This is a genomic window from Polynucleobacter sp. AM-7D1 (genome assembly GCF_018688455.1).
In the GTDB taxonomy this organism is placed as follows: Bacteria; Pseudomonadota; Gammaproteobacteria; order Burkholderiales; family Burkholderiaceae; genus Polynucleobacter.
Map to the genome: position 1 here is coordinate 513836 of NZ_CP061319.1, position 57671 is coordinate 571506.

A 57671-nucleotide genomic window follows, 5' to 3' on the forward strand; every position below is an offset into this window, starting at 1 on the left:
CACGTGTTTACTTTGGATGAGGATCGTAAAGGCACTCTGCTTGATCGTGCTGCTAGCCAAAGCGATAAGTTCAAAACCGTTGCTGTCAAAGATGATGATTTAGCTGCCATCTTGTATACCTCCGGTACAACCGGTCGCAGTAAAGGTGCGATGCTGACCCACAAGAACTTGGGTAGTAATGCACAGGTGCTGCAGAAGTTTTGGGGCTGGAAAAAAGGCGATGTTCTATTGCATGCTTTGCCAATCTTTCATGTCCACGGTTTGTTTGTAGCTGCTCATGGTGCATTAATTAACGGTAGCAAAATGATTTGGTTGCCGCGTTTAGATACTGCGCAACTAATTCATCACATGCCCAATTCCACTGTAATGATGGGTGTTCCAACGTTCTATGTACGCTTGCTTGCAGATGAAAACTTTAATAAGAGCGTCACGCGCAATATGCGCTTATTTGTTTCTGGTTCAGCTCCTTTGCTCACGGAAACGTTTAATACTTTTAAAGAGGTGATTGGTCAACCGATTCTTGAGCGCTACGGTATGAGCGAAACCGTGATGTTGGTTTCCAATCCATATATTGGTAATCGCGTAGGTGGTTCGGTTGGATTGCCTTTGCCAGGCGTGAAGGTGCGCGTGGTTAATGAAAACAATCAAGCTTGCGGTATTGATGAAATCGGTAGTATCCAGGTTAAAGGCCCAAATATATTCAAGGGCTACTGGCGCATGCCAGAAAAAACTGCAGAAGAATTTACCAAAGACGGCTGGTTTAAAACCGGTGACGTTGGACGTTGGGGTGGCGATGCCAATGGTGGTAAAGCACCCAAGGATTACCTCTGTATTGTTGGACGTAGCAAGGACTTAATTATTTCTGGTGGCTATAACGTTTATCCAAAAGAAATCGAAAGTTTTATCGATGACATGGATGGCGTAGATGAGAGTGCTGTGATTGGTATTCCGCATCCAGATTTTGGTGAAGCGGTAATGGCAGTGGTCGTACCCAAAGCAGGTGCCAAGCTAGATGCACAAGCCATGATCGCCGCACTCAAAACGCAGATTGCAAATTTCAAGATTCCAAAGCGTTTAGAGATTGTTTCAGACTTGCCTCGCAATGCAATGGGCAAAGTCCAGAAGAATATTCTGCGTCAGCAATATACCAGCTAATAGCGGTAAATCAGTTTCTTAGAAACCAAATGCCTTGCGGCTTTCATTAAACATGAAAGCTGCGAGCATAAAGAGCATTACACCAAAGATGCGTTTGAGTTGAGCTACATTGAGCTTTCTAGCCATCTTGGCTCCCAGCGGGGCGGTGAATATACTAACCGCCACAATGCAAAGCACTGCGGGAATATAAACAAATCCAAGTGAGCCTGCAGGGAGGTTGGGGTTGCCCCAACTACCGTACATGTAGCCAATCGTTGCTGCAGCCGCAATCGGAAATCCTAAGCCTGAAGAACTTGCCATCGCAGTATGTGGTTTTACATTGCACCAAAGCATAAATGGCACGGTGATAAAAGCTCCACCTGCGCCAACAAGGCTGGCAATCACACCTGTAAATGCCCCAAATGAAAAAAGACCGAGGGGGCCTGGCAATTCTCGCCCAGCCGTAGGTTTTTTATTAATAATCATTTGGATCGAGGTATACACAATAAAAATGGCGAAAAATAGAGATAGCCAAGAGGTGTCAATTGCCTCAAAGATTTCACTACCGCCAACAAGGCTGCCAATAACCAGTCCAGGGCTCAGTCCTGCCACTAGTTTCCAGTCAATAGAGTTGTGTTTGTGGTGAGCCCAAATGGCTGAGGTGGTTGTAAAAAGAATGGTTGCCATTCCAGTAGCAATTGCCATATGCACAATGACATTTTGACCAAACCCTAAATGATTGAAGACTACGATCATGAAGGGAACCAAAATCATTCCGCCACCAATGCCAAGAAGCCCAGCAAGAAAGCCGGATATGCTGCCGCACAACATCAGCATGAGGATATCGGCTATCGACATGAATTCCCCGCCTTGGCCGCTAGGCCGTCATCCTGAACCCTAAGGTTCAAGGTGGAACGGCTACTCTGTTTCGGGTGCATTAAGAACTCCAGGGAGTGAACAGCTCGAGGCTGCCACTGTGAAGATTCGAAACGCTCACGCCCACAGTGTAAAGATCGTTCCGGATGCTTGCGCATCGGTTCAAGGAGCTATTGGCCTTGGCGAACCAGGCAGGGAAAGGGTTTGCATTAGAGCATCTACTTGATCTTCCAGAGAGTGGATTTCTTTCTGGAGGCGAGCAATTTCATCTGAGTCGGAGTTTGATGAAGTGCTCTGCACAGGCGCATTTTGGGATGCAGTTTGCAATTTAATGAGATCACCTGCGATCTTCAGCGCGGCCATCATGCTGGCACGTTCGATGCTGCGATTGCCGCCATTGATTGCCAGCTGAATTTGCTCATCCACTAATGTGCAGGCTGCACGCAGCAAAGGCTCATGTTCAGCGCTCGTGGCTAAGGTGATTTTTTGACCTGCGAGGGTTACTTCAATGCGTTGTTGGCTCATTGTCATCCTCTGGGTTAGGTGGTGTGACGGGTTCGCCAAGCAAGTTCAACTGACGCCCATCACTCTGTTCCGGTAAGCGGCTCAAAATGTGCTGAATTCGCTTTTGTGCATCTTCAATTTTGGCCTCAAGCTGATTGCGATCTTGATGTAAGGCTTTGACGGCGTCCGAGACCAACTGAATTTTGTGCGATAGCCTTTGCAATGATTCGGCTATTGAATCAGATTCGGTGGAGTCGCTTGGGACATGAGGGGTGTACTCGGTCATATGGGCATTGTAGCCTTAGCAAAACGCTTTGTGAAACTCCTGGTTTTGGGCTTACTTAGGTAAAGCCACCCAATCATCCCCCAGCTTTTCCAGGCGAATGCGACCATCAAATAGCTCGATAAGGGCTTGATGGGTTCTAGGGTCTTGGTTTGACCCCTGAAAATGTAGTTTGCCTTTACTTAGCATCACCAAATGGTCGGCACGGAGAGCAAAATGAATCTCATGTAAAACCGTCACTAAGGTCTTGCCTTGAGTCAGCAAGTCGTCTTGCCATTTCAGAAAATCGGATTGATGAGGTGGGTCTAAATTGGCTAGGGGCTCATCCATGAGAAGGATGTCGGAGTCCACTGCAAGCAGACGCGCCAATAGAACTCGCTGACGCTCTCCCCCAGATAGTTGCTGTAAGGGGCGATGGCGTAAATGTAATGCATCGGTCTGTTGCAAAGCCCTTTCGACCGAAATATGATCGGCATCAGAAGGGAGGTGCAGCCATCCCTGATGCGGAATACGCCCTAGCATAACGGTGTCATAAACACTTAAGGAATCATCAAATTCTTCTGAATTACTCGAGCCTTGATCGAGCCAAGCAATTTTCTTTGCAAGATCTTTTGGGGTAAATGTAGATAAAGGAACTTCGTCGATAGTGATGGAGCCATCCCACTTCAGTAGCCCAGCCATTGCCTGTAAGAGGGAAGATTTTCCTGCGCCATTGGGTCCAATAACGCTAGTCCATTTTCCCTGTGGAATATCAATATTGAGGTCGGAGAGAATGGCGCTAGGACCTCTGTACACATTGAGTTGGCGGGCTTTCATGAGCGCGCTCCAAGAGAGGTTCGTCTTAGCAGAATCAACAAATAGAGACCACCTAAGACTGCTGTCACTATGCCAACTGGAATTTCAGTTGGTGCAAAGAGAGTGCGCGCAATCAGATCGGAACTCAGCAATAAGATTCCACCGCCAAGACTGGAGAATAGAAGTTGTACACGTTGTCGTCCGCCAGAAAACTTCCTGACTAGATGAGGTGCTGCTAGCCCAACAAAAGCAACCAAGCCAGTCTGCGCAACAGCGCATCCAGTTGCAAGAGCAAGAATGCCAATCAATATCAGACGTAGTTGATCTAATGGCAACCCTAAAGTGCGAGCGGTATTTTCACCAAGTGATAAAGCATCCAGAACGGGGCTAATGATCAGAGTGATGAGTAAGCAAATCAGCAAAGCGATTGCCATGATCTCAACGCCAGACCAATTGAGAAGAGTTGTGTTGCCCAGCATAAACGATTGAATACTTTGAAATAGATCAGGGCGGATAAATGTAAATAATGAGTTCGCTGCACCCAGGATCACGCTGATCACTACCCCAGACAATAAGAGCCGTAAAGAGCTGCGATAACCACCCGCCAATAGAAGAGAGGCCGTCACTCCAAACAGCGCCCCCAGAAAGGCACCGCCATTAAGGCCAATAATTTCTAACCAAGAATTGCCAAGATAGGCAAAGCAGAGAATGCTGCCAACCCCAAGCAGGGCGCCCGATGCGCTTCCGAGTAGGTAGGGGTCAGCTAAGGGGTTGCGAAATAGGCTCTGTGCAATCCCACCAGCCAGCCCTAATAATGCACCAGCAAAGTAGGCCCCTAATGATCGTGGTAGCCGAATATCAAACAAGACGGTTTGATCAGTTTCTGACATATTCCAACTGGCACCCATGCTTCCGAGCAGGGTGCCCATTAGCACTAAGGCTGCACTAAGAATGAGTAGGGCGAATAGCTTGCCTAGAAAATGGTTAGTCTGCATTACCGAGATGATGACATCTTCTCTTGGATGCATTGAGAAATAATCAGCGCCGCTTCTCCCATGCGGGGTCCGGGACGAACCAAAACATCATTTTGTTCGCCAGTAAATACACAAATTCGATTATTGGAAACTGCAGGAATGGAGCTCCACCCTGGACGTTTCTGAATATCAGCAGCAGTTGATTCAGTAAGAAGGATGACGGCTGGTTTAGCCTGGACCACAAACTCAGGATTGATCTTCGGAAAAGGTCCAAGTGATTTTGGAATGATATTTACTAAATTCAACTGAGTCAGAATTTCACCGATAAAAGAAGTACTACCAGCGGCAAAGGGCGCGGGATTCACTTCAAAGTACACGCGAATATTGCCCATTCCGTCTGAAAGTTGCTTGCGAGCGCGCAAGATTTCTTGTTGCATCTGATTCCAAACACGAGGGCTTTCGGAGGTGCCTAGTACAAGATCTAGCTTTTGAAGAGCGCGCTCTTCATCTTCCATTGACTTGATATCCAACGCAAATGTTTTGATGCCTAAGCCATTTAACCGAGCAATAACGGGAGATGCCTTCTCAAGCAAAACAACATCCGGTTTGAGTTGCACAATGCGCTCAATATTAATATCTCCAATCCCACCAAGCTTAGGCAAGCCTTGAATCGATTTAGGCCAATTGGAAAAGCGATCAATACCAACCAATGTTGAACACTTTCCTAATGCACAAACAGACTCAGTGAGTGATGGTAGAAGACTGATAACACGTTGTGGAGGCTTATCAAATACCACTGAAACTCCTCGGTCATCCGTTACTGAAACGGGCGCAGCAAAAATAGCTAACGAGAAGCCCAGTAAAAAAAATGCAACGCCGATTGTCAGGTAGCGAGAGCGCGTTGATGACCATATAAGCTTATCCATATTTATTTACTGGATTAGAAGTTGTATTTAGCGCTAAGAAAAATTGATCTAGGATCATTTGCGTAATAGTAGTAACTATTTCCGCTACTATTATTTGGGAACTGAACGTAACCGTAACCCCCATAAGTTGAGTACTGTGCATTACCAACATTCTTCACGGTTAAACGAGTTTCCCAATTCCCCATTCTATAGTTCGCATAAATGTCACCTACCGCGTATGACGGCATGACATTAAGACTGCTGTAGTAGGATGGGGCGGCATCATAACGCTGATTACTAACGTAATTCACTACACCACCAAGAGACCAATTATTGTTCAGTACGTAAATAGCTCTAGCATTTAGTAATAAGTTTGGTACCTGTGCAATAGCTTGATTTTGATAGGGCCCGTTAGCATAAAAAGCATTTTGTACTGTACCGCCACCACCGATAGAAAGTTGAGAAGTCACGGGAGAGAGGAAATTTAGATTCGCACCAGTTCTATTGATGTTGTAGGGCGAATTAGAATTATTGTAGGTTGCAGGGTTGTACAAAATTTCATTTTGAGAAACTGAGCTAAAAACTGCTGCAGTCAAATTTGTTTTGAGTATCTGCCAATTGCCACCAAGTTCATAGGTTTGAGCAGTTTGCGGTTTTAGAATGCCACCAAATGATGGGCTTCCTCCAGCGCTAGACCAAGTCCAAAATTCATCTACATTTGGAAAGCGATAGGATTGATTCCACTTGATGTAAATCCGTTGACCCTCAAGATATTTGAAATTAAATGCGATATCTCCAGCGTTTGCTGAGTAAGTTTGATTGGGGTTGGGATTGGCTGAGCCACTCCAGATACTTAAGCCATTAGCACTCGCGCTCTGTGTTTGATATCTATAGCCTCCAGCAAAATCTATGACTCTAGTTAGCGGATTTCTTTGAATTAAATACACGGATTGGTTGTAAAGGCTTGCGTTAGCGGAGCTGGATATTGGGTTGATTACTGCGCCTTGTGCTTGGGCGGCTTGATTCATGATGCTGCTATAGCTAGCAGCAGATGATTGACTTGCTTTGTTGAACTCATAGCCAACAATGCTCGTTCCAAATTTACCAAAGTCACCTTTTATTCGAGGGCTGAAGTTGGCTTGCCACCCCTCATATTTTGTAAAGGATGGACTTATAGTTGGAAAGGCTCCAACACCCGAAGCGGTAGTGGAGTAATAGGGCTGAGTAAAAAAGGTAGTTTTGGCGCTGTAGAAACTATCAATTTCTAAATTAAAAGTATCGCTTAATGCTTTAGCCAGACCCATTCTGATCCCAGAATTGTCGACAGTAGTGCCCGATCCAATATTATTAAATTTTGCAAGTTGTGGATTGCCTTGCCCTACTTGTCCAAGCGTACCTCCTGGCATTTGCTGATTGGAGTAGCTATAAAACAGATCAGCATATACATTATCCTTACCCCCCAATGATTGCGTTACTTTGCCATCAAATGAATAAGCATTAGCAGCAGAGTTTTGACGCCAGCCATTTGTATTGGAGGTATTGGCACTTAATTGGACAGTTGTTTGATCTATGGTGTTTCTAAAGATGGCGTTATTTACTAGGGTGTTGAAGCTGCCATAGCTGGTTGATGCTTGATTAAGGGTTTTGCTTCCACCATTTGTGATGATGTTAATGACACCTCCTAAAGCACCATTACCATATTGAACGCTGGCCCCTCCCCGCAATATTTCAATACGGTTAATTGAGTCGAGTGGAATTGATTCCCAAGATATGCCCGATGAATCAATGGGATTGATGCGTTGCCCATCAACTAGGATAAGAGTTGTATCCTTAGCTGTGGGACCATATCCACCCATATCCACGGTTGCGCCAAGGTTTAGCTGCCCGCCTGCAGTACTTCTTATATTCAAGCCGCCAATCTGCGACAAAATATCTGGAATGTTAGTCGACGTAGATTCCGCAATTTCTTCGCGGGTCATCACTTGAACATTCGCAGGTACTTCGTTTAAGTTTTCTTCAAAGCGTGAGCCTGAAACAATGACTGTTGATTGAGAATTTTGAGCTGCTGCGTTAAATGTTGCTGCTGCGCCGCAAAGTAGGGCGATCAGCGTTTTGCTACCGAACTGCTGTTTCATGATGAACCTTCTGCCTTCGAATCACCTAGCTAACTTCCCCGTAAGCTGGGTCGAACAGAATTTCACTTTGTGAGAGTGTTCAGGCGTCAATTGGACATCCCGCCTCTATGGCTTAGGATGCTTCATCGGCGCGCGAAGGATCCCCGTCCGCAAAATTCCACCTGTCTTGGCCGGTATCCGGGCTAGTAAATCTCAGAATCTGGCCTTCCCATGCAATTGACGCGCACAGTGGCTTACTCAGACTCCTGACACCTTTTCCTTGAAGTTGGAGGTGTATTTACTTACCGTTGCGGGGGCAGCACACGTTTAGTGTTTCCCGTTTAACTTTATTGCACTGCAATAAAGCACCACGACCCCGTAATTTTAGCCCAAGCTCGATCCAGATCGGCTTAAAAAGCCAAAAAAGCCTACAATATAGGCTCTAGGATTAAGGATTCATGACAGCATTAGATAAGCACCCCGAAAAAAATCTGATTCGATTGCAGTTGAGCCAAAACTCAGTCTTAAAAAGCTTGGATCCTTCAGCAATGGCCGATTTAGAGCGCCATTTAGTGATTTCAGACCTCAAAAAATCAGAAATCTTGCTTCATCAAGGTGATCACCAGATGGAGCAGTACTTCGTGCTGGATGGAATCTTGAAGCGCATTGTTTCTAGCGCGGATGCAAAAGAAATGATTCTGCGTTTTGCCATTGAAAAAGATATTGAGACTAGCTATGCGGCTTGGCGCCTCAAAACGGCAGCCCCTTACAGCATTGCTTCAGTTACGAAAGCACGCGTAGCCCGTATGCCTCTGAAGAAATGGGCTGAATTTTTGGATGCACACAAGCCTCTGAAGGAAAGCTTTGAGTTCGAAGTCATGCGCCTGATGAGTGAGATCATGGCTCATACGATTACCCTCCATATGCTCGATGCCCCGGGCCGTGTAGAGCGGTTTTTACGTAAATACGAAGACCTATTTGAGCTTCTCCCTAAAAAAGAGCTGGCTGCTTACCTTAACCTCTCTCCAGAGACTTTAAGTCGCCTCAAAACAAAGCATAAAGAGCTCTTTGTTTAGTCAGAAATCCTAATTGTTTCTAGATTTCAGGGGAAATTGACCGAAGTCAATGATGATCCCTATCCCCAAGCCTAAGATTCATCTCAGCCTCAACGGGAATGCATTTGATTACCCGTGGCACTACTAATAACTAATTTGGAGACAGTTGGCGAAAGCTAAATTGCACTGAACAGGCGATATGTTCGGGCGGTGTAATTAACTATAAATTTCTATGACAACAGATAATCAAAATACCCAAGTCACTGATGGCTTTCATCTCGTCATTGATGCTTTAAAAGCAAATGACCTAGATACTATTTTTGGTCTCGTTGGTATTCCAATTACCGACTTGTGCCGTTTAGCTCAAGCTGAAGGAATGCGTTTCATTGGCTTCCGTCATGAGCAGCACGCAGGTAACGCTGCGGCGATTGCAGGTTACATGACACAAAAGCCTGGCATCTGTATGACTGTGTCAGCACCAGGTTTCTTGAACGGTTTAACAGCCTTGGCCAATGCCACGGTGAACTGTTTCCCAATGATTTTGATTTCTGGTTCAAGCGAGCGTGAGATCGTTGACTTGCAGCAGGGCGATTACGAAGAGATGGATCAGCTCAATGCTGCTAAGCCATATTGCAAAGCTGCATATCGTATTAACCACATCGAAGATATCGGCATTGGTTTTGCTCGTGCAATTCGTGCAGCTGTTTCTGGTCGTCCAGGCGGTGTTTATTTGGACTTGCCTGCACAACTATTGGCTCAAACAATGCCAGTGGAAGAAGCTAAGAAATCAATCTTCAAAGTAATCGATCCAATTCCACGTCAAATCCCTGCAGCCGATGCGGTAGAGCGTGCATTGAATGTATTGAAAGGCGCTAAGCGTCCATTGATTCTCTTGGGTAAAGGCGCTGCTTATGCTCAAGCTGATGCTGATATTCGTGCATTGATTGAGAAGTCTGGTATCCCTTACTTGCCAATGTCGATGGCTAAAGGCTTATTGCCAGACAATCACCCACAATCTGCTTCTGCAGCACGTTCATTTGTATTGGCTGAGGCTGATGCAGTGATGTTGGTTGGCGCTCGCTTGAACTGGTTGCTTGCCCACGGTAAAGGCAAGACATGGGGCAAAGATCCTAAGAAATTTATTCAAATCGATATTCAAGCAAATGAAGTGGATAGCAACGTGCAAATCGATGCTCCGTTGATTGGTGACATTGGTTCTGTTGTTGGTGAACTTCTCAAAGGAATTGCCTCAGTTCCAAAACCGCCTGCCGAGTGGATCAGCGCGATCAACGAGAAAAAAGATAAGAACATGGCGAAGATGGCTGAAACATTAGCCAAAGAAGTTTCACCAATGAACTTCCATGGTGCTTTGCGTGCAATTCGTGATGTGATCAAGCAAAACCCAGATGTGAACTTGGTTAACGAAGGTGCAAACACACTCGACTACTGTCGTGCGATTGTGGATATGTACAAGCCACGTAAGCGTTTTGACTCTGGTACTTGGGGAATCATGGGTATTGGTATGGGTTATGCCATTGGTGCTGCTGTAACAAGTGGTTTACCTACAGTTGCAGTTGAGGGTGATAGCGCATTTGGTTTTAGTGGCATGGAGTTAGAAACCATTTGCCGTTACAACCTGCCAATCACTACAGTGGTTTTCAACAACAATGGCGTTTACCGTGGTACTGACGTAAATCCAACTGGTGGCGCTGATGTTGCTCCAACAGTATTCGTGAAAGATGCGCGTTACGACAAGATGATTGAGGCGTTTGGTGGTGTTGGTTATTACGTAACTACCCCTGCCGAATTAGAAGCAGCTTTAACTAAGGCTATTGCCGAAGGTAAACCGGCCTTAATTAATGCAGTGATTGACGAGACGGCTGGTACAGAGAGTGGACGTTTAACAAACTTGAATCCATCCACTGCTGCTGGTAAGAAGTAATACGTAATAAACACGCAATTTTTTTTAAGAACGAACTTAGCAACAAATAAGAAACACTTTAAGGAGAATCAAACATGACTAAACCATTAGACGGTATTCGTATTATTGACTTCACACACGTACAGGCAGGTCCTGCATGTACTCAGCTATTGGCTTGGTACGGTGCGGATGTGATCAAAGTAGAGCGCCCAGGTTCTGGTGACGTAACTCGTAGCCAGTTGCGTGATATCCCAGGTGCGGATGCCTTGTATTTCACGATGTTGAACGGCAACAAGCGTTCATTGACATTGGACACTAAGACACAAGAAGGTAAAGAAGTTTTAGAGAAGATGATCAAAACATCTGACGTGATGGTTGAGAACTTCGGTCCAGGCGCTTTGGATCGTATGGGTTTCAGCTGGGCACGTATTCAAGAATTGAATCCAAAAATGATCATGGCTTCTGTTAAAGGCTTTAGCGATGGCCATTCATACGAAGACTTAAAGGTATATGAGAACGTTGCTCAGTGTGCTGGTGGTGCAGCATCGACAACTGGTTTCTGGGATGGTCCTCCAACAGTTTCTGCTGCTGCTTTGGGCGATAGCAATACTGGTATGCATTTGGCAATTGGTATTTTGACTGCATTGATGCAGCGTCAAAAAACTGGCAAAGGTCAAAAAGTATCTTGCTCAATGCAAGACGCTGTATTGAACTTGTGCCGTGTGAAGTTGCGCGATCAACAACGTTTGGACAAGGTTGGCTACCTCGAAGAGTACCCACAGTACCCACACGGAACATTCTCCGACGTAGTTCCACGCGGCGGTAATGCTGGTGGTGGTGGTCAGCCAGGCTGGGTATTAAAGTGTAAGGGTTGGGAAACAGATCCAAACGCATACATCTATTTCACTATTCAAGGTCACGCTTGGGAGCCAATTACTAAAGCTTTGGGCAAACCAGAGTGGGCAACTGATCCAGCGTATATGACTGCAGAAGCGCGTCAAGATAAGATTTTTGATATCTTCGCAACGATTGAAGAGTGGCTCAAGGACAAGACTAAGTACGAAGCTGTGGACATCCTCCGCAAGTTCGATATTCCTTGCGCACCAGTTCTCTCAATGAAAGAATTGGCAGCATCACCTGACTTGCGTAAGAGCGGCTCTATTGTTGAAGTTGACCACAAGGTTCGTGGTAAGTACTTAACAATCGGTAGCCCAATCAAGTTCTCTGATTTGAAGATCGACGTTGGTCCATCACCAGTATTGGGTGAGCACACCGATGAAGTATTGAAAGACCTTGGCTATAACGCTGATGATATTGCTAAGTTGCATGCAGCTAAAGCGGTTTAATAACAATAAGTAATTTTGTTTTGATCTTAAAGGCGCTCTTGTGAGCGCCTTTTTTTATTCACCCGAATAGAGTAAAAGTCTTTAGATAGGCATTATGAAAACAAATGTAGATTTAAACCAATTGATCGACTGCATTGGCGATGCAGTGATTGTTGCTGATGCTCATGAAAAAATTGTTCTTTGGAACGCAGCTGCAAGCAGAATTTTTGGTTACTCTGAAGAAGAAGCGCTTGGAAACACTTTAGATTTGATTGTTCCTGAGCGTCAGCGCCAGCGACACAACGAGGGCTACAGCAAATCCATGGAGACGGGTGCTACCCGTTATGGCACTTCATTGCTAAAGGTGCCGGCAAAGCACAAAGATGGCCATACTTTATCAATCGCTTTTACCGTGGGCATGTTGTTTGATGCAAATAATCAAGCTTATGGCGTAGCCGCAGTAATTCGGGATGAGACCCAAGGTTTTGCAGAAGAAAGGGCGCTCAAAAAGCGACTTTCGGATCTTGAAAGCTGAAGATTTCACAGTGAAATCCCCTAATAAGGCCCATCTGGGCTGGGATGTGCCTAATAAATAGGCATGCCATGTTGCACCGCAATCCGTCGCTGGTAAAATTGGCTTAATTCAAAATTTCAATCTTATTAGGACTTTAATCATGGCAAAAGCATTAGAAGGGGTCAAAATTCTTGACTTCACACACGTTCAATCTGGCCCAACATGTACTCAGTTGCTCGCTTGGTTTGGTGCAGACGTAATTAAAGTAGAAAAATCAGGTGAAGGCGATGCCACTCGTGGTCAATTGCGCGATATCCCTGATGCAGATAGTTTGTATTTCACCATGTTGAACCACAACAAGCGTTCAATCACTGTTAATACGAAGACTCCAAAGGGCAAAGAAATCCTGGAGCGTTTGATTAAGGAGTGCGACGTTCTTGTTGAGAACTTTGCTCCTGGTGCATTAGATCGTATGGGTTTTTCTTGGGAGCGTATTCAAGAGCTCAATCCTATGATGATCATGGCTTCAGTAAAAGGTTTTGGTCCTGGCCCTTACGAGGATTGCAAAGTTTATGAAAACGTTGCTCAATGTGCTGGCGGTTCAGCATCTACAACTGGTTTTGATGATGGACCTCCGATGGTGACTGGTGCGCAAATTGGTGACAGTGGTACTGGTCTGCATTTAGCATTGGGAATTGTGACTGCGCTCTATCAACGCACACATTCTGGTCGTGGTCAAAAAGTATTGGCAGCAATGCAAGATGCGGTATTGAATTTGTGCCGCGTGAAGTTGCGCGATCAACAGCGCTTAGAGCGCGTTGGTTTGATGCAAGAGTACCCACAGTTCCCTAATGGAGAGTTCGGTGACTCTGTACCCCGCGCTGGTAATGCCTCTGGTGGCGGTCAGCCTGGTTGGATTGTGAAATGCAAAGGCTGGGAAACAGATCCAAATTCTTATATGTATGTGATTGTGCAGGCTCCAGTTTGGGAGGCAATCTGCAAGGTAATCGCTCGCGAAGATTGGATTACAGATGTGCGTTTTGCATCACCAATGGCACGCTTGCCACACCTTATGGAAATTTTCGGTGAAATTGAGAAGTGGACGATGACTAAGACAAAGTTTGAAGTCATGGATATCTTGAACAAATACGATATTCCTTGTGGTCCAATTTTGTCGATGAAAGAGATCGCAGAAGAGCCAGCATTGCGTGCTACAGGAACTGTTGTTGAAGTGGATCATCCAATTCGTGGCAAATATCTCACTGTTGGTAACCCAATTAAGATGTCTGATAGTCCAACGGAGGTAACTCGTTCACCCTTACTGGGCGAGCATACCGATGAGATCCTTCACGAACTGGGCTATTCAACTGATGAGTTGATTAGTCTTCGTCACGATAAGGTGATCTAAGATGCGTGTTGCGCTGATTGGAAGTGCGGATTTTGGTAAGGCGGCATTAGAGGCTTTTTTAGATCGTGGTGACGAAGTTGTTGCCGTTTTTTGTCCGCCAGATAATCCAAAATCTAGCAAACCTGAGGTGCTGAAAGAAGCGGCTATTGCAAGAGGCTTAAGCCCCTTGCAATTTGCCTCTCTCAAGGGCCCTGAAGCAGCGCAAGCAATGATTGATAGTCAGGCGGATATCTGTGTGATGGCCTATGTGCTTCAGTTTGTGCCGCAAGAGCTTTGCAAAATTCCTAAACATGGAACTATTCAATATCACCCTTCCTTATTGCCGAAGTACCGTGGCCCTAGCGCCATTAATTGGGCAATTGCATTGGGTGAAGAAAAAACAGGTCTGACAATCTTTCGCCCATCCGATGGTTTGGATGAGGGTGAAATCATTTTGCAAAAAGAAGTTGCTATTGGACCTGACGATACCTTGGGTAAAGTCTACTTTGATCACTTATTTCCGGTTGGAGTGAAAGCGCTTCTTGAGGCTGCTGATTTAGTGGTTGCCAATCAACATCAAGAAGTTGTTCAAGACGAATCGCAGGCGAATTACGAAGGCTGGTTTGATGCAAATGCTGCTCAAATTCACTGGGCTACTCACATTACTCAAATTTATAACTTAATACGTGCATGCAATCCTGCACCGGGTGCTTGGACTAAGCTTGGTGAGCAAAAAGTACAGATCTACGATTGCCACAAGCATGTAGCAGCTACCTTTGGATCCGTTAAAGGCAAGCCTGGTGAAATCACTCAAATTACGTTGGATTCATTCTTTGTCGCCTGCCATGGTGGGCAGATCGAAGTCCTTAAGGCAAAAGGCGCTGCTGGAAAAGTAACAGGCGCTGAATTAGCTAAAGAGTTGAGTTTAGAGATCGGCCACTTCTTCGCACTATAAGCGACAACAAGCTAGAAATTAAATTTCTAGGTTATCAATCAAACGTGTTTTACCAAGCTTGGCAGCTGTCAGAATCACTAGCGGCTCGCCAGCTTGCAAGCTTTCATCCGAGGCTGGTGCTAAATCGCTTTGCTGGCGAATCGCAATGTAATCGGGTTGCCAGCCGCGGCTAGTCAGAAGATTTACCGCATTCTTCTCAATCTCAATTAGTGAATGAGCATTGCGCTCGCTTAAGTCCATTACGCGTGCCCGGACTTCCTTTAAAGCCTTCTGCAGCTCAGGCGCTTCTACGCGCTCTTCAACTGAGAGATAGCCATTGCGAGAGGAGAGGGCAAGGCCATCTTCAGCCCGAATCGTTTCACCAGGAATGATTTCGACTGGGAGGGCAAACTGTTTTGCCATCTGGCGAATAATCATCAACTGTTGGTAATCTTTTTTCCCGAATACGGCAACTTTGGGTTGGACGCAAGACAAAAGCTTGAGTACAACAGTGCACACACCTTTAAAGAAGCCGGGGCGGAACTCACCTTCTAGGATGTCGCCTAGCTGCTGTGGCGGATCTACACGGTACTCTTGGGGCTGTGGGTAGAGGTCTCTTTCAGTGGGTGCAAATAAGATATACACACCTTCTTTTTCCAGTTTATCGATATCTGCCTGCATCGTGCGCGGATAGCTATCAAAATCTTCATTTGGTCCAAACTGGAGACGGTTAACAAAGATGCTAGCAACAACTGGATCGCCATGTTGTCTGGCAAGGCGCATGAGAGATAAGTGGCCCTCATGGAGGTTGCCCATGGTCGGCACAAAGGAAGCGCGATTTTGTCCACGTAAGTGGTCACGCAACTCTTGTATATCGCTAATTATTTTCATGCAACAGGGGTATAGGCGAGACGCACATAAATTGGCGCATATGGCTCAGCCTGAGTAATTTCAACTAAGGCTTCGCGAGAGAGCTCTAGCATCGCAATAAAGTTGACGATTACTATCGGAATGCCTTTGCCAGACTTAATGGCTTCTTCGAATAGCTCGCCGAACTCGACGAATTTAGTACTTTGTAAGCGACGCAGAATGCGTGTCATGAAATCGCGTACGGATAGTTCTTCACGAGTAATCGTGTGGTGCTGATTGAGTTTTGCACGATGCAACACATCACGCCAAGCCATTTGTAGATCATCTTGATTGACCTCAGGCCAGGTGACGGCAACAGTAGTGTCAACATACCCATGAGCGATTTGGAAGTCACGCCCATGCTGCGGAATTTGATCCAGCTCTTGCGCAGCGAGCTTCATACGCTCATATTCCAAGAGGCGGCGAACCAGTTCAGCACGTGGATCTTCAACCTCTTCATCGCTATCAGCCTTCTTCATTGGCAATAGCATGCGCGATTTAATCTCGATCAACATAGCGGCCATCAATAAGTACTCGGCAGCGAGTTCTAGGTTGTGATGACGGATTTGATCGATGTAACTCAGGTATTGTTGGGTCACCTGTGCCATCGGAATATCAAGTACGTTGAAATTCTGTTTACGAATCAGGTAAAGAAGGAGATCGAGCGGACCTTCAAATGCCTCCAGAAAAACCTCTAAGGCATCAGGTGGAATGTAGAGATCTGTTGGGAGCTTGAATAAGGGCTCACCATATAACTTGGCGAATGCCGCAGACATTCCATCGGTAACCGAGGGAGTGCTATCGAGCAACTCAGATTGAACGCTTGGCTCAGATCCCAAGGAACTACCTGAGTTAGTCATTCGAGTAGACGTAAGCGCGCTGCTTTAATTTGGCTGCTTTAGCGCGACGTTGATCTTCAGTGGTTAAAGGTTCCTTATCCCAGAGGAGGGCGCGACCAGCTTGTTGACCTGCCTCGAGGTGCGGTTTCTCGGATTTAAGTTCATTTAAGAACTGGGTGAATTCGGATGTATATCTAGCCATCATATTTCCTAAAATTCTTAATTAATTCAATAACTTGCAAAAATTACCCTGCAGCAACTAACTGCTTAGCCCATCATTATTAACGATTTTCCCTACAAACCTGCCGACTTTTTGGCTAATTCCTAGAAATTCGCCATTTTGAGGCTGTTTTTATAGGTTTGCGGCCAATAAAGCTTCGATTTGAGGCGCCTCAACACGGCTCATGAGGTGTTTGTAGGCTTTGATTGGGTTTTGGCTGGAGAGCGGCGTTTTAAGGTCATTCCAGGTCATGGCGGGGACTGAGAGGAACTCCTCAACTCCCGCTGTGACTTGAGGCAAGATCGGCTTGAGATAGAGACTTAATAGGCGGAATGCCTCCAAGGTCACACTGCAGACTCCTTGCAAGTCAGATTCTCGGCCTGGATCTTTGGCGATTTCCCAAGGCTTGTTCTCATCAACGAAGGCGTTGACCTTATCTGCCAGCTCCATGATGGTACGCAGTGCCTTGGCATATTCACGAGCTTCATACAGCTCAGCAATTTTTTCACTGGCGGATCTAATATCAGCAAGCAATGCATTCTCCATTGCTGCATCAGAAACTACTCCACCAAAACGCTTTACCAAGAAGCCAGCACTACGACTGGCGATGTTGATGTACTTGCCCAATAGATCGCTGTTGACTCGCGCAACAAAGTCTTGGAGGTTTAAATCCAAATCTTCCATACTGTCATTCAGTTTGGTCGCAAAGTAATAGCGGAACCACTCAGGATTAAAACCAGATTCAATTACGCTATGCGCAGAAATTAATGTGCCACGCGACTTACTCATTTTCTCGCCATCGACAGTGAGGAAGCCATGAGCAAATACATTGGTTGGTGTGCGGTAGCCTGCGAAGTGCAGAGTTGCTGGCCAAAAGAGTGTGTGGAAATACAGAATGTCTTTGCCAATAAAGTGGTACTGCTCGGTTGTTGTATCGGGCTTAACCCATTCCTCAAAGTTCAAGCCTTTGCTCTGGCAGTAGTTGAGGAAGCTAGCGTAGTAGCCGATCGGCGCATCAAGCCAAACATAGAAATACTTGCCAGGTGCGTCGGGGATTTCAAAGCCAAAGTAGGGGGCATCACGGGAGATATCCCAGTCACCAAGCTTGCTATCTCCTGGCTGTCCAACCCATTCCTTCATTTTGTTACGAGCTTCAGGTTGTAAGGGAGTTTTTACTTGGGTCCACTCACGCAAGAAAGTTTCACAGCGAGGATCGGATAGTTTGAAGAAGTAATGATCGGAAACCTTTTTAATCGGTGTTGCACCACTCACTACAGAGAACGGGTTTTTTAAATCTGTTGGGGAGTAGGTTGCTCCGCACTTTTCACAAGAATCTCCATACTGATCTTTAGCGCCACACTTGGGACATTCACCTTTAATAAAGCGATCCGGCAAGAACATTTCTTTAACAGGGTCATACGCTTGCTCAATCGAGCGCATTTCGATTAGGCCAGCATCACGTAACTTGAGGTAAATGCTTTGAGATAGCTTTTCATTCTCGGGGCTATCTGTCGTGTAATAGTTATCGAAAGAGATTAAGAAATCATCAAAGTCACGCTTGTGCTCTTTCCAAACATTGGCGATAAGTTCTTTAGGGGTAAGACCCTCTTTTTCGGCACGCAACATGATTGGAGTGCCGTGCGTATCATCAGCGCCAACATAGTGGACTTCGTGACCACGCATTCTCTGAAAGCGCACCCAAATATCTGTCTGGATATATTCCACCAAATGCCCAATGTGAATCTGGCCATTAGCGTAAGGCAAGGCGGAGGTAACTAGCAGGCGACGTTTGGGGCTACTCATGCGGACTTAAAAGAAATAAATTCAACAATTGGGAATACAAGATTATGGGGCTTGAGCCCTCACTTCAGCACTAATTTTAGTCTGCGGTTAAAGTTAATACCGATTTGAACCTATTTAAGAGGCGTTTTATGGCTTTGCCCCACAACATTCAGATGTCTAACGCTTCCGTGCCCTTGGTGCACGAGGTGCAGATCATGGATGAAGCAGGCCGCATTAAGACCACCCATATTCCTGGAGAGCGCCCTTTAACCATTTACTTGGATAAGCGAGAGGTCGTCACCTTGATGACCTTAGGGAGCGCCCCTGAAGCCCTCGTATTGGGATATTTGCGTAATCAGCGCCTAGTAGAGTCCCCAGACGATATTGCTAGCATTCAGGTCGACTGGGAGACGGATTCAGCTGCCGTCAAAACTCACCGCAGCACAGTGGACATCGATGCCCTTACCAGTAAGCGCGTGGTGACTACGGGTTGCGGGCAGGGTACGATGTTTGGCGGCTTGATTGAGGAGATGGCAGAAATTAGATTGCCAGACGGCCCTCAATTAACCCAAGAGGCAATCGTAGCCCTCATCGATAGCATTCGAGTTCATGACACCATCTATAAGAAATCTGGCTCGGTTCATGCCTGCGCTGTGTTTGAGCGCGATGGCAATAATAATGTCCGCCTTCTGCATTTCATCGAAGACGTTGGGCGGCATAACGCCGTAGACTCAATCTCGGGCCTGATGTGGCTGGCAGATAAGCAGGGCAAAGACCTAATCTTTTTCACTACCGGGCGCCTCACCTCGGAGATGGTCATTAAAGGGGCTCAGATGGGTATTCCTTTCTTGTTGACCCGCTCCGGCGTGACTCTAATGGGTTTGGAGCTCGCCCGCAAAACCAATCTCACACTTCTATCCCGCTGCTCGGGCAAGCATTTTGAGATCTTCAACGCCCCTGAGAGGGTGATTTTTACCTCCCTGCCTATTACCTCGTAAATTCGTGGTCATAGGCCCTGCGATGGTTTTACAATTCGGCCATGACTATTAAATCTGACCACTGGATCCGCCGCATGGGCGAGCAAGGCATGATCAGCCCATTTGAACCTGGGCAAGTCCGCCAAGATGCCGCCGGGCAAAAAATTGTGAGCTATGGCACTTCAAGCTATGGCTATGACATTCGTTGCGCTGATGAGTTCAAGATTTTCACGAACATCAATAGCACTATCGTTGACCCAAAGAATTTCGACGAGCAATCCTTTGTAGATTTCAAGGGCCCAGTTTGTATCATCCCTCCCAACTCTTTTGCTTTGGCGAGAACAGTTGAGTACTTCAAGATACCGCGCAGTGTATTAACAGTGTGCGTTGGTAAGAGTACTTATGCGCGTTGCGGAATTATTGTGAACGTCACTCCATTTGAGCCGGAGTGGGAAGGTTACGTCACACTCGAGTTTTCTAATACGACTCCATTACCTGCAAAAATTTATGCCGGTGAGGGATGTGCACAAGTTTTGTTCTTTGAAAGCGATGAAGTGTGCGGCACATCGTACAAAGATCGTGGCGGTAAGTATCAAGGCCAAGTCGGCGTAACTTTGCCGAAGACTTAATCTATTTAATCGCCGTATTGGCGAGTTTAAAGGCTACTCATGAAATTTCGTTTTCCAATCATCATTATTGATGAGGACTTTCGCTCTGAAAATATTTCAGGTTCGGGTATTCGCGACTTAGCGGAAGCCATTGAAAACGAGGGCATGGAAGTCATTGGCTTGACTAGCTATGGAGACCTCACATCCTTTGCACAGCAGGCCTCCCGCGCCTCTAGCTTTATTGTGTCTATTGATGATGAAGAGTTTGTTTCTGACTCTGAAGACCATGACTTGCCAGCATTAAATAACTTGCGCGCCTTTATTACTGAAGTGCGTAAGCGAAATGAAGATATTCCAATCTTCTTATATGGTGAGACTCGTACTTCACGTCATATGCCAAATGACATCTTGCGTGAGTTACATGGTTTCATTCATATGAATGAAGATACGCCAGAGTTTGTGGCGCGTCACATTATTCGTGAGGCGAAGGTGTACTTAGATTCATTAGCGCCGCCATTCTTCCGCGCGCTGACTAATTACGCGTCTGAAGGTTCTTACTCTTGGCATTGCCCGGGCCACTCTGGTGGTGTTGCTTTCTTGAAGAGCCCAGTGGGTCGTATGTTCCATCAATTCTTTGGCGAGAACATGCTCCGTGCTGACGTTTGTAATGCGGTGGAAGAACTGGGTCAGTTGTTGGATCACACTGGTCCTGTATTGCAAAGTGAGCGCAACGCTGCGCGTATCTTTAATACTGATCATTTGTTCTTTGTAACCAATGGCACATCCACATCAAACAAAATTGTTTGGCACTCTACTGTTGCCCCTGGCGATGTGGTGCTGGTGGACCGCAATTGTCACAAGTCGGTGATTCATTCGATTACGATGATGGGCGCGATCCCCATCTTCTTGATGCCAACCCGTAATCATCTGGGCATTATTGGTCCGATTCCAAAAGAAGAGTTTGAATGGAAGAACATCAAGAAGAAAATTGATGCCAACCCATTCATTAAAGATAAGAACGTAGTGCCACGCGTCATGACGCTCACTCAAAGTACTTATGACGGTATTGTCTATAACGTCGAGATGATTAAAGAGATGCTTGATGGAAAAGTAGACTCATTGCATTTTGATGAAGCTTGGTTGCCGCACGCTGCATTCCACCCTTTTTACAAGGACATGCACGCGATCGGCGCAGATCGCAAGCGCACCAAAAAGAGTTTGATGTTTGCTACCCAATCAACTCATAAGTTATTGGCCGGCCTCTCTCAAGCTTCACAAGTATTGGTGCAGGATGCAGAAGAGCACAAGCTCGATCGCGACTGCTTCAATGAAGCCTACTTAATGCACACATCGACCAGCCCACAGTACGCCATCATTGCTTCCTGCGATGTGTCTGCTGCCATGATGGAATCTCCGGGTGGCACAACCTTGGTTGAAGAATCTATCGCAGAGGCAATGGATTTTCGTCGTGCAATGCGTGAAGTGGATGATAAGTTTGGTGCAGACTGGTGGTTTAAGGTCTGGGGCCCAGATCATTTAACTGAAGAAGGCATTGGCGAGCGTTCAGATTGGATTCTGGAGCCCAATGCAAGCTGGCATGATTTTGGTAATGTTGCCAAAGATTTCAATATGCTTGACCCCATCAAGGCGACTGTAGTGACGCCTGGTTTGGATGTTGAGGGCAACTTCGGTTCTATGGGTATCCCAGCAAGTATTGTTACTAAGTACTTGGCTGAGCACGGCGTGATCGTAGAGAAGTGTGGTTTGTACTCCTTCTTCATCATGTTCACCATTGGTATTACTAAAGGCCGTTGGAATACTTTGGTGACCGAACTACAGCAATTTAAAGATCACTTTGATAAGAATGCCCCGCTGTGGAAAGTGCTTCCAGAGTTTGTGGCTAAACATCCTCGCTATGAGCGGGTTGGCCTCAAAGATATCTGCCAACAGATTCATGAGTTCTATAAGAGTCGCAATGTAGCTCGCATGACGACTGAGATGTACACCTCAGACATGGTGCCCGCAATGATGCCTTCGGAAGCTTGGGCCAAGATGGCGCATAAAAAAGTAGATCGTGTTCCCTTGGATCAATTAGAAGATCGGATTACCGCAATGCTGGTAACTCCATATCCTCCAGGTATTCCGCTCCTCATCCCGGGCGAGCGCTTCAATAAACGCATCATTGACTATCTCTACTTTGCTCGTGACTTCAATGAGCGCTTCCCAGGCTTTGAGACCGATATTCACGGTCTGGTTAAAGGAGATATCGATGGACGAAGTGAGTACTACGTTGATTGTGTAAGGCAGGAGCCGGATATTACTTTGTAAAGTACGTCTGCATGCCTGCTAAATAAAAACCACCTGTAGGTGGTTTTTATTTGCCTTGCTTATCCAGTTGAAATAATACTGGCGCATCTTCATCTGCCTTGTTTGGTGATGTATCTGATTCAGCCTCACCACTTCCAGTGAAGTTAAATTCTTGACTCTGGACCACTGCTGCAGGCTTATCCAAGAAGGTGGTGACTAGTGCTGGGAATGCCGCTACAACAATCACCATGATCAGTTGTAGGGCAACCCAAGGCAATGCGCCCCAATAGATGTCACTACTCTTCACTTCTTTCGGTGCTACCCCACGAAGATAGAACAGTGCAAATCCAAAAGGTGGATGCATAAATGAGGTTTGCATGTTCACGCACAGCATCACGCCAAACCACACTAGTGCAGCGCTTGCAGCGGCTTGGGGGTTGCCATTCATGGAGGCAAGTAAAACTGGTGCAAGTAGTTTGACTGCCACAGGTGCTAACAAAGGCACAACGATGAAGGCGATTTCAAAGAAGTCCAAGAAGAAAGCCAAAAAGAATACAAATAGATTCACAAGCACTAAGAAGCCAACCCAGCCGCCTGGCAGATTGGAAAACAATTCTTCAACCCAGTGACCTCCATCAACACCCTGGAAGACAACCGAGAAGCAAGTCGATCCAATCAAGATGAAGACCACCATGGCAGTAATGCGCATCGTGTTTTGATAAGCCTCTTGAATCAATCCTTTGAGATTGGGGATACTGGCTCTGCGTATCCAGGCTAATAGCAATGCACCCATCGCACCCATCGCGCCTGACTCGGTTGGAGTGGCAATGCCAGTCATGATGGTTCCCAGTACCAAGAAAATCAGTATTGCCGAGGGAATGATCCCTAGGAGACATTTTTTCCAGAGCGCCCAGCCTCTAAGGGTGAGCTCATTTTCCGGCGCGGGGGGTAGGTAATCTGGTCTAAGGCGGGAGAGGAAGAATGTGTAGACAGCAAAAAGACCAATTTGCAGAAGAGATGGGCCCCAAGCACCAAGATACATGCTCCCCACATCAGCACTACCACTCTGGGTTTTGAGTTGGTCAGCCAGAACAATCAGGACTAAAGAGGGAGGTACTAGCTGGGTAATGGTTCCAGAGGCCGCTAAAACGCCCGTAGCGTAGCGCATGTTATATCCATAGCGCATCATGACGGGCAGGGAGATCATCGCCATAGCGATCACCTGAGCAGCCACAGTGCCAGTTATCGCCCCGAGAATGAATCCGACAATAATCACCGAGTAACCCAGACCCCCGCGAATGCGCCCAAAGAGCTGACCCATGGAGTCCAGCATTTCTTCTGCAAGGCCGCAGCGCTCTAGTATGGCGCCCATGAACGTAAAGAAAGGAATGGCTAGCAGGAGATCGTTTGCGAGGACGCTGCCAAAGATGCGCTGGGGAATGGCTTGTAAAAACGGCATGCCAAAGAAATTCTCAGCGATCGCAATGCCAGCAAAAAATAATCCTGCAGCCATCAAAGAAAAGGCCACCGGAAAGCCGATCAACATAAACACAATGAGTCCGCCAAACATGAGCGGTGGCATCCATTCAAGTGGAATCATTGCATGGGCTTTTCATAATGGAGATCGGCTACAGGTAATGTTTCTTTACCTTTGATTACGCCAATGCGTTTAATGATTTCCGATAAGCCTTGCAGACTCAACATAAAAAAACCAAAAGGCACAATAAATTTAATGGGGTAGCGTGACAAACCGCCTGCATTGAGCGAATGCTCTGAGACTAACCATGAGGGATAAAACAAAGTAGTCCAAGATAGCCAGGTAAAAAGAATGCAGGCTGGCATTAAAAAGCAAATCAAACCAAAGAGGTCAATATAAATACGTCCGCGATCAGAAAGCTGCGAGTAAATTAAATCGACGCGAACATGTTCATTGCGTTTTAGTGTGTAAGAGGCGCCCAACATGACGGCAGCAGCAAAGAGGTACCACTGCAATTCTAGTGGCCAGTTGTTACTGATATCTAGGCTATAGCGGAGTAGTGCATTGAGAGCTGATACAACGCAAGACAGCAAGATCATGATGCTGGCTGCCTTGCCCAAGAATTGATTTAGACGGTCAATTCCTGTTGAGAGCGTTCCCCAAAAGCCCATGCAGTTTAGAGATCTGCACGACCCCGTTTAATGGCAGCAAGCACTTGCGCTGGAGCAGTACCGCCAGCATGTTGACGAGAATTTACCGAGCCATCTACCGTTAAGAGGGTAAAGACATCATCACCCATGAGTTCAGGGCGATTATCTAAGCCACAGGCAAAGCGTAATTCCGATAGGGTGAGATCGGTAAGCATGCAGTTACGACCAACGCAGGCTTTAACAGCGTGAGCTACGGCCTCATGAGCATCACGGAAAGCCAAACCTTTTTTGACCAAGTAATCAGCTAAGTCAGTTGCAGTGGCGAAACCTTCTTCAGCGGCAGCCTTCATTACATCTGCTTTCACCTGAATATGTGGGACCATATCAGCGAAGATACGCAATGTATCTTGCACGGTATCAACAGCATCAAACAATGGCTCTTTATCTTCCTGGTTATCTTTGTTGTATGCCAGTGGCTGACTCTTCATTAAGGTCAATAAAGAGATTAAGTCGCCGTATACGCGACCTGTTTTACCGCGCGCCAATTCTGGTACATCTGGATTCTTTTTCTGCGGCATGATGGAGCTTCCAGTGCAGAAACGATCTGGTAAATCAATAAAGCCAAAGCGTGGGCTGAGCCAAAGCACAAGCTCTTCAGATAAGCGAGATACGTGCATCATTAAGATGGAAGCAAAGGCACAGAACTCAATCGCAAAGTCACGATCAGATACTGCGTCAAGCGAGTTATTGCAGATGCCATCAAAACCAAGGGTCTTGGCAACTTGCTCACGATCAATTGGGTAGGTAGTTCCGGCTAATGCAGCAGCACCAAGCGGTAGACGATTAAAGCGAGCACGAAGATCAGTCAAGCGGCTAGCATCACGGCTAAACATTTCGTAATAAGCCATTAAGTGATGGCCAAAAGTAATGGGTTGCGCTACTTGCAGGTGAGTGTGGCCAGGCATGATCGTGGCAGAGTGGGTCTCCGCAAGATCCAGCAAAGCAATACGCAAGGTTTTGAGGGTGGCTGCAATTTGATCCACGCTACCACGCAACCACAGACGTAAATCCGTGGCGACTTGGTCATTACGTGAACGACCAGTGTGAAGACGCTTTCCGGCATCGCCGACTAATTCCGTGAGGCGAGCTTCAATATTCAGATGGACATCTTCCAGAGCGAGTTGCCAGTTAAATTCACCAGCCTCAATTTCACCCTTAATCTGAGCCATACCCTTTTGAATATCCGCTAAATCTTGCGCGCTAATAATCTTTTGGGTGGCCAGCATTTCAGCGTGAGCCAAAGATCCAGCAATGTCGACTAAGGCAAAACGTTGATCAAAGCCAATGGAGGCGGTATAACGCTGAACTAGTTCGTCAACGGGTTCGTTAAAACGGGCCGACCAAGCTTGGGCTTTGTTGGCAAGGGAATTTTTTGATGAGCTCATAAACGCAGTATATTGGTGTAGGTCTTTGCTTATTTTAAATGTTATGTCCCAAACCCCTATTTCTAGCTCCACTTCCCCTGTATCTGCCACCCCTCAGCGCCTGGTAATTGCCTCCCGTGAGAGTCGCCTTGCCATGTGGCAGGCGGAACACGTCCGAGATTGCCTTAAAAAGCTCTATCCAGCATGCGACGTGCAGATTCTGGGTATGACTACCCGGGGAGACCAAATACTGGATAAGGCCCTCTCTAAAGTGGGTGGTAAGGGCTTATTTGTGAAAGAGCTCGAAACTGCCTTGGAAGACGGCCGGGCTGATTTGGCTGTGCACTCCCTTAAAGATGTGCCTATGGTCATGCCTAAGGGTTTTGATTTGTCCTGCGTGATGGCTCGGGAAGATGCGCATGATGCATTTGTCTCTAATGATTACGCCAGCCTGGAGGATTTACCAAATGGCGCAGTGGTAGGCACTTCTAGCTTGCGCCGTGAGTCGGTCCTGAGATCCAAGTTCCCATACTTAGTGATTCAACCTTTGCGTGGCAATTTAGATACTCGTATGGGCAAACTCGATCGTGGTGAGTATCAAGCCATTATTTTGGCCGCTGCAGGTCTCAAGCGACTTGGTTTGGAAAGTCGTATTCGTGCGCTGTTACCGATTGATCCCTATACGCCAGCTGCAGGGCAGGGTGCACTCGGTATCGAAACTTTGAGCAAGCATCCCAATATTCAAGAGTGGTTAGCCCCCCTCAATGATTTGCCAACTCTCTATGCGGTCACTGCTGAGCGTATGGTGTCGCGTCAACTCGGTGGTTCTTGTGAGGTACCTTTAGCGGCTTATGCCACATGGGATCAAGATCATATGAATATCCGTTCTTTTGTCGCTAGTGTCGATGGCACTGCAAGTTGCTTGGCTAGTGCTCAAGGTGCTGTAAAAAGTGTAGAAGATGCGGAAGCGCTTGGACTCTCAGTTGCGCGAGATCTGATTGCTCAGGGTGCAGAGCATTTATTGCCAAACGGTCTACCTAAGTAAAACCCAATGAGCAACAAGACTATTGTCATTACCCGTCCCAGCGGACAGGCACGTCAATTGTCGGAGGCCTTACAGGCAAGTTTAGTAGATAGCGGGTTTACGAAAGACACAGTCCCCAAGATCATTTCTTTGCCACTACTGACAATTGTCCCGAAGGGTGATGATGTTTTAGTAGAGCGGATCACTGCAGCACTCAAGTCTGCAGACCTAGCAATTTTTGTTAGCCCCAATGCAATTGAATGCACGATGCGTTTGCTGGAAAGATCTTGGCAAGAGGTATCTGATCGGCCATTACCAATAGGTGTGATGGGAGGAAGTAGTTTGGCAGCCCTCAACAATCACGGTATTGGTCTTGAGGGCAATGCTACAAAAATTATTCTTCCTCAAAGTAATGTGCAGTGGGATTCCGAGGGCCTTTGGTCTGAATTGCAGGCCCTGAACTGGGATTGGTCGAGCAAGAAAGTCATCATCTTTAAAGGTGAGGGTGGGCGCGACTGGTTAGCTGAAACTTTAAAACAGGCTGGGGCGCAAGTTGAGGCTTTCTCTGTTTATACCCGGGTACCATTAGATCTCAATAGTTCCGCCTGGAATGATGTCCATGAGATGGATTTTGCAAAATCACTTTGGTTACTAACCTCATCTGAGGCAGTGCGTTATTTGGGTCAAGCAACATTGCCCTTAGATCTGGCAACAGCCATTTGTCCACATCACAATATTGCGGATGCCGCTGAGCAAATTGGCTTTGGTGAGGTGCTTACTTGCGAGCCTGGTGATGAGGCTTTAATTGCCGCATCGCAAGCTTGGCTATCCATCTAATTACTGGGGTAGTTGAGCAGGGCAGGCAGAAATACTTCACTCACCAGGAGTGGACGTCCCTTCAGTTGATAGAGCGTACGTCTTGCCCAACTCACAGAGGGAAGCTCTGGGTATTGCTGGAAACACTTTTTCCATAAGGCACTTCGTTTATCCAGTCGAGTAATTTCACGTAAAGGTTTTTTCTTGGAGTGCATGCGTGTTTTAGCAAACAACACCGCTCCTAAAGGTTTCTTTCCTAAACGTAAAATCTCGTGATTACTGCCACTAGAGCTACTGATGGGAATAATGCTGTGAGCCATGACTAGTGGAACACCGTTTACACAAAGCAGCACTTCACGGATACGACAACGTTTGATCTTGAAATGAAAATAGCGACTCTCGTCGCTATTTAGGTTTTGCCGGCAATCTCGCAGAACTACTACCTCTAGTTTTTGTCCAATTGCACGTTCAATTTTTTGGGTTAAAGAACCGGTATCACTTAGCCAGGCCTGCCACTTGCGTGGCGCCTGATGCAATTCACCGGAATCGACTCGATTCCATGCAGAACGGAGACGACGACGGTGAACCATTTTTAGCTACCGCTAAAGTTTCTGCGTTGACCGCCAGATTTTGGTTTAGCAAAACGTGGACCAGCGGATGGACGTGAATCACCAGAGCGGTTACCACCAGCAGGACGTGAGTCAGCAGAACGTGCAGGGCGTGAATCAGCAAAACGATTGCCACCAGCAGGGCGTGAATCACCAGATGGACGGGAATCGCCAGAGCGAGATTCGAAATGATTGCCTGAGCGATTACCACCGCCTCCGCCACCAGAACGAGACTCTGAGCGAGCACCAGAACCATAACGGCCACCACCGCCACCAGAACGACCACCACCGCCGAAGCCGCCGCCAGAGCGACCGCCACCTGGGCGACCACCGCCACCACCAAAGCTAGGCTTAGCTTGCGGCTCAAGGCCGGCAATGACTGAGGCAACGATGTCTTGCTGTGTAAAGCGTTCGATATTGCGAATCTTGGCGCGATCACGATGCTCAACTAAAGTGATAGCAACACCATTGCGACCAGCGCGACCAGTACGACCGATACGGTGCGTGTAGTCTTCAGGTTTCATTGGCAAGCCAAAGTTAATCACGTGACTAATGCGTGGTACATCAATACCGCGAGCCGCTACGTCAGTCGCAACCAAAATCTTGGTGTGACCTTTACGCAAAGATTCAAGGCGGCGCATACGAACAGCTTGAGGCATTGCACCGTGTAAGGCGCTAGCTTCATAACCATTTGCACGTAAGGTGTCAGCAATTTTTTCACTTTCAACTTGAGTGCTTGCAAACACAACTGCTTGATCCAAAGAGGCATCAGCCAAAATGTGCTCGAGCAATTTATGCTTGTGTGACATGCTGTCAGCCCAGTGCAGCTTCTGTTCAATGTTCGCGTGCTTTTCGCCAGCATGTGCAAGCTCAATACGCTTAGCGTTAGTGGTTAACTCATTAGCCAAAGACATAATCTTTGGTGCAAAAGTTGCAGAGAACATCAAAGTTTGGGTGCGACCAGCGCAACGCTTATCAATAGCTTCGAGATCATCAGCAAATCCCATGTCGAGCATGCGATCGGCTTCATCGATAACGAGTTGCTTAACGTCATCTAAGCGAATTGCTTTGCTGTCGGTCAGGTCGAGCAAGCGACCAGGGGTTGCGACAACTAACAATGCGCCTTTCAGGGCTTGGATTTGCTTGCCATAAGGCATGCCGCCCATGACGGTTGCAATACGGATGCCTTTCATGCCACGAACTAAGTTCACTGCATCTGCGGCAACCTGTTGAGCTAATTCACGAGTAGGACAGAGCACCAACACTTTAGGTTGTGCGCGACCTGGTACAGGTGAGCCGTTTGGGTTGTCCTCGATCAGTTGATTAATCAAGGGTAATAAAAAGGCTGCGGTTTTACCGCTACCAGTTTGACTGCTGACTAATAAGTCACCGCCAGCGAGAGCCACAGGAATAACCTGAGCTTGCACTTCAGTGGCTTGGGTGTAACCCAGTTCAGCAACGTTTTTAAGGAGTGGCGCCGCGAGGGCGAAATTCTGGAAATCATTTCCAGAGGGATTGGTTTCTTTAGAAAAAGTCATGCTATTACACATCCCTTTCAAGGGATGTCTCCGTGTATACACTCTCTGTTTTTTACTGAGTGTGATGGTCAAAGGCATCGACCATCAGACAGGCGGCAGCGCGATTTTTAACTTCGGTGTTTATGACTTCTAAACGATGCGCTGAAATATAGCTGGGGGGCGATGAATCAAATTGCTTTAAAAAGCCTCCTATTATGGCATTTTGAGGAGCCAATTACAAGGGTTTTCCCGAATTTAATTATGATGGGCTGATGAATTGGTTTATTTCACCTTCAAGTGTTGGCATCGTCGACTTCCCTACCTATTTGCTGGGCGTGATTTTTACCATCTTATTTCCCGGTCCAAATTCTCTGTATGTATTAACGATTGCTTCACTGAAAGGTTGGCGCGCGGGAGCGTGGGCATCGCTCGGGATTTTTATTGGGGATGCCATTCTGATGATGGGTGTTGCCCTAGGAGCCGCTACCTTACTCAACTCATCGCCATCCACATTTAACTTCATACGTTTGCTAGGTGCCGCATATTTGGCATGGATGGGTTATGGGTTCATACGAGATGGAATGCGGCGTTGGCGTGGAGATCAATCAGTTGTTACTGAAGATGTCGGAGCGCATTATTTGAGCTCAGTGCACCCCTTAATTGCTTCATTGACATTGTCCTTAACCAATCCCAAGGCGATCTTTTTCTTTGTTTCATTTTTTGCGCAGTTCATTCAACCGGGCTACACGCATCCTGTTGATACCTTTTTGTATCTTGCTGTTGTGCTACAGCTGGTCAGCATGACTTACTTGGCTGGTTTGATATTTTTAGGGCAATATTTTTTGGGCTTCTTTAAAAAGCACTCTCGCTATGCTGCGATTCTTTGGATTGTCGTTGGGATACTTTTAGTTGGATTTGCTACAAAGCTATTGCTCTAGTCCTAAACCCAGCGATAGTATTTATTTGAGCCAGCGTAATAAGCGCTCAACACCCTTGCGATAAGGTGGCCTTGCCAATTTGGTTCCACCTAAGAACTTGAGACCCAAGAAACCGCCAACCTCTAAGACGGATTTGCGATGACTGAATGCATCAAAACCTGCTCTGCCATGATAGGCACCCATACCGCTTCTGCCGATGCCACCAAAAGGTAAATCCTCTATTGCTGCATGCAAGAGGGTGTCATTGATTGTTACACCACCAGAACGAGTTTCATTGAGAATTCGCTGCATTACCTTTTTCTCTTTACCAAACCAGTACAGGGCTAATGGCTTAGGCCGTTCATTGATATAGCGAATGATGGAATCAAGATCATTAATAGTTACGATTGGCAGAATGGGTCCAAACACCTCTTCTTGCATGACGAGCGCATCTTCAGAAACATTCAGGAGTGCTACAGGCATGAATGCCAGCCCAAGATTTTTAGGAGTAGAGAGCAAGGGAATTGCTTTTGCCCCACGATTCACTGCGTCTTTAACCAGTTGATGCCAATGTGCTAACTGATTTTCATCAATTGCACCTGTGAATTCTTCTGGATTGGAAAATTGTTCTTGAGCAGCATTTTGCAATTCCTGAATAAAGGTTTCGCTAACACTTGAGTGAACTATGGCGTAATCCGGGGCAATACAGGTTTGACCACCATTCACTAATTTGCCGTAAATAATACTTGCGGCTGCATCTTTCATTTTGGCAGATGGGTCAACAATCGCTGGCGATTTGCCGCCTAGCTCAAGAGTGATTGGCGTTAGATGGTCTGCAGCAGCACGCATCACTTTCTTGCCAATGTTGCTAGAGCCAGTAAAGAAGAGATGATCGAATGGAAGTGCTGCAAAAGATTCTGCAACTTCAGTGCCGCCAACGGTGACACAAAATTCGATCGGGTGAAAATACTCTTGAATTAATGTTGCCAAAAATCCAGAAGTGCGTGAACTTCTTTCTGAAGGTTTGAGCCAAACTCGATTACCCGCCGCAAAAGCCGCAATAGCAGGAACTAATGCTAGTTGGACCGGGTAATTCCAGGGGCTCATGATGCCCACCACACCCATGGACTGCATTTGTGTCCAAGCATGAGAGGAGGCCAAGAATGCTGGTGTTGAGACTAGTTGCGGCTTCATCCACTCTTTGAGATGCTTACGGACATGTTTACATGCCTGATAGACCATCTGAAATTCTAGGAGTCGACTCTCAATCGAATGACGAGTACCAAAATCTGCGGCTAAGACTTTGCAGATCTTTTCTTCATTAGCGGCGAGCATTTTTTCAATGCGACCAATTCGTTCAAGGCGAACCGCTAATGTGGGGTTTGGTTCTGCGGCATAGGCTGCCTTGATTTCGTCTAATTGGAGTGTGAAACGATTTATCGACATGGGGTTTTATGTGAAGCAAGCAAATGATTGAATAAGGTATTAGGATAAAGGTATGAACAACACTATCCTTAAAAATGACCTCATTCTTGAGCGCGCCACCTTAGGTGGCGGCTGTTTCTGGTGCCTGGAAGCGGTTTACCAGCAAATCTTAGGTGTCAGCGCTGTAGTTTCGGGGTACGCGGGAGGGGCGTTAGCTAATCCTGATTATGAATCCGTTTGCTCAGGTCAAACTGGCCATGCTGAAATCGTTGATGTCTATTTCGATCCGACGATAGTGTCTTATCGTGATTTATTGGAAATCTTTTTTGTTATTCATGATCCAACTACCTTGAACTATCAGGGCAATGATCATGGTACTCAATACCGATCAGTGATTTTTACTCACAGTGAAAGTCAAAATGTCACGGCCCATGAGGTGGTCAAAGAGTTGGAGAATGCAAAGATCTACTCCAATCCAGTAGTGACCCAAATTGATGTTGCGCCCGTTATTTATCCAGCCGAGGATTATCACCAAGATTATTTCCGCCAGCATCCTGGGCAGGGTTACTGCAGGGCAGTTGTTGCTCCTAAGTTAGCTAAATTTAGAGCCAAGTTTCAATCTCTGATTGCGCCAGAGTTTCGCTAGAGCAATCAGGTCAAGTGCAGTCGAATCAGTTAGGGTGCTAGGCGAGTAATACGCCATTGAGCCCCATCGAGTTGATAGTGAATGCGGTCATGTAAGCGCGATGGTCGCCCTTGCCAGAATTCAATTTCAGTAGGGCGTAAGCGATAGCCTCCCCAATGATCGGGTCTAGGTGGTTTATCTCCAAAGTCGGCCGCGAAGCGCTTTTCAGCTTCTTCAAGAAATTCTCGATTCGGAATTTCAGCGCTTTGAGGTGATGCCCAAGCACCAATTCTGGAGGCTGCTGGGCGAGACTGGAAATATTCATCGCTCTCGGCAGGGCTGACCCGCTCAACCACCCCTTTAATACGAACCTGACGCTCTAGTTCATGCCAATGAAACAGTAAGGCAGCCTGTGGTCGAACGGCTAACTCTTTCCCTTTTTGACTGTCGTAATTAGTAAAGAAGGTAAAGCCAGTCTCATCCGCCCCTTTTAGTAAGACAATACGAGCTGATGGATTGCCTGCTGCATCTGCAGTGGCCAAAGTCATTGAGTTGGGTTCTGGACACTCCGCTTTAATAGCTTGATCAAACCAAAGCTGAAATAAGCTCAGTGGATTGGGTGGAACCTCAGTCTCTGAAAGTTGACCGAAGGTATAGTTTTTGCGAAGTTGAGCGATGGAGTCCATTTTTTCAGTATAAAGAGAAGCTATGGCAGAAGACAAGATTGAAGAGAGCGCAGAAGATCGTCGTTTTGGAGGTGTAGCCCGGCTATACGGCCCAGAGTTGCGTGAACGTTTTCGTCTTGCCACGGTTGTTGTGGCTGGATTAGGTGGGGTAGGTTCGTGGGCTGCTGAGGCTTTGGCGCGCACGGCTATTGGACATCTGGTCTTGATTGATTTTGATCACATTGCCGAAAGCAATACTAATCGTCAGCTACATGCTCTTGAAGGTGAGTATGGTAAAGCTAAGGTACAGGCGATGACTGATCGCATTCGCCAAATTAATCCTGATATCAAGCTTACTAGTCATGATGCATTTTTGGAGCCAGAAAATCTGGATACCCTGATTCCAGAAGGCGCAATTGTTTTAGATGCAACCGATTCGGTGCAAACCAAAATTGCCTTAGCAGTTTGGGCTAATAAAAATCAGCGTGCTCTAGTCATGTGCGGTGCAGCTGGCGGAAAATCAGATCCCACTTCCGTGCGATGTGATGACCTGTCTAGAACTGAGCAAGATGCTTTATTGGCAAAGGTGCGTCAGGGCCTCAGACAGGATCATGGATTTTCTAGAAACCTGAAAAGAAAAATTGGTATTCGTGCGATCTACTCCCATCAGCCTCGTGCAGGTGTTGCTAGTGGAGGCCTTGCATGTTCTGGTTATGGGTCAACAGTGATGGTGACTGCAGCTTGTGGTTTAGCTGCTGCTGCTGAAGTCTTAAATCTCATTGCTATTCAGTAAGATTTCTGAAGCTGAGCAATAAATCCTTAAGGGGAATCCCTGTAGGAAATTACGGATTCTGATGTCATCCAAAATTTATTATTTCCCCATCAAGCCTGTATCTTCTTTGCCCAAAGATTTCTCTTGCACCATATTTAATTGTTTAAGCACTTTACGCATTTTTATCCCCTAGTGTAGAAGCTCAGTCCTCCCTAGACTTTGCCTCGTTGGTGATTTACCAACGACAAATCGAAAGGAGGTCTCTTTTGCAGACTGAACAAACTGGTTTACAGCGCCACCTCAAAGTAAGGCACATTCGCCTGATGGCTTTGGGTTCCACTATTGGTGTTGGATTATTTCTGGGCTCGGCAAGCGCGATTCAGATCGCAGGACCTTCCATCTTGCTGGGATATTTACTAGCCGGTATCGTTGCATTCATTGTGCTTCGCGCCTTGGGTGAGATGGCAGTGCATGAACCGGTTGCTGGTTCATTTGCTGCATATGCCAATACCTATGTAGGACCGCTAGCGGGTTATATGGTCGGGTGGGGCTATTGGACTTACTGGATCGTTGTTGGAATAGCTGAAGTCACTGCTGTTGGTATTTATATGGGGATTTGGTTTCCTGATGTACCTCAGTGGATCTGGGCTTTGTCTTCCATCTTGATGATGGGCTTAATCAATCTCATTGCTGTAAAAGTTTTTGGTGAGTTTGAATTTTGGTTTGCTCTCATCAAAGTCGTTGCTATTGTGGCCATGATTGCCTTGGGAAGCTCAGTCATCTTCTTTGGTTTTACCAATGACTGGAATCCGATTGGTTTCAGTAACCTTTGGCAGCACGACGGCTTCTTCCCTAACGGTGTTGGCGGTATGTTGCTTTCCCTGCAGATGGTCTTATTTGCATACGTTGGTATTGAGATGATTGGGTTATCTGCTGGTGAGGCAGAGAATCCACGCAAAACCATTCCGATGGCAATTGATTCATTGGCATGGCGCATCTTGATTTTTTATATGGGTGCGATTCTTGTCATCTTGGCTATCTTCCCTTGGAATGAAGTTGGGCAACAAGGAAGTCCATTTGTAGTGATGTTTGAGCGGATTGGTTTGCGCGAGGCCGCTGGCATCATTAACTTCGTAGTGATCACTGCCGCTTTGTCATCTTGTAATGCCGGGATCTTTAGTGGTGGGCGACTCTTATATGCGCTCTCAGTGAATGGCTATGCACCTTCCCCGTTTGCCAAGCTATCCAAGTATGGTGTTCCACATCGAGCAGTGATGGCGACGGTAGCAGTATGTATGACCGGAGTGGTCTTGAACTACTTCGTTCCAGATAAAGCATTTCAGTACGTTATGGCTGCAGTTACCTTTGTTGGATTAATGGTGTGGATTGCAATCTTGCTCACCCAAATTCAATTTCGTCGCTCACTGACTAAATCCCAGATTGCCGAGTTGGCCTATCGCACGCCTTGGTGGCCCTATTCCTCGTGGTTTGCATTGGCATTTATTACCTTGGTCGTGGTGTTGATGGGCTTTCATGAGGATGCACGGATTGCCTTGGTATTGGGTCCGTGTCTATTAGGTGTGTATCTCGCCATGTTCTACATCGTTGGCTTACATCGCAAAACAAAACTGAGTCGTGAATTCAAATAAGGAGATTGAAATGATTGTTGGCGTACCTCAAGAAGTAAAAAATAATGAATTTCGTATTGGCTTAACCCCGGGTAATGTCAGGGGCTTATGTAAGCAGGGACATTCTGTCCTAGTACAGCGTGGAGCTGGTGAACAAATTGGCTTGAGCGATGAGTCTTATCGTCTATCTGGTGCCACCTTGATCAACAGTGCTGCTGAGGTCTTTGCAAAGGCAGAGATGATCGTCAAGGTTAAGGAGCCTCAGCCCCAAGAATGCGCCATGTTGCGTGAAGATCAAATCCTCTTTACCTATTTACATCTCGCTCCAGACCCACAGCAGACCAAAGCATTACTAGCCTCAGGTGCAAGCTGTATTGCTTATGAAACAGTTACCTCATGTAATGGCGCTCTGCCTCTTTTGGCTCCGATGAGTGAAGTTGCGGGCAGGATGTCTATCCAAGCAGCAGCCATCCATCTTGAGAAAACAAATGGAGGCTTGGGTATCTTGATGGCGGGTGTGCCAGGTGTAGCGCCTGCAAAGGTCGTTATATTGGGAGCGGGTGTAGTGGGGCGTAATGCCTTGCAGATGGCTGTAGGTATGGGTGCTGATGTTTGTATTTTCGATCGCAATATCGATTGCTTAAGACAGATTGACATGCTCTACGGCAATCGCGTCAGAACCTTCTACGCTGACCCACTTTTGGTTGAATTGGAGGTTTGTGAGGCGGATGTTGTGATCGGCGCTGTCTTGCTACCTGGGGCTGCAGCACCAAAGCTAGTGACAAGAGAAATGGTTCGAAAAATGAAGGCGGGTGCAGTAGTGGTGGATGTCGCAATCGATCAAGGCGGTTGCTTTGAAACATCCAAGCCCACTTCGCATGCTGATCCTACCTTTATCGTAGATGGTGTTCTGCATTACTGCGTAGCAAATATGCCTGGAGCAGTTGCGAGAACCTCTACCTTTGCATTGACGAATGCGACTTATCCATTTGTTGAGGCTTTGGCAAATCGAGGAATGGGGAGAGCACTCTCGCATGATCATCATTTGCGAAATGGCTTAAGTGTGCATCGAGGAAATCTCACTTCTGAGCCCGTTGCTAAAGCGCAGAAAGTAGATTTTGTATCAGCAGAAGAGTTATTGGCTGCATAGTACTTTCATCGAAGTCGCAAGAGGGAATGACTTGGAGGTTTTAGCTCCAAGCTTTCCTCTATCATTCAATGCATGGACTTATCTGCATTAGCTCTTTCTACTGGCGTAGTCGCTCTGGCTGAGATGGGCGACAAAACCCAACTGCTTTCCTTGATGTTGGCTGCCCGCTACCCAAAACAAGCTCTCGCCATTATTGGTGGGATATTGATTGCGACAATTGCCAACCATGCTTGCGCGGCTTTGCTGGGGCATTGGCTCACTACCTTTATGAGTCCAGACATTCTTAAATGGATTTTAGGTTTGAGCTTTTTAGGAATAGGTCTTTGGCTCTTGGTGCCTGATCACATTGATGATGCAGCTGGATCTAAAGTAGCTGATAGAGCCCTTCAGGTATTCATGCTCACGGTTGGACTTTTTTTCTTGGCCGAGATGGGAGATAAGACCCAAATTGCCACTATCGCTCTAGGAGCTAAGTATTCCGATGTTGTCTCGGTCACCATTGGCACCACTTTGGGGATGATGTTGGCCAACGCTCCAGCTGTTTGGATTGGTCAGAAGTTCACTAAACGCATGCCGATTAAATGGGTGCATGCGGTAGCTGCTGTGACCTTCATCGCCATTGGTGTCGCCACCCTCATCTGGGGTTAGGGCGAAATTGGTCTACGGGGCTTAAAATTACCCCATGAAAACTGATCTGCCACAGAGCTTCCGTAGGCTCGAATACTGCGCTCCCAATTACACCTTTTCACAGGTTGAGTTAGACATTGCTCTGGATCCCGCCAGGACAATTGTGAAGAGTCGCCTAGAGGTCTTGCCAGGTTCTGCTCATGAGGCTGGCACGCCTTTGCTACTGCAGGGCCATGAGCTGGAGTTTGTGAGTTTGCGTATTAATGGTGAAGCTCATCGTCAATTTGAACTGACACCAGAAACATTAACTATTCATGCATTGCCCAATGAAGGTAAGCAAGCTTTCATTGTTGAAATCATTTGTGTCTGCGTGCCTGAGAAAAATACCTCGCTGATGGGTCTGTATGTCTCTAATGGCAATTTCTTTACCCAGTGCGAAGCAGAGGGATTCAGAAAGATTACATATTTTCTTGATAGACCAGACGTCATGGCGCGCTATCGCGTCACACTGCGTGCACGTGAAGCGGAGTGCCCGGTACTGTTATCAAACGGTAATCTCATTAGTACGGAAAAATTGACGAATGGATGGCATAGCGCTGTTTGGGAGGACCCATTTCCAAAACCGTCTTACTTGTTTGCCTTAGTTGCTGGCAAGTTGGAATGCATTGAGGAAACTATCACCACCAGCAGTGGCGCTCAGAAGTTACTGCAAATTTGGGTTGAGCCACATGACCTGAAAAAGACTCGTCATGCAATGGATTCTTTAATTGCTTCGATTCATTGGGATGAAAAACGTTACGGCCTTGAGCTCGATCTTGAGCGCTTTATGATTGTGGCGGTAAGCGATTTCAATATGGGTGCAATGGAGAACAAGGGTCTCAATGTTTTCAATACCAAATTTGTACTCGCTCAGCCAGAGACAGCAACAGATGCCGACTTTGCCAATATTGAAAGCGTAGTAGCTCATGAGTACTTCCATAACTGGACTGGTAATCGAGTTACTTGTCGAGATTGGTTTCAACTTTCTCTTAAAGAAGGTTTGACCGTATTCCGTGATCAGGAGTTCTCCGCTGATCAAATGGGTAGTGAGTCCGGTAGGGCGGTTAAGCGTATTGAAGACGTGCGCTTGTTGCGTCAACTTCAATTCCCGGAGGATGCGGGTCCGATGGCGCACCCCATTCGTCCAGATGAATATCAAGAGATTAATAACTTCTATACCGTGACTGTGTATGAGAAGGGCGCTGAAGTAGTGCGCATGTACCAAACCTTGCTAGGTCTTGAGGGTTTCCGTAAAGGTATGGATCTTTACTTTAAGCGTCATGATGGACAAGCGGTGACATGCGATGATTTCTTGGCTGCTATGGCAGATGCTAATGGGCGAGACCTCTCCCAGTTTAAAAACTGGTACAGCCAAGCAGGCACCCCTAGAGTCAAAGTAGAGGAATCCTACGATGCTGATAAAAAGCAATATCAAATTACCTTGACGCAAAGCCCTTCAGCCAATATTGAACGCAAAGATAGCAAACCATTTCATATTCCATTGAAGATGCGCTTACTCACGCCTGCAGATGATCAGGTAGAGACTTTGTTAGAGCTGACTCAAGAGCAGCAAACTTGGACTTTTGACCAAATAGCAGGTCATCCAGTGCTATCAATCAATCGTAATTTCTCAGCGCCGATTCAATTAGATTTTGATCAGAGTGAAGCTGATTTACTGACGATGTTCTCAAGTGATGACGATGCCTTTAATCGTTGGGAGGCTGGCCAGAAGCTCGCCATGCAGATGATCTTAGGCAATCGCTTGCCTGATAAAGCTCTGATTGAGGCTTATCGTACCCTCTTGACTGATCCGGACTTAGATCCTGCATTCAAAGAGTTGGCTCTGACTTTACCTGCTGAGACCTATTTGTATGAGCAGTGTGCAAGCGTTGATCCTCAGCAGATTTATGCTGCCCGTCGTGCTTTCCGCCATGCCATTGCCAGTGAGCTGAGAATTGAGTGGGCCGCCCTCTACCAGCAGATGCAGACTCCAGGACCATTTAACCCTGATGCAGCAAGTGCTGGTAAGCGTGCATTAAAGAATCTTGCGCTCAGCATGTTGCTCGAAGCGGATCCACTAATCTGGTCACCCATGGCAGTCAATCAGTATCAGAATGCTGACAACATGACTGACCGATATGCAGCTCTAGCTGGTTTGGTGATTCATGGAAGTAAATCTGCAGCAGCTTGCCTAGAAGATTTTTATAGCCGCTTTGCTGATGATGCTTTAGTGATTGATAAGTGGTTTGCACTGCAATCCAGCAGACCCCCAGTCGTTAATAATGAATCTACCTTGGATGTGGTTAAGCGTTTACGTGAGCACGAAGCTTTCAAGATGAATAACCCCAATCGAGTGCGCAGCGTTATTCATGCATTTTGTATGAATAACCCCGCCAGCTTTCATCAAACCGATGGTAGTGGATATGCATTTTGGGCGGAATCTGTTCTTGCTCTGGATCCAATTAACCCGCAGGTTGCCGCTCGTTTAGCAAGGGGTCTAGATCGTTGGCGCCATTTTGCCAAGTCTTACCAAGACCATATGCTGACAGCCTTGAAGAAGGTTGATGCTTGCGAAACCCTCTCTCCAGATGTGAAAGAGGTGGTTTCTAAGGCTTTAGGAAATTAATCTTCCCTAGATTTAATATTTTTTGTTTCAGTGAAAATTTTCTTTGAAAGCAACATCGAGTTGGGTGGCTAAGGCTTCTAGATTTTTATCGAATGTCCAGAGTAGTGCATTTTTCGATAATAGGGTGGAGGCAAGTAGTGAAATATCAACAGCCCCGCAACCTAAATCGTAGAACTTATTTTTTTCAATAAAATCTATCGTCTCCTCTGTTGTTGCTATCGTCGCTTGTCGCAAACTTTTTAGTTGGCTCAAAGTTGTTAGTTTTGGGGCTGGGGGGGATCCGCAACTAAGCTCTAAGAGGACTAATGGGTGACAAAGGATTTGGTCATTAACTAGTAGGGACTGTAGTGATGGATTACTTTTCCTGAAGTGTGAGATCCAAACTGAGGTATCGGCTAGAACCATTGTCATGATTGCTGACTGTCCTTTGGTTTGCGTCGGGGGATGTTCTTCATTTCAGGTGCCTTTCCGCCCAGTGCGGCCAACCGTTTACCGATTTGAACTCTGACAAATACATTCATTGCTTCGCGGAAAAGGTCAGCCTTATCCATTTCTGGATCTGCAAGCTCTAAGCCTCGCTGGTAAAGCGCATCATCAATTGTTACGGTTGTTCTCATGGTTTTCCTCATCATTTTTGATGCATATTAACATCAAAATAATCATCAATATAGAGGAAATAACTGTTTTTTTGGGATAAATCATCTGTAGAGGTGCGCCCTGAAGAGCGCATTTGAGAATGTGGCGACTGAACAGGGCAAAATAGACCCTATGTGAAAAATGTCGTTTAGACAGTATCTACGGAGAAATTCCTTTTGAGCACTTCAAGTACTTTTAATATCAATTTCAAGCAATATCTATCGTCCGCCAAGGTTAAGGGTGTAGACATTCCCGCGGGCCTACAAGAGTTGTTATTGGCCGTTGCCGATACTTGCTCAACCTTGAGTCATGAAGTAGCACAAGGCGCTTTAATTGGCTTATTGGGATCTGCTGGTACTGGTAATGTTCAGGGTGAAGTTCAGCAAAAGTTGGATGTCATTGCCAATGACTTATTGATCGACGGCGTACAGGGTTGCAAATCTTTAGCCGGTCTCGCTTCTGAGGAGATGGAGTTGCCGCTTCCAGTTCAAGGAACTGGCGACTACTTATTGTTGTTTGATCCGCTAGATGGCTCCTCTAATATTGATGTCAATGTCTCTATCGGAACCATTTTCTCGGTGCTGAAAAAGCAAGATCCTGCATCGCCATTGCAGACGGAGGATTTTTTATTGTCAGGTCGTCACCAAGTGGCTGCGGGTTACGTTGTCTACGGACCGCAAACTACTATGGCATTAACTCTGGGCGATGGCGTAGTGATGTTTACCTTGAATAAGGTGACCGGAGAATTTGTCTTAATTAAACATGCGGTGGAGATTGCGCATTCCACTAAAGAGTTTGCAATCAATATGTCTAATATGCGCCACTGGGCTGAGCCTGTGCGTCGCTACGTTGATGAGTGCTTGGCTGGTGTTAGTGGTGAGCGTGATAAAGATTTCAATATGCGCTGGATTGCATCCATGGTTGCCGATGTGCATCGTGTTTTATCGCGTGGTGGCATCTTTATGTACCCATGGGACCAACGTGAACCCCACAAGCCAGGCAAGTTACGCCTGATGTATGAAGCAAATCCGATGAGCTTCTTAGTGGAACAGGCTGGTGGTGCATCGACTAATGGCGAGCAACTCATCATGGATATGGTGCCCACTGAACTGCATGAGCGCGTTTCTGTTATGTTGGGTTCTAAGGAAGAAATTGAGCGTCTCCAGCACTATCACTCTCAGGCATAAGCAACTACCAAAACCCTGAAGTTGATCTATTAGGTGATCAATTAAAAAGCCCAATCGCTGATTGGGCTTTTTGTTAGGGCTACAAAAGGAAGTCTTGATTAAGGCTGAACTTTCTCTTTAAGGTAGGCTAGAGATTCTTCTACTTGATCAATGAGGATCAGGCAGATATCACCAGCAGATAAATCATTGAGTGCGGTATCAATGGCGAGGAATTCACCGGTAATCTCTTTAACTTGTTTAGCTTTCTTGGTGCCTACTAAACCTTCTTGCAAAAGCTTTAAGACTTCACCATCTTCGCGACCACGTTGACACTGATCTTGATAAAGAATGACATTGTCAAAGCTATTACCAAGAATGCGAGTCAGGTCACGAATATCTTCATCCCGACGATCGCCGGCACCACTGATCACCACATGACTCTTTTTGGGTTTCATGGCCTCGATAGCGCTGGCTAGTGCACGCATGGCATCTGGATTATGACCATAGTCAGCAATCACAGTGGCGCCCTTATGCTGGAATTGATTAAAGCGTCCAGGTACTGCATTAGCTGAACTCTCAAAGGAATGGAGGCCGCAAGCCACTTTTTCTGCGTCTAAACCTAGGGCCCAGGCTGCACCAATAGATGCCATCGCATTTTCAATCTGGAAGCCCAGTACACCATTTTGTGTGAATGGAATCTCACTGACTGGGTAGCGGAAAAGTACGCGTTCTCCTTTAGAGCAGATGATGTGAGTGCCATCAAAATAAATTACTTTTTTATTCTTCGCTCGATGGGCTGCAATGACGGGATGATGTGGATTTTGAGAAAAGAAGATCACTCGACCAGTGCAGAAATCACCCATTCTGGCTACGATGGGATCTGTTGCATTGAGCACTGCGGCGCCAGTAGGGGCAACGTTCTGAACAATGACCCGCTTCAGGATCGCTAAATCCTCTACGCTAGTGATGTAGTTCAGTCCTAGGTGATCACCTTCACCAATATTGGTCACAACAGCTACTTCACAACGGTCAAAGCCAAGACCCTCGCGCAGCAAACCACCTCGGGCAGTTTCGAGCACGGCAGCATCAACATCAGGATGCATCAGGACATTGCGAGCGCTCTTAGGGCCGCTGCAATCACCAGAATCAATTAAGCGATGGTTAATGTATACGCCATCCGTGGTGGTCATACCCACTCGCAAACCGGTCTCATTGAGCAAATGAGATATGAGGCGTACGGTGGTGGTTTTCCCATTGGTACCTGTAACGGCTACCACTGGAATGCGTCCATCCTCACCTAGTGGGTACATCATGTTGATAATGTCTTCGCCAACAGCGCGACCCTTGCCATAAGAAGGCTTGAGGTGCATACGTAAGCCGGGTGCTGCGTTGACTTCAACGATTCCACCACCCTGAGGCTCTAGAGGTTTGTAAATCGCCTCACACAAAATATCAACACCCGCAATATCTAAGCCAATCATTTGAGCTGCTGCAATTGCACTCGCCGCTACATCAGGGTGCACATCATCAGTCACATCAGTGGCAGTGCCGCCGGTGCTGAGGTTAGCGTTATTGCGCAGTAAAACGCGCTCACCCGTCTTGGGGATGTATTGCGGGCTTAGGCCATTGCTGGCTAGATGCGCAAGCGCGATGTCATCAAAACGAATCTTGGTTAATGCAGTTGCATGACCATCACCACGCAATGGATTTTTGTTCTCTAGATCAACTAACTCAGAGACGGTATGTTTGCCGTCACCAACCACTTGAGCTGGCTCTCGGCGCGCTGCAGCAGAGAGGCGATTACCCACCACCAGCAAGCGGTAGTCAGCTCCAGGGAGATAACGCTCGACAATGGTTTGACGTCCAAAAGCTTGGGTGACTATAAAGCCAGCACGTACCTCTGCTTCAGTTTGGATATTGGCAACAACACCTTTGCCTTGATTGCCATCTTTAGGTTTCAGAACAATGGGGCCACCAATTTTTTGAGCAGCGCGCCATGCATCATCCGCAGTAGTAACGACTTCACCAGTAGGAACAGAAACCCCTGCAGCTGCCAATAAGTTTTTGGTGAGCTCTTTATCTTGTGCAATCGCTTCTGCAATCGCACTGGTATCACTAGTCTCTGCTGCCTGAATGCGTTTTTGTTTACTACCCCAGCCAAACTGCACCATGCTGCCCTCAGTCATGCGGCGGTAGGGAATATTTCTTTGTACGGCAGCATCGACGATAGAGCCAGTGCTAGGTCCTAGGCGAACATCTTCATACAAAGCTTCTAATTCTGAGAGGGCCGCAGCTAGATCAAAAGGTACATCACTCAAGGTTGCTTGAATAAGCCCAAAAGCAAAGTCAAAAGCCATGCGTCCAACAACTTCTTCTGTGTATTCCACGACGACTTGATAGACGCCGACATCAACTGTTTGTACTGTGCGGCTAAAAGTGACTGGGCAACCCGCTTGAGATTGAAGTCCTAAAGCAGCATGCTCTAAGGCATGTGCCAGAGAGAGAATTTCATTGTGGCCGCCACGACGCATATTGCCCAATTGGGGAAAGCGTTCGCGAATCTTGATTTCAAAATGGGGAATAGAATCGATTGAGCGCTCTGTTTCATCGCAAGAGACAATAGCCTCTAGGGCGGTATGGCGGCTCCATAAATTTGGGCCGCGTAACATGCGAATACGGGTGATTTCCAATTAAACCCCTGCTGGAATATTGGAGCTAGAAACAAATGTTTCAACTCCAGCTTCGATAACGTTGAAAGGAATATCCAAAGCCCAGGCCGCACCAATAGCAGCTGCAAGGCTTAAGTGTGGCGCCCATTCAAGGGATGACTCCTTCACTGCTGGAGGAATTGGAATCACCAACTTGTCTAGCTTGCCTTGCTTGAGTGTAATTACAGACGGGCTCACAATAATTGAGCGACCATCTTTTTCTTGGTGAGCAGTGACTACAGGAGAGTTTGGCTCTTGAGAGAAGTACATGACTTCACCTTTACTGAGCTCAGCCATTTTGACAATCATTGGATCATCTGCATTTAATACGCTGGTGCCAGCGGGTAATACGACATCAACCTGGGTACGCACTACATTAAATAATTGATCTTCTTCGCTGATGTTATGTTCAGGAAAGAGTTTGAGTGGATCAATATTGAGGACGACCCCAACCTGGCATTGATCATATGCGAGACCCTCTAGCAATAAGGATGCATTGTCATTCTCAAGGACGGCAACTTCAATCGCTCTATTTTGAAGAGTGCGTCGTGCATTTTCCCAATGGGAAGAAGAGGTTTTTTTAATCAATCGGTTGCCAAAATACAGGCCAAGATTGGTAGAGAGCCCGACATGCACATTAGTCAATCTAATAAAGTGGGCAACCATTTCAGCGACGATAGTTCTTCCGGAATTACCGCTAATACCAACGATTGGAATTCTGAAATCGTATCCTGGAGGAAAGAGATGATTTGCAATTTCTTCGCCAACAGGTTGTGGAGTGCCACTGGCAGGTTTTAAGTGCATCAATAAGCCTGGACCTGCATTCACTTCAACAATAGCCGCGTTCTGCGACTCTAGTGGCTTACTAATATCTTGTGCAACGAGGTCAATTCCCGCAATTTCAAGTCCTACAACGCGTGCAGCCAAAGCTACTTGGTGGGCTACTTCAGGGTGAACTAAATCAGTCACATCAAATGCCACATTGCCATTACTTTGAATCAATACTTTTTGATCAACCGCCGGAATACTGTCACCAGTTAGTTTTTGGCGAGCCAGCTCTAGCTCAACTGCAGAATCGATCCGAACTGGGTTGAGAGGGCACTCTTCGGTCGTGCCACGTCGTGGATCAGAATTAATCTGAATTTGAATAAGTTCAAGCACAGTATGCTTGCCATCACCGGTGATCCAAACTGTTTCACCTTTCGCGGCTGCCACTACTTTATTGCCGACTACTAACAAGCGATGTTCATCGCCAATGATGTGGCGCTCAACTAAAACCTCGCTACCTTCATTGATTGCTACAGCGTAGGCTGCTTCAATTTCTTGTTGGGTATAGAGGTTGATAAATACGCCACGGCCATGGTTGCCATCAATTGGCTTCACCACTACTGGTAAGCCAATATCTTGTGCGGCTTCCCAAGCATCATCAGGACTTGTGACAACTCTACCTTCAGGGATTGGAACCCCCGCGCTTGCGAGCAAGCTCTTAGTCAGATCTTTATCGCGCGAAATAGTTTCTGCGATGGCGCTAGTTTGATCAGTTTCTGCTGTCCAAATACGTCGTTGCTTGGAGCCATATCCGAGTTGAACTAAGTTGCCGCTAGATAGTCTGATGTAGGGAATTTCTCGGACAGTAGCAGCGTTGACAATGCAAGCTGTACTAGGACCAAGACAAAGATCGTCACTTAAATCACGAAGCTCTTCAATGATCTGCTCTCGTTGGGCAATGGCATCACCATTATCTTGAATGAGGGTGAGGAGGAGGTCACGCGCAAACTTAAATGCTTGCAATGTCACCGCTTCTTCAGTGGCACTCACAATGACTTTGTAAACGCCTCGGCGACCACCATCACGCGCTCTACCAAAACCACCAGCTATTCCAGCTAGGTTTTGAAGCTCGATAGTGAGATGCTCGAGAATGTGCCCAGGCCAAGTGCCCTCTTCAACACGTTTTAAGAAACCACCGGGTTCCCCATAACTGCAGCGATGCTCATGTAAGCTTGGAAGACACTTAGAGAGACGATCGTAGAAGCCGGGAATTAAGTCAGACGGATAGTCTTCCAGGTCACCAATGTCGATCAAAACCTCAAGCGCAGGGTTGTAGCTCCACATATTGGGGCCACGCAGATGTCGGTGGCTCAGGATTTCAATGGTTTTATCTAGTAATTGGGGCATGTGTGGAATGGGGAAACTCAGCGCCGCATCAGAAGGTGAGGGCGGGGATGTCTCAGACTATCTCTCTGGTTTTAGTAATTGTTCAAAATCCACAAAATTAGCAAAAATACATAAAAAAGACTATTTCGATAATTTAACGGCTTTCTACCTTTGAAAGTTGACAGCATCATTAAATCTTAGAAACCTAGCTCCACTATACTTTTAGGACTAATGAAGCCAGACATTTCCCCATCCGTACCCTCTGTGCCCATTCAATGGGTTGCTGCATTAGAGGCCGATCAGTCCCCGGTAAAAGGGCTGGATTCCATACTGGCGTGGGTTGAGCTGGATCTTGACGATGCTATGCGCTTTGAAAAAAGCCTACTTTGCTTGATCCCGTCAGGGCTATTTTGGACGGATGGCACTCACTCAGAATTTTGGCCGATTAGCTCTGGAGCCCATCTTCACCAGGGTGATCATGCTGGAGTGGGTTATCTGAAATTAGAGTCTGAGGTCTCTTTACAGAAGCTTTGGCGCTTTACTTTGGCTGTTAATCCGCAAATATTGCGTCTTCAGAGTGCCTATAAGCAGTGCATGGGAGGCGCCCAGGTCGGCAAAGAGTCTGAGGCTTCTGAATACGATAAACAGGTTTGCCCAGTTTGTTTGAGTCCGAAGCCTGCCAATTCAGAAGCTTGCCCCACCTGTGATCCAGAAGAGGATGCTCCGCCATCTACCTTGACCCTGTTTAAGCTGTGGCGTTTTGCTCGCCCCTATAAAAAAGAGCTTTTATTGGGCTTTGTTCTGACTTTGCTCTCAACCGGCGCTACTTTGATCCCGCCTTATTTGACGATGCCTTTAATGGATCACGTATTGATTCCATATGAAAAAGGTAACCCGATTGACTTCAATTTAGCCAGCAAATATCTCATTGCTTTATTTGTTGCCGCGATCGTCGCCTGGGGTTTGGGTTGGTGGAAAACATACTTACTTGCATTGGTGAGTGAACGTATCGGGGCAGATTTGCGCAATACCACTTTTGAGCATTTGCTGAAATTGTCTTTAGAGTATTTTGGCGGCAAAAGAACTGGTGACTTGATTGCGCGTATTGGCGCAGAGACAGATCGCATTTGCGTATTTTTATCTTTGTACGCTTTGGACTTTGCGACCGATGTGATCATGATCACCATGACGGCGGCAATTTTAGTTTCGATTGATCCCTTGCTGGCATTAGTAACTCTCGCACCATTGCCATTTATCGTGTGGATGATTCATGTGGTTCGAGACAAGCTGCGTTTTGGTTTTGAAAAGATTGATCGCATTTGGTCTGAAGTGACTAATATTTTGGCGGATACGATTCCAGGCATTCGGGTTGTCAAGGCTTTTGCTCAAGAAGAACGCGAGCTCAAACGTTTTGTAGATTCGAATAAACACAACTTGCAAATTAATGATCGCGTTAATCGAGTATGGGGTTTGTTCTCGCCAACAGTTACGCTATTAACTGAAACTGGCCTCTTGGTGGTCTGGGGTTTTGGTATTTGGCAGGTGGCTCATCAAAAAGTGACGGTAGGTGTGTTGATTGCTTTCTTGGCCTATATCGGACGCTTTTACATTCGATTAGATTCCATGAGCCGTATTGTTTCGCATACCCAAAAAGCTGCTGCTGGTGCCAAACGTATTTTTGATATCTTGGATCATATTTCTAGTGTTCCCGAGCCAATCAATCCAGCGCCATTGGGGCAAGTGAAGGGTCAAATCTCCTTACGGGGCGTGGGTTTCCGCTACGGTAACCGAGCCGTTTCTAAAGGGATTGATTTGGATATTGCCCCTGGAGAAATGATCGGTTTAGTGGGGCATAGCGGCTCAGGTAAGAGTACGCTAGTGAATTTGATTTGCCGCTTTTATGATGTGAGTTCAGGCGCCATCACATTAGACGGGCGCGACATCCGTAGCATCGGAATTGCAGACTATCGCAAGCGCATTGGTTTGGTTCTGCAAGAGCCATTCTTATTCTTTGGCACGATTGCGGAAAATATTGCGTACGGAAAGCCGGATGCAACACGCGAAGAAATTATTGAAGCAGCGCGCGCTGCACATGCGCATGAATTTATTTTGCGCTTACCGTTGGGTTACGACTCCTTGGTGGGTGAGCGCGGCCAATCTCTTTCTGGTGGAGAGCGTCAACGTATCTCCATTGCACGTGCGCTCTTAATTAATCCAAGTATTTTGATCTTGGATGAAGCAACTTCATCGGTAGACACCACAACTGAAAAAGAAATTCAGCGCGCCTTGGATAATCTGGTGAAAGGTCGCACGACGATTGCGATTGCCCACCGCCTTTCTACTCTTCGAAAAGCAGACCGCTTGGTTGTGCTGGATAAGGGGGAGATTGTGGAGATTGGCTCACACGAACAATTGATGGATGCACAGGGAGCGTATTACGCCTTGTATCAGGCGCAACTCCGGCACGCTGCAGAATTGGTTGAGGGTGGTGCTATTGGTGAGAGCATTGACGAGAGTCAAAACACAAGAGATGAAGAGCGTCTTCAAGTTATTGCCAAGGAAACTGGGGGAGGTGTATGAGTCATCATCAAAAATCACACACCCTAGATCGCGATGCCCTTGGGCGCCTGGTATTTACCGATGCTGATGGTATCGAGCATATTGGCGTCTTTCCAGTAAGGGCATTTCCGATTACACAGCCAGAGGCCGGAATCTCCATCATGGACCAGTCCGGCAAAGAGTTGTGCTGGTTTGATGATGCTAAGAGCATTCCAAAAGGTGAGTTAGCCCTGATTCAGGAAGAATTGGCAGCTCGCGAATTTATGCCCGTGATTAAAAAGATCACCAAGGTATCCACTTTTGCCACTCCAAGTCTTTGGGATATCGAAACTGACCGAGGCCCCACCAGAATTCGTCTGAAGGGCGAGGAAGACATTCGCCGTATTGCCGGAAATACACTGCTAATAGCTGACTCTAATGGCCTGCAGTTCTTGATCCCAGACTCCACTCAGCTCGATAAAGTCAGCAAGAAGCTTTTAGATCGGTTCAGATAGGTTTTTTGCTGAGAAATCCATACTAGGGTTACTACTAATTCAATTAGTGAAAGCCCTAGGTATCGATTTAAATATTGTTGATGCCAATCAAGAGATCTGCGTCCAGATCAATCAAAAATGATCACACAACAAAGAGAAGCCAAAGTAATATTGGTATTCAAAAATTTTTTGGAGGAGCGTTCATGAAGATGAAGTTGAAAGGGGCATTGATTTCCACCGCATTAGCCCTCGGTGCTGCTGGTGTTTCACCTGCTTTTGCTGCTTGGGAACCAACCAAGCCAGTTGAGTTCATTATTCCTGCCGGTCCTGGCGGTGGTGCTGACCAAATGGCTCGTATGATCCAAGGCATCATTACTAAAAATAACTTGATGAAGCAGGCAGTGATTCCTGTAAACAAGGGTGCTGGTGCAGGAGCTGAAGGCTTCTTGGCAATGAAAGAGGCAAAAGGCGATCCAAATAAGATCGTTATTACTTTGTCTAACTTGTTTACAACTCCATTAGCAACTGGCGTTCCATTTAACTGGAAAGACATCACTCCGGTAGCGATGTTGGCCCTAGACCAATTCGTTCTGTGGACCAACACTGATAAGCCTTACAAAACACCAAAAGAATATATTGATGCCGCTAAAGCAGCTGGCCCAGGTAAATTCAAGATGGGTGGTACAGGCTCTAAGTCAGAAGACCAAATCATTACCGTAGCTCTTGAGAAGGCAACTGGTACTAAGTTCACCTATATCCCTTTCAAGGGGGGTGGTGACGTTGCTGTTCAGTTAGTTGGAAATCACATTGATTCTTCTGTGAACAACCCAATTGAAGCTGTAGCTCAATGGCGTGCCGGCAAGTTACGTGCTCAGTGCGTATTTGATGACACACGTATGCCATACAAAGAGAAGATCACTCCAACTCAGTCTTGGAACGACGTTCCAACCTGTAAAGAAGTGGGCGTGCCTACAGATTACGTGATGTTGCGCGGTATCTTTATGGCCCCAGGCGTAACTCAAGAGCAAGTTGATTACTATATCAATGTGTTCAAAAAAGTACGCGAGACACCCGAGTGGAAGAAGTTCATGGCTGACGGTGCATTCAATCAAACATTCATGACTGGTAAAGAATTTAACAACTGGTTAACTTTGAATGAAGCATTGCACAAGCAGTTAATGGCTGAGGCTGGTTTCTTGGCCAAGTAATTGCAATAAATTAATAGGGCCTCTGTGAGGAGGCCCTATTTTTTTGAATGCATACGCAAAAAATAATTATTAAAAAGCGAAGCAGTAATAAATCAACCATTATTTAGTGAACGAAGCAAATGTCTGAACATACAAATAATTCAAATGAAGATTCAGTAATCAGTGTCCGTGCGATGGACATCATCACGGCTTTAGGGTTTATTGCAGTAGGCCTGGTAGTGATGATTGGTAGCATCAAATTGGGTGCTAGTTGGGGTAGTGATGGCCCGGAGGCAGGCTATTTCCCTTTTTACATCAGCTTGATCATCCTTCTTTCTAGCTCAGTAACTCTCTATCAAGCAGCTATTGTTGATAGAAAAAAGGAAACAGAATCCTTTGTTGAAAAAGAGCCTTTCAAGCAAGTGTTAGCAGTTTTGTTGCCGGCCCTGGTATTTATTTTGGGTGTGCAGTTGATCGGTATTTATGTTTCTGCTTTCGCCTATATCGCAGTCTTCATGATCTGGCTTGGCAAGTATGCAGCGTGGAAGGCAGTAGCAGTTGCCTTAGGTGTGAGCATAGCGCTTTACCTGATGTTCGAGTACTGGTTCCAAGTGCCACTACCACATGGCTCATTGATCAACCCACTCGAGTTTTTGGGTCTGAATTAAAAAATAATAACTATTAAAAAAGATTAGAAAAAAAGGAGTACAAGTTGGAAGAAATTAGCGCTCTATTCAACGGCTTTGCCGTTGCAATGACACCCTTTAACCTGCTATTAATGCTGGTTGGTGTAACTCTCGGTGTGATTATTGGTGTGCTACCAGGTTTGGGCGGTGCCAACGGAATTGCAATTCTGTTGCCATTGACTTTCACAATGCCGCCAACATCCGCAATCATCATGCTCTCCTGTATTTACTGGGGTGCATTGTTTGGTGGTGCGATTACATCTATTCTGTTTAATATTCCCGGTGAACCTTGGTCTGTTGCGACAACCTTTGATGGTTATCCAATGGCTCGTGAAGGTAAAGCTGGTGAGGCCTTAACAGCAGCGTTCACATCATCATTCGTTGGTGCGTTCTTTGCGATTGTGATGATTACCTTCTTGGCGCCTTTGGTTGCTAAGTTTGCACTGCAATTCGGCCCGCCGGAATTCTTCTCGGTATACCTGCTTACCTTCTGTAGTTTCGTGGGTATGAACAAGGGATCACCATTTAAGACTATCTCTGCAATGATGTTGGGCTTTGCCTTAGCTGCTGTAGGTATGGATACTGTTACAGGTCAGTTACGTCTGACATTCGGTAATCATGAGCTGATGCGTGGCTTTGACTTCTTGATCGCTGTGATCGGTTTGTTTGGTATCGGTGAGATTCTTCAGTCAATGGAAGAGGGTCTCAAGTTCCAAGGTGCTGCTGCGAAGATTCGTCGCCAGGTGGTATTCGAAACTTGGGCGAAGTTACCAAAATACTGGGCTACCACGATCCGCAGCTGCTTAATTGGTTGCTGGATGGGTATCACTCCAGGTGGCGCAACTCCAGCATCATTCATGGCTTACGGTGTTGCTAAGCGTGTATCTAAAGATGGTGATAGATTCGGCAAAGGTGCAATGGAGGGTATTGTTGCTCCTGAAACAGCTGCGCATGCTGCTGGTACAGCTGCCTTGTTGCCAATGTTGTCATTAGGTATCCCAGGATCACCAACAGCTGCTGTATTGCTTGGCGGTTTATTGATCTGGGGCTTACAACCAGGCCCATTACTCTTCGTTGAGAAGCCAGACTTTGTTTGGGGTTTGATCGCTAGTATGTACTTGGGTAACTTGGCAGGCTTGTTTGTAGTGTTGACTTGCGTTCCATTGTTTGCCTCAATCTTGAGAATTCCATTCTCAATCATTGCTCCAGTCATTATTGTGATTTGTGCAGTTGGTGCATACACCGTCCATAACGCAACGTTTGACGTTTGGTTGATGATGGGCTTCGGTGTTCTGGGTTACATCTTCAAGAAACTCGACTACCCAATGGCACCAATGGTCTTGGCCTTGGTATTGGGTGACCGTGCGGAAGATTCATTCCGTCAGTCGATGTTGATTTCACAAGGTAGCTTGGAGGTATTCTTCTCCAACTACTTGGTAGGTGCGATCAGCACATTAGCTTTGGTATTGCTGTTCTGGCCATTAATTGGCAAGTTCATCGGCAAGAAGAAAGCTGCTGCAGCGTAAGCTAAAGAGTTAAATGAGTAAAGAAAAGGGGGCGCAAGCCCCTTTTCCTATTGGAAAAACAAGGTTCAGACTCCGCCTAGCTAATACACCTATACGGGAGGCAACTTATCTTGAAAAACTCCGATAAAATCTCACCATCATGAATTTCCGCAAAAACCGCCTCATTCACTGGATTGCTGCTCTAGCAATAGCAATGAGTGCGCTTGCGCCAGCAGTTTCTCAAGCGGTATCGCTAGCTAAGCATGGTCAAGGTTTTGCTATGGAGATTTGTGCTGCAGATGGCACTAAATCCCAGATCAATATTCAAAGTGAAGATCAAGCGGATCTCGCAGAAGCTCAGCCTTGCCCATATTGCATCGCTCACACAGCTATCACTCCAGCATTCAATACCAATCTCACATTCCAGGCGCCGCAAACACTTGCTTTGCTGCCACAGCTTTTCTATCAATCACCCAAGCCACTCGCTGTTTGGGTAACCCCTCCCTCAGCAGCACCTCCTACACAAGCCTAATTCTTTTTAGGGCATAGCCTTGCTATGTAGTTGGCAATCAAGCATTAGGTTGTCGTCATATCGTGTGGAGTAGTCATGTTTTCAATTCAAATGAATTGGCCTTCTTTTAGGCAGATCTCATTATTCATATTTGCAGTCATATGCATTGTTTCAAATGCTATTGCTCATCCCCAGACCGAGGCAGAATCTCAGGAGAAGATCAAAGCATTGATCTCTAAGACGTTTGACCAACCTGATCTGAAGGTCCAAACCACCCCGATCGTTATTGAGGGCAAGGTTGCGATTGCAGATTGGACTCAAGGTCAAAAAGGTGGTCGGGCTCTTCTCAGAAGAAAGCATGCTGATTGGGAAATCATTGCTTGTGGTGGTGCTGGATTCAAAGATTCAAGTGCTATTGCAGCGGCCGGCATTTCCAAAGGGATTGCCAACAACATTACAGCAAAACTTAAGACCGCAGAATCATCGCTATCCCCACAAAAAATTAAACAACTAGATTCGTTTGATGGTGTCGTGACTATGCGTCACGGCATGCAGCATGGATCTGATTCAAAACATTAATTCGAGGTTAAAAAATGAAACCATATAAAACAAAATTAGCACTTGCCGCTTCACTCATCGTGGCTGGAAATGTTTATGCGCAAAGCTTGCCAAATGTAATTGTTACAGCTAAACCAGATATCGCTGAAGTTGAAATTGACAAATTCTCAAGCACCTCTGCCGTTATCACTGACGAAACGATTCGCGACTTGCATGCTGCAGATTTATCTTCAGCTTTGCGTAATACGCCAGGAACTCAAATTACTCGTTACAACCCGGTGGGATCTTTTGGCGGTGATCAGGGGGGATCAGTATTTATTCGCGGCATGGGTTTAAGTCGCCCGGGTAGCGAGATTAAGACTTACATTGATAACGTACCAATGTACATGCCAATTTGGGGGCATGCACTATTGGATTTGTTGCCAGTTAATGGCATGAAAGATATCACCATTTACAAGAGCCCACAGCCTCAAATTAATGGAAATAACTTTGCTTCTATTAACCTAAATACAAAGACTGCTGGGCCGAGCAACGGCGTATCCGGTAATGCACGAGTTTCCTATGGTTCTTACAACACTGTCATTGAGCAGGTGGATTTGGCCGGTCGCAGTAATGACGTTGATTTCTCACTAGCACAAGGATTTTCTAAATCCAATGGCGCAAGGGCAAATGGTAGTGGGCAGTTGGCCAACATTATGGGTTCTGCTGGATTTAAGATCGATCAAAACTGGAAGGTCGGCATCAGCGGAATGGCTATCAACAACACCGCTAAGGATCCTGGAAACAATACTCTAGCTGCCCCAGCCATTGCACCGACATATGATAGTGGCGCCCAAATGGTGACGGCTTTTGCAAAACACAATTACGATGCAGTTGAAGGTGAGTTTCGTATTTATTCAAACACTGGAAATGGAAATTTGAATAATGATATGCAAACAGGCGGTTGGGGTAATAATTACAACAATTTCTCAATGCAGGGCTTGCGCTGGAAGGAGTCAATTACAACTTGGCAAGGAGGAAATTTATTACTTGGTCTCGACTATGATTCCTCGTCAGGTAGCGTAACTAGTACGCCATTGGCTTGGGGCGGTGGTCTGGGTACAACTACCAAAACAACTTTGCCGACATATAAATTAACTTCCCCATATATGGGCTTAAGTCAAAATATTATGCTTAACGAAAAGTGGTCATTAATTCCGTCTGCAGGTGTGCGTAACTACCAAAACAATCAATACGCTTCAAAAACTGCTCCTTATGGAGGAATTTCCCTAGTTTCTGATGTCGCAACAATTTTCTTTAACGCCTCACAGGGTATTAACTATCCCGGGATGGAAGGCCCAGCATTACAAGCATCTATGGCTGCAAACTTTAACCAGTCCTGGAAAAGTTTATCCGCCGAAGAAATGAGTCATATGGAAGTTGGTGGGAAATTCATGATCGATAAGAAAACTAGGGTTGATACAAGCCTCTTCCAAGACACGGTTAAAAATCGGTATACCTTTACTGAAAATTACCCAAATGCATCTTGGGTTAGTTATGGCCAATACACCATGCAGGGTGTTGAGCTCTCAGCCCAAAGAGAAATCATTCCAGAGTTGACTATCTTCGGTGGATGGACATATTTAAATAACAACAGCGTTATGAATTTGCCGTATGTACCGCAAAATGCATTCAATGCCGCAGTTACTGGTTATCTTGGACAATTCCGGTTGTCTGTTGATGCGCAGTATCAATCTTCCTTTTATTCGCAGAGTTTAAGCAGAAATACTGGATCAACTAACACAACTCAGGTTAATGGTTTCACCGTTGCAAACGCCCGCGTTTCATACCCAATCCCAGAGCTAGGTAAAAAGGGTGAAGTTTTTGTAATGGTTGAAAACATCTTTAACCAACAGTACAGCTATCGCCAAGGATACCCAATGCCAGGCACATGGGGTTCGATTGGATTGTCTGCAAGCTTTAACTAATTTAGTGATTTTGTGGTGGCGATATTATTTGATTTAGATCAAGCTGCCACTTGTATTTATTGGCAAAATTAGCCGTTGAATTTAAATAGGAATGTGAAATGTTTATTAAGACTTTGAAATCTGCAGTACTCGCAGTATTAGCCACTTTGTCGTTATCAGTTTTTGCTGGTGCAAATGATCCCTTGTTTGTCAGCCTAACAAGTGATGAGCCGCATCGTGCAACGATGGCATTTAACTTTGGCTCGCATATGAATGCAGTGGGTCATCCATTAAGCGTTTTCTTAAGCGATAAAGGTGTATACCTTGGCGTGAAATCTGGTGCAGCCAAGTATCCAGATCAGCAGAAGATGTTGGCTGAGATTATTGCTAAAGGTGGAGTGGTTATTATGTGCCCATTGTGCTTAAAGCACTACGGTTTTACTGAAGCAGATTTATTGCCCGGCATCAAAATGGGTGGCGCTAAAGTAACTGGTGAGGCTTTATTTAAAGACAACACCAAGACAATGACTTGGTAATCCAGTATTTTTAGTACTATTAGTGATGCATTTTATTAAGCACCGCAAGTTCGTTCACTGGATAGCCGCTTTGGCTATCTTGCTGAGTGCGCTTGCGCCTGCTGTTTCACAGGCTTTATCTTTGGCTAATAGTGGCCAAGGATTTGTAGTTGAGATTTGTTCTAGCAATGGCAACAAGATGACTCAGGTCATCGGTGATGATGAGACTTCTTCATCACCTGCTATGGGTAGTCACTGCCCATACTGCGTAGTCCAGCCAATCTATTTATTACCTAGCATCATTGCATTTGAGTTTGTAGCCCCACAAGGCTATATAGCTCAATCATTAAGCTCTTATCAAGCCCCTCAGATCCTCTCTGCATGGGTCAAACTTCCCTCTAGAGCACCTCCTACCGAGCTTTAAATCACTTTGTTGGCATGACTTTGTCATGTCGTTTGGCAAGAATGTTTGCCCTTGATTTAAGAAAGAATGTGGAGGTTTAGATGTACGCCATTATTGAGCGCCCTGAAAGCGGGGCCACAGCAAAACAGATTATTTCTAAAGTATCGCAAGAGATCTTGCTGCCGAGTAATTTGCTCGAGGGGCATTATTGCGACAATCATTTTCCATCCCGTAAGCCTATCGATCGCTACTCCTGTGTAGAGCTGATCCGATACATTTGGATTAATCATTCTTCTAGAAGGGCATTTCTG

Annotated in this window: 52 protein-coding genes, 1 other RNA gene, 1 pseudogene and 1 riboswitch (2 of these 55 running past the window's edge); of the genes and pseudogenes, 31 read left to right on the forward strand and 23 right to left on the reverse strand. The window is 46.2% G+C overall.

Features of this window, described 5'->3' with window-relative positions; translation table 11 throughout:
* Positions 1-1155 carry the 3' portion of a malonyl-CoA synthase gene (locus GQ359_RS02720; protein ID WP_215387397.1) on the forward strand. Its footprint begins 369 nt before the window's first position, so 1155 of the gene's 1524 nt are visible here — the last part of the coding sequence; its start codon lies off the left edge, out of view; its stop codon occupies positions 1153-1155.
* Positions 1156-1173: 18 nt separating this feature from the next.
* Here the strand turns inward: GQ359_RS02720 and GQ359_RS02725 are convergent, their stop codons facing one another.
* The 8 genes and pseudogenes from GQ359_RS02725 to GQ359_RS02760 form a co-directional block, all read right to left on the reverse strand.
* Complete coding sequence (locus GQ359_RS02725) at positions 1174-1992, reverse strand: sulfite exporter TauE/SafE family protein (protein ID WP_215387398.1); 819 nt, start codon at positions 1990-1992, stop codon at positions 1174-1176.
* A non-coding RNA gene (gene ssrS, locus GQ359_RS02730) (6S RNA) lies at positions 1993-2211 on the reverse strand. It lies immediately after the preceding gene.
* A gap of 99 nt (positions 2212-2310) precedes the next feature.
* Positions 2311-2541: pseudogene (locus GQ359_RS10165) on the reverse strand (cell division protein ZapA); the annotation flags it as partial.
* Positions 2516-2800 (reverse strand): hypothetical protein, encoded by a 285-nt coding sequence (locus tag GQ359_RS02740; RefSeq protein WP_215387399.1) that lies wholly within the window; start codon positions 2798-2800, stop codon positions 2516-2518. The gene GQ359_RS02740 and the pseudogene GQ359_RS10165, both read right to left, overlap by 26 nt.
* A gap of 51 nt (positions 2801-2851) precedes the next feature.
* Positions 2852-3613, reverse strand: coding sequence for an ABC transporter ATP-binding protein (locus tag GQ359_RS02745; protein WP_215387400.1), 762 nt, complete (start codon positions 3611-3613; stop codon positions 2852-2854).
* Positions 3610-4620: an iron ABC transporter permease gene (locus GQ359_RS02750; protein WP_251367911.1), complete on the reverse strand. Its 1011-nt coding sequence runs from the start codon at positions 4618-4620 to the stop codon at positions 3610-3612. Before GQ359_RS02750 ends, GQ359_RS02745 begins: the two co-directional genes overlap by 4 nt.
* The gene (locus tag GQ359_RS02755; protein ID WP_215387401.1) at positions 4587-5492 is read right to left on the reverse strand and encodes an ABC transporter substrate-binding protein; all 906 of its coding nucleotides are present in this window, start codon (positions 5490-5492) and stop codon (positions 4587-4589) included. The genes GQ359_RS02750 and GQ359_RS02755 overlap by 34 nt, the downstream gene beginning before the upstream one ends.
* 14 nt (positions 5493-5506) lie before the next feature.
* The gene (locus tag GQ359_RS02760) at positions 5507-7606 is read right to left on the reverse strand and encodes a TonB-dependent receptor (protein WP_215387402.1); all 2100 of its coding nucleotides are present in this window, start codon (positions 7604-7606) and stop codon (positions 5507-5509) included.
* 150 nt (positions 7607-7756) lie between these two features.
* Positions 7757-7973, reverse strand: a riboswitch (cobalamin riboswitch).
* A 70-nt stretch (positions 7974-8043) separates the two neighbouring features.
* Here GQ359_RS02760 and GQ359_RS02765 point away from each other — a divergent pair.
* From GQ359_RS02765 to GQ359_RS02790, 6 genes are all read left to right on the forward strand, one after another.
* Complete coding sequence (locus GQ359_RS02765; protein WP_215387403.1) at positions 8044-8661, forward strand: Crp/Fnr family transcriptional regulator; 618 nt, start codon at positions 8044-8046, stop codon at positions 8659-8661.
* 211 nt (positions 8662-8872) lie between these two features.
* Entirely contained in the window at positions 8873-10582 is a 1710-nt protein-coding gene (gene oxc, locus GQ359_RS02770; RefSeq protein ID WP_215387404.1) for an oxalyl-CoA decarboxylase, read from the forward strand.
* Positions 10583-10656: 74 nt separating this feature from the next.
* A complete protein-coding gene (frc, locus tag GQ359_RS02775) occupies positions 10657-11907 on the forward strand; it encodes a formyl-CoA transferase (protein WP_215302955.1) in 1251 nt (416 codons plus the stop codon).
* Between the two features lie 94 nt (positions 11908-12001).
* On the forward strand, positions 12002-12421 hold the full coding sequence (locus GQ359_RS02780; RefSeq protein ID WP_215387405.1) for a PAS domain-containing protein: 420 nt from the start codon (positions 12002-12004) through the stop codon (positions 12419-12421).
* Between the two features lie 139 nt (positions 12422-12560).
* A complete protein-coding gene (gene frc / locus GQ359_RS02785; protein WP_215387406.1) occupies positions 12561-13808 on the forward strand; it encodes a formyl-CoA transferase in 1248 nt (415 codons plus the stop codon).
* A gap of 1 nt (position 13809) precedes the next feature.
* A complete protein-coding gene (locus GQ359_RS02790; protein WP_215387407.1) occupies positions 13810-14742 on the forward strand; it encodes a methionyl-tRNA formyltransferase in 933 nt (310 codons plus the stop codon).
* An 18-nt stretch (positions 14743-14760) separates the two neighbouring features.
* On the opposite strand, the gene panC is transcribed toward GQ359_RS02790, so the two are convergent.
* The 4 genes from panC to metG form a co-directional block, all read right to left on the reverse strand.
* Complete coding sequence (panC, locus tag GQ359_RS02795; RefSeq protein ID WP_215387408.1) at positions 14761-15612, reverse strand: pantoate--beta-alanine ligase; 852 nt, start codon at positions 15610-15612, stop codon at positions 14761-14763.
* Positions 15609-16490, reverse strand: coding sequence for a ScpA family protein (locus GQ359_RS02800; RefSeq protein ID WP_215387409.1), 882 nt, complete (start codon positions 16488-16490; stop codon positions 15609-15611). Before GQ359_RS02800 ends, panC begins: the two co-directional genes overlap by 4 nt.
* Positions 16483-16674, reverse strand: coding sequence for a DUF3460 family protein (locus GQ359_RS02805; RefSeq protein ID WP_371743052.1), 192 nt, complete (start codon positions 16672-16674; stop codon positions 16483-16485). Before GQ359_RS02805 ends, GQ359_RS02800 begins: the two co-directional genes overlap by 8 nt.
* Before the next feature lie 147 nt (positions 16675-16821).
* The gene (metG, locus tag GQ359_RS02810; protein WP_215387410.1) at positions 16822-18492 is read right to left on the reverse strand and encodes a methionine--tRNA ligase; all 1671 of its coding nucleotides are present in this window, start codon (positions 18490-18492) and stop codon (positions 16822-16824) included.
* A 134-nt stretch (positions 18493-18626) separates the two neighbouring features.
* On the opposite strand from metG, the gene GQ359_RS02815 reads away from it, so the two are divergent.
* From GQ359_RS02815 to GQ359_RS02825, 3 genes are read left to right on the forward strand one after another with little or no spacing between them, the layout of a single operon-like run.
* Positions 18627-19469, forward strand: a complete 843-nt coding sequence (locus GQ359_RS02815; protein ID WP_215387869.1) for a formate dehydrogenase accessory sulfurtransferase FdhD — start codon at positions 18627-18629, stop codon at positions 19467-19469.
* Positions 19470-19510: 41 nt separating this feature from the next.
* Positions 19511-20077 (forward strand): dCTP deaminase, encoded by a 567-nt coding sequence (gene dcd / locus GQ359_RS02820; protein WP_041484826.1) that lies wholly within the window; start codon positions 19511-19513, stop codon positions 20075-20077.
* A 39-nt stretch (positions 20078-20116) separates the two neighbouring features.
* Positions 20117-22384, forward strand: coding sequence for an arginine/lysine/ornithine decarboxylase (locus tag GQ359_RS02825; RefSeq protein ID WP_215387411.1), 2268 nt, complete (start codon positions 20117-20119; stop codon positions 22382-22384).
* Positions 22385-22430: 46 nt separating this feature from the next.
* Here GQ359_RS02825 and GQ359_RS02830 read toward each other — a convergent pair whose 3' ends face one another.
* The 3 genes from GQ359_RS02830 to argH are packed head-to-tail and all read right to left on the reverse strand — an operon-like array spanning position 22431 to position 25935.
* Positions 22431-23963 carry a TRAP transporter large permease subunit gene (locus tag GQ359_RS02830; protein ID WP_215387412.1) on the reverse strand — a complete coding sequence of 511 codons (1533 nt, stop codon included), beginning with the start codon at positions 23961-23963 and terminating at the stop codon, positions 22431-22433.
* Positions 23960-24511 (reverse strand): TRAP transporter small permease subunit, encoded by a 552-nt coding sequence (locus tag GQ359_RS02835; protein WP_215387413.1) that lies wholly within the window; start codon positions 24509-24511, stop codon positions 23960-23962. Before GQ359_RS02835 ends, GQ359_RS02830 begins: the two co-directional genes overlap by 4 nt.
* 5 nt (positions 24512-24516) lie before the next feature.
* Positions 24517-25935, reverse strand: coding sequence for an argininosuccinate lyase (argH, locus tag GQ359_RS02840; protein ID WP_215387414.1), 1419 nt, complete (start codon positions 25933-25935; stop codon positions 24517-24519).
* A gap of 43 nt (positions 25936-25978) precedes the next feature.
* On the opposite strand from argH, the gene hemC reads away from it, so the two are divergent.
* Together hemC and GQ359_RS02850 are read left to right on the forward strand one after the other, a co-directional pair.
* Entirely contained in the window at positions 25979-26959 is a 981-nt protein-coding gene (gene hemC / locus GQ359_RS02845) for a hydroxymethylbilane synthase (protein WP_215387415.1), read from the forward strand.
* A 6-nt stretch (positions 26960-26965) separates the two neighbouring features.
* Entirely contained in the window at positions 26966-27775 is an 810-nt protein-coding gene (locus GQ359_RS02850) for a uroporphyrinogen-III synthase (protein WP_215387416.1), read from the forward strand.
* On the opposite strand, the gene GQ359_RS02855 is transcribed toward GQ359_RS02850, so the two are convergent.
* Positions 27772-28344 (reverse strand): chorismate lyase, encoded by a 573-nt coding sequence (locus GQ359_RS02855; RefSeq protein WP_215387417.1) that lies wholly within the window; start codon positions 28342-28344, stop codon positions 27772-27774. The genes GQ359_RS02850 and GQ359_RS02855 overlap by 4 nt on opposite strands.
* Positions 28345-28346: 2 nt before the next feature.
* Positions 28347-29900: a DEAD/DEAH box helicase gene (locus GQ359_RS02860; RefSeq protein ID WP_215387418.1), complete on the reverse strand. Its 1554-nt coding sequence runs from the start codon at positions 29898-29900 to the stop codon at positions 28347-28349.
* Between the two features lie 251 nt (positions 29901-30151).
* Here GQ359_RS02860 and leuE point away from each other — a divergent pair, with 251 nt between their 5' ends.
* Complete coding sequence (gene leuE, locus GQ359_RS02865; protein ID WP_215387419.1) at positions 30152-30817, forward strand: leucine efflux protein LeuE; 666 nt, start codon at positions 30152-30154, stop codon at positions 30815-30817.
* A 21-nt stretch (positions 30818-30838) separates the two neighbouring features.
* On the opposite strand, the gene GQ359_RS02870 is transcribed toward leuE, so the two are convergent.
* On the reverse strand, positions 30839-32242 hold the full coding sequence (locus GQ359_RS02870; RefSeq protein WP_251367912.1) for a coniferyl aldehyde dehydrogenase: 1404 nt from the start codon (positions 32240-32242) through the stop codon (positions 30839-30841).
* A 52-nt stretch (positions 32243-32294) separates the two neighbouring features.
* Between GQ359_RS02870 and msrA the strand changes: the two genes are divergently transcribed.
* Complete coding sequence (gene msrA / locus GQ359_RS02875) at positions 32295-32867, forward strand: peptide-methionine (S)-S-oxide reductase MsrA (protein WP_215387420.1); 573 nt, start codon at positions 32295-32297, stop codon at positions 32865-32867.
* Positions 32868-32896: 29 nt separating this feature from the next.
* Here the strand turns inward: msrA and pdxH are convergent, their stop codons facing one another.
* Positions 32897-33532: a pyridoxamine 5'-phosphate oxidase gene (gene pdxH / locus GQ359_RS02880; RefSeq protein WP_215387421.1), complete on the reverse strand. Its 636-nt coding sequence runs from the start codon at positions 33530-33532 to the stop codon at positions 32897-32899.
* Positions 33533-33554: 22 nt separating this feature from the next.
* Here pdxH and GQ359_RS02885 point away from each other — a divergent pair, with 22 nt between their 5' ends.
* The 5 genes from GQ359_RS02885 to pepN all read left to right on the forward strand — a co-directional run bounded on the left by GQ359_RS02885 (position 33555) and on the right by pepN (position 40353).
* Positions 33555-34304 (forward strand): ThiF family adenylyltransferase, encoded by a 750-nt coding sequence (locus GQ359_RS02885; RefSeq protein ID WP_215387423.1) that lies wholly within the window; start codon positions 33555-33557, stop codon positions 34302-34304.
* Positions 34305-34606: 302 nt separating this feature from the next.
* The gene (locus tag GQ359_RS02890; protein ID WP_305848981.1) at positions 34607-35932 is read left to right on the forward strand and encodes an amino acid permease; all 1326 of its coding nucleotides are present in this window, start codon (positions 34607-34609) and stop codon (positions 35930-35932) included.
* Positions 35933-35942: 10 nt separating this feature from the next.
* Positions 35943-37061: an alanine dehydrogenase gene (gene ald, locus GQ359_RS02895; protein WP_215387425.1), complete on the forward strand. Its 1119-nt coding sequence runs from the start codon at positions 35943-35945 to the stop codon at positions 37059-37061.
* Between the two features lie 72 nt (positions 37062-37133).
* Positions 37134-37709, forward strand: a complete 576-nt coding sequence (locus GQ359_RS02900) for a TMEM165/GDT1 family protein (protein ID WP_215387426.1) — start codon at positions 37134-37136, stop codon at positions 37707-37709.
* Positions 37710-37743: 34 nt separating this feature from the next.
* Positions 37744-40353, forward strand: a complete 2610-nt coding sequence (gene pepN, locus GQ359_RS02905) for an aminopeptidase N (RefSeq protein WP_215387427.1) — start codon at positions 37744-37746, stop codon at positions 40351-40353.
* A gap of 27 nt (positions 40354-40380) precedes the next feature.
* Here the strand turns inward: pepN and GQ359_RS10170 are convergent, their stop codons facing one another.
* Entirely contained in the window at positions 40381-40605 is a 225-nt protein-coding gene (locus tag GQ359_RS10170) for a hypothetical protein (protein ID WP_371822452.1), read from the reverse strand.
* Positions 40606-40760: 155 nt separating this feature from the next.
* Entirely contained in the window at positions 40761-40970 is a 210-nt protein-coding gene (locus GQ359_RS02915) for a type II toxin-antitoxin system VapB family antitoxin (protein WP_215387429.1), read from the reverse strand.
* A gap of 195 nt (positions 40971-41165) precedes the next feature.
* Between GQ359_RS02915 and GQ359_RS02920 the strand changes: the two genes are divergently transcribed.
* Entirely contained in the window at positions 41166-42176 is a 1011-nt protein-coding gene (locus tag GQ359_RS02920) for a class 1 fructose-bisphosphatase (protein ID WP_371822453.1), read from the forward strand.
* A gap of 98 nt (positions 42177-42274) precedes the next feature.
* Here GQ359_RS02920 and cphA (GQ359_RS02925) read toward each other — a convergent pair whose 3' ends face one another.
* The gene (cphA, locus tag GQ359_RS02925; RefSeq protein WP_215387430.1) at positions 42275-44845 is read right to left on the reverse strand and encodes a cyanophycin synthetase; all 2571 of its coding nucleotides are present in this window, start codon (positions 44843-44845) and stop codon (positions 42275-42277) included.
* Entirely contained in the window at positions 44846-47038 is a 2193-nt protein-coding gene (gene cphA, locus GQ359_RS02930; RefSeq protein WP_215387432.1) for a cyanophycin synthetase, read from the reverse strand. It lies immediately after the preceding gene.
* A gap of 210 nt (positions 47039-47248) precedes the next feature.
* Here cphA (GQ359_RS02930) and GQ359_RS02935 point away from each other — a divergent pair, with 210 nt between their 5' ends.
* The 11 genes from GQ359_RS02935 to GQ359_RS02985 all read left to right on the forward strand — a co-directional run.
* Positions 47249-49597, forward strand: a complete 2349-nt coding sequence (locus GQ359_RS02935; RefSeq protein ID WP_215387433.1) for an ABC transporter ATP-binding protein — start codon at positions 47249-47251, stop codon at positions 49595-49597.
* On the forward strand, positions 49594-50070 hold the full coding sequence (locus GQ359_RS02940) for a DUF1854 domain-containing protein (RefSeq protein ID WP_215387435.1): 477 nt from the start codon (positions 49594-49596) through the stop codon (positions 50068-50070). Before GQ359_RS02935 ends, GQ359_RS02940 begins: the two co-directional genes overlap by 4 nt.
* 188 nt (positions 50071-50258) lie before the next feature.
* Positions 50259-51257, forward strand: coding sequence for a tripartite tricarboxylate transporter substrate binding protein (locus GQ359_RS02945; RefSeq protein ID WP_215387872.1), 999 nt, complete (start codon positions 50259-50261; stop codon positions 51255-51257).
* Positions 51258-51376: 119 nt separating this feature from the next.
* Positions 51377-51904 (forward strand): tripartite tricarboxylate transporter TctB family protein, encoded by a 528-nt coding sequence (locus GQ359_RS02950; RefSeq protein WP_215387436.1) that lies wholly within the window; start codon positions 51377-51379, stop codon positions 51902-51904.
* Between the two features lie 44 nt (positions 51905-51948).
* On the forward strand, positions 51949-53448 hold the full coding sequence (locus GQ359_RS02955) for a tripartite tricarboxylate transporter permease (RefSeq protein ID WP_215387437.1): 1500 nt from the start codon (positions 51949-51951) through the stop codon (positions 53446-53448).
* 139 nt (positions 53449-53587) lie between these two features.
* Positions 53588-53959 (forward strand): DUF2946 family protein, encoded by a 372-nt coding sequence (locus GQ359_RS02960; RefSeq protein WP_215387445.1) that lies wholly within the window; start codon positions 53588-53590, stop codon positions 53957-53959.
* Between the two features lie 75 nt (positions 53960-54034).
* Entirely contained in the window at positions 54035-54517 is a 483-nt protein-coding gene (locus GQ359_RS02965) for a copper uptake system-associated protein (RefSeq protein WP_215387447.1), read from the forward strand.
* A 14-nt stretch (positions 54518-54531) separates the two neighbouring features.
* Positions 54532-56463, forward strand: a complete 1932-nt coding sequence (locus GQ359_RS02970; RefSeq protein ID WP_215387449.1) for a TonB-dependent receptor — start codon at positions 54532-54534, stop codon at positions 56461-56463.
* A gap of 98 nt (positions 56464-56561) precedes the next feature.
* Entirely contained in the window at positions 56562-56978 is a 417-nt protein-coding gene (locus GQ359_RS02975; protein WP_215387451.1) for a DsrE family protein, read from the forward strand.
* Between the two features lie 25 nt (positions 56979-57003).
* Positions 57004-57381 (forward strand): DUF2946 family protein, encoded by a 378-nt coding sequence (locus GQ359_RS02980; protein ID WP_215387453.1) that lies wholly within the window; start codon positions 57004-57006, stop codon positions 57379-57381.
* Between the two features lie 80 nt (positions 57382-57461).
* Positions 57462-57671: the 5' portion of a hypothetical protein gene (locus GQ359_RS02985; RefSeq protein WP_215387455.1), read on the forward strand. It continues 378 nt past the right edge of the window; 210 of the gene's 588 nt are visible here — the first part of the coding sequence; the start codon lies at positions 57462-57464; its stop codon lies off the right edge, out of view.

Bases quoted from the DNA above. Each gene is read 5' to 3' on its own strand.
- GQ359_RS02750 (WP_251367911.1), bottom strand. From the start codon at position 4,620: ATGCATCCAAGAGAAGATGTCATCATCTCGGTAATGCAGACTAACCAT.
- frc (WP_215302955.1), top strand. From the start codon at position 10,657: ATGACTAAACCATTAGACGGTATTCGTATTATTGACTTCACACACGTA.
- GQ359_RS02870 (WP_251367912.1), bottom strand. From the start codon at position 32,242: ATGTCGATAAATCGTTTCACACTCCAATTAGACGAAATCAAGGCAGCC.
- argH (WP_215387414.1), bottom strand. From the start codon at position 25,935: ATGAGCTCATCAAAAAATTCCCTTGCCAACAAAGCCCAAGCTTGGTCG.
- GQ359_RS02945 (WP_215387872.1), top strand. From the start codon at position 50,259: ATGAAGTTGAAAGGGGCATTGATTTCCACCGCATTAGCCCTCGGTGCT.
- GQ359_RS02890 (WP_305848981.1), top strand. From the start codon at position 34,607: ATGGCTTTGGGTTCCACTATTGGTGTTGGATTATTTCTGGGCTCGGCA.
- GQ359_RS02980 (WP_215387453.1), top strand. From the start codon at position 57,004: ATGCATTTTATTAAGCACCGCAAGTTCGTTCACTGGATAGCCGCTTTG.
- GQ359_RS02950 (WP_215387436.1), top strand. From the start codon at position 51,377: ATGTCTGAACATACAAATAATTCAAATGAAGATTCAGTAATCAGTGTC.
- cphA (WP_215387432.1), bottom strand. From the start codon at position 47,038: ATGCCCCAATTACTAGATAAAACCATTGAAATCCTGAGCCACCGACAT.
- GQ359_RS02825 (WP_215387411.1), top strand. From the start codon at position 20,117: ATGAAATTTCGTTTTCCAATCATCATTATTGATGAGGACTTTCGCTCT.
- oxc (WP_215387404.1), top strand. From the start codon at position 8,873: ATGACAACAGATAATCAAAATACCCAAGTCACTGATGGCTTTCATCTC.
- hemC (WP_215387415.1), top strand. From the start codon at position 25,979: ATGTCCCAAACCCCTATTTCTAGCTCCACTTCCCCTGTATCTGCCACC.
- pepN (WP_215387427.1), top strand. From the start codon at position 37,744: ATGAAAACTGATCTGCCACAGAGCTTCCGTAGGCTCGAATACTGCGCT.
- GQ359_RS02915 (WP_215387429.1), bottom strand. From the start codon at position 40,970: ATGAGAACAACCGTAACAATTGATGATGCGCTTTACCAGCGAGGCTTA.
- frc (WP_215387406.1), top strand. From the start codon at position 12,561: ATGGCAAAAGCATTAGAAGGGGTCAAAATTCTTGACTTCACACACGTT.
- GQ359_RS02740 (WP_215387399.1), bottom strand. From the start codon at position 2,800: ATGACCGAGTACACCCCTCATGTCCCAAGCGACTCCACCGAATCTGAT.
- GQ359_RS02755 (WP_215387401.1), bottom strand. From the start codon at position 5,492: ATGGATAAGCTTATATGGTCATCAACGCGCTCTCGCTACCTGACAATC.
- GQ359_RS02835 (WP_215387413.1), bottom strand. From the start codon at position 24,511: ATGGGCTTTTGGGGAACGCTCTCAACAGGAATTGACCGTCTAAATCAA.
- GQ359_RS02975 (WP_215387451.1), top strand. From the start codon at position 56,562: ATGTTTATTAAGACTTTGAAATCTGCAGTACTCGCAGTATTAGCCACT.
- GQ359_RS02935 (WP_215387433.1), top strand. From the start codon at position 47,249: ATGAAGCCAGACATTTCCCCATCCGTACCCTCTGTGCCCATTCAATGG.
- metG (WP_215387410.1), bottom strand. From the start codon at position 18,492: ATGAGTAGCCCCAAACGTCGCCTGCTAGTTACCTCCGCCTTGCCTTAC.
- GQ359_RS02790 (WP_215387407.1), top strand. From the start codon at position 13,810: ATGCGTGTTGCGCTGATTGGAAGTGCGGATTTTGGTAAGGCGGCATTA.
- GQ359_RS02940 (WP_215387435.1), top strand. From the start codon at position 49,594: ATGAGTCATCATCAAAAATCACACACCCTAGATCGCGATGCCCTTGGG.
- GQ359_RS02830 (WP_215387412.1), bottom strand. From the start codon at position 23,963: ATGATTCCACTTGAATGGATGCCACCGCTCATGTTTGGCGGACTCATT.
- GQ359_RS02850 (WP_215387416.1), top strand. From the start codon at position 26,966: ATGAGCAACAAGACTATTGTCATTACCCGTCCCAGCGGACAGGCACGT.
- GQ359_RS02800 (WP_215387409.1), bottom strand. From the start codon at position 16,490: ATGACTAACTCAGGTAGTTCCTTGGGATCTGAGCCAAGCGTTCAATCT.
- ald (WP_215387425.1), top strand. From the start codon at position 35,943: ATGATTGTTGGCGTACCTCAAGAAGTAAAAAATAATGAATTTCGTATT.
- GQ359_RS02760 (WP_215387402.1), bottom strand. From the start codon at position 7,606: ATGAAACAGCAGTTCGGTAGCAAAACGCTGATCGCCCTACTTTGCGGC.
- GQ359_RS02900 (WP_215387426.1), top strand. From the start codon at position 37,134: ATGGACTTATCTGCATTAGCTCTTTCTACTGGCGTAGTCGCTCTGGCT.
- dcd (WP_041484826.1), top strand. From the start codon at position 19,511: ATGACTATTAAATCTGACCACTGGATCCGCCGCATGGGCGAGCAAGGC.
- GQ359_RS02960 (WP_215387445.1), top strand. From the start codon at position 53,588: ATGAATTTCCGCAAAAACCGCCTCATTCACTGGATTGCTGCTCTAGCA.
- GQ359_RS02965 (WP_215387447.1), top strand. From the start codon at position 54,035: ATGTTTTCAATTCAAATGAATTGGCCTTCTTTTAGGCAGATCTCATTA.
- GQ359_RS02780 (WP_215387405.1), top strand. From the start codon at position 12,002: ATGAAAACAAATGTAGATTTAAACCAATTGATCGACTGCATTGGCGAT.
- GQ359_RS02855 (WP_215387417.1), bottom strand. From the start codon at position 28,344: ATGGTTCACCGTCGTCGTCTCCGTTCTGCATGGAATCGAGTCGATTCC.
- GQ359_RS02860 (WP_215387418.1), bottom strand. From the start codon at position 29,900: ATGACTTTTTCTAAAGAAACCAATCCCTCTGGAAATGATTTCCAGAAT.
- GQ359_RS02765 (WP_215387403.1), top strand. From the start codon at position 8,044: ATGACAGCATTAGATAAGCACCCCGAAAAAAATCTGATTCGATTGCAG.
- pdxH (WP_215387421.1), bottom strand. From the start codon at position 33,532: ATGGACTCCATCGCTCAACTTCGCAAAAACTATACCTTCGGTCAACTT.
- msrA (WP_215387420.1), top strand. From the start codon at position 32,295: ATGAACAACACTATCCTTAAAAATGACCTCATTCTTGAGCGCGCCACC.
- GQ359_RS02970 (WP_215387449.1), top strand. From the start codon at position 54,532: ATGAAACCATATAAAACAAAATTAGCACTTGCCGCTTCACTCATCGTG.
- GQ359_RS02745 (WP_215387400.1), bottom strand. From the start codon at position 3,613: ATGAAAGCCCGCCAACTCAATGTGTACAGAGGTCCTAGCGCCATTCTC.
- GQ359_RS02805 (WP_371743052.1), bottom strand. From the start codon at position 16,674: ATGATGGCTAGATATACATCCGAATTCACCCAGTTCTTAAATGAACTT.
- leuE (WP_215387419.1), top strand. From the start codon at position 30,152: ATGAATTGGTTTATTTCACCTTCAAGTGTTGGCATCGTCGACTTCCCT.
- GQ359_RS02885 (WP_215387423.1), top strand. From the start codon at position 33,555: ATGGCAGAAGACAAGATTGAAGAGAGCGCAGAAGATCGTCGTTTTGGA.
- GQ359_RS02725 (WP_215387398.1), bottom strand. From the start codon at position 1,992: ATGTCGATAGCCGATATCCTCATGCTGATGTTGTGCGGCAGCATATCC.
- panC (WP_215387408.1), bottom strand. From the start codon at position 15,612: ATGAAAATAATTAGCGATATACAAGAGTTGCGTGACCACTTACGTGGA.